Raw genomic sequence first — 57,671 nt, forward strand, 5'->3', positions numbered from 1 at the left:
TCTCTTTTCATTTTCATGAGAATACGCTATGATTCGGATGAAGTTTATGATACGCAAAACGCAAAAAGGAAGGGGTTTATTAATGAAGAAAATGGCGATCGTGCTTGCTGCAGGACAGGGCAAGCGCATGAAATCGAAATTATATAAGGTGCTGCACGCTGTTTGTGGAAAACCAATGGTTAGTCACGTTCTAGATGCGGTTCGCGGAGCTTCCTGCGAGCGCTCAATCGTTATTGTAGGTCATGGGGCCGAAGCGGTTCAAAGCACCCTCGGAGTTGGGGGATCTATTGAATATGCTCTACAAGCCGAGCAATTGGGTACTGGGCATGCCGTCATGCAGGCAAAGCCGATGCTGGAAGATGAAGAAGGTGTAACCATTGTTATATGTGGAGATACACCTCTCGTGCGTTCTGAGACCGTTGAGGCGATGATTGCCCTACATTTACAGCAAGGAGCTTCAGCAACTATTCTGACTGCTGAATTGAATGATCCAGCAGGGTATGGTCGGATTGTGAGAGGTGCGGACAATGGTGTGCTTCGCATCGTAGAGCATAAAGATTGTTCGGTAGAAGAAGCCGCAATTAAAGAAATTAATACCGGAACTTATTGCTTCGATAATCGTAAACTATTTCAAGCGCTGAATCAGGTAACGAATACGAATGCTCAGGGTGAATATTACTTAACTGATGTTATTGGGATCTTGCAAAGCGAAGGTAATGCTATAGCTGCTTATTTAGTAGATGATCCCGCTGAAGCTATCGGGGTAAATGACCGCATTGCGCTTGGAGAAGCGGAGCGGTTTATGCGATTGCGTATTAATAGGGGTCACCAAGTAAACGGAGTTACCTTAATAGATCCTCAGAATACTTATATTGAGTCTGAAGTAAAGATTGGAGCAGATACGATAATCTATCCAGGAACTATCCTTCGTGGTCAGACTTCAATTGGATCAGATTGTATCATTGGGCCAGCATCAGAGCTTCAAGACTCGAGTGTAGGCGATGGAACAACCATTCGCCAATCAGTAACTGAAGGCGCGGAAATCGGAGAGGGCTGTAATATTGGTCCTTATGCGTATCTGAGGCCGGGAACAAAGCTTGGACAGAACGTCAAAATTGGTGATTTCGTCGAGATCAAGAACACAGTTATCGGAGATGGTAGCAAAGTACCTCACTTGAGCTATGTTGGAGATGCGGTTGTCGGTTCTAACGTCAATATCGGTTGTGGCGCGATTACAGCCAACTACGACGGGTATAATAAATCAAAGACAGAAATTGGCGATAACGCGTTCGTTGGCAGTAACTCCAATCTCATTGCTCCTGTTAAGATCGGTAGCGGAGCTTACATTGTAGCGGGGTCAACGATCACGCATAATGTTTCTGATAACGATCTGGCGATCGCACGCCAGCGTCAGGTTAACAAGCCAGGCTATGCAGAGAAGATTAGGGCACGTGCTCGCATTAAAAAAGAAGAGAAACAAAGTGACTAAAGGCGGCTGAGTGATGTCATATTCGGAATCGAAGTTAAAAATATTTTCTTGCAGCTCTAATCCCAAGCTGGCAAATGAGATAGCCAAGTATATTGGTGTTGAGCTTGGTAAAGCTGAGATGAACAAGTTTAGCGATGGAGAAATTCATATACGGTTAGATGATAGTGTCAGAGGAAGCGACGTATATGTTATTCAATCAACCTCTGCTCCAGTTAATGATCATCTAATTGAACTGCTTGTTATGGTAGATGCTCTTAAACGAGCGTCTGCCAAGACGATTAATGTCGTGATTCCTTATTATGGTTATGCTCGTCAAGACCGCAAGGCCCGTTCGCGTGATCCGATTACTGCGAAATTGGTAGCTAATCTGATTGAAAAGGCAGGAGCCCACAGAGTGATTGCTATGGATCTGCATGCGATGCAAATTCAAGGCTTCTTCGACATTCCAGTTGACCACCTGCTGGGCGTTCCTATTCTTGGGGATTATTTTCATGAGAAGGGCTTACCTTTGCCAGTTGTTGTCTCACCAGATCATGGTGGGGTTGTTCGGGCACGGAGATTGGCAGACACCCTTCAGGCGCCTCTCGCTATCATTGATAAACGTAGGCCCGAGCCGAATGTTGTTGAGGTCATGAATATTATTGGGGACGTAGCGGGTCGCACAGCTATTCTAATTGATGACATTATCGATACAGCGGGTACGATTGCGTTAGCTGCTAAAGCGTTAAAGGAAGCGGGAGCGAAGGACATATACGCATGCTGTACGCATCCTGTTCTCTCTGGACCGGCCATAGAGCGTCTTGAGGCTTCTCCAATCGTTGAGATCGTTGTGACGGATACAATTGCTCTTCATGAGCCAATCGGAACCTCTAAGCTACGAGTATTATCTGTTGCTCCGCTTATGGGTGAAGCGATCGTGCGTATTCATAAGCATCAGTCTATTAGTAAGCTGTTTGAGCCTCATGCGTAAAATAAATGTTTAATCACCTCCTCCCTAGGGTAAAACAAAGGTATACGCTTTGAGGAGGTAATGGCATGAGCTCGACACTTATGGTACAAGCACGTACGATTGCAAGTAAGGGTGATCTGCGCAACATCCGTTCTGAGGGTAAGATTCCAGGAGTTATATATGGTAAAGGACTGGCTAGTCCCACTAATATTTCAATAGACGCCAAAGAGCTTGCGTTGATGCTGAGAAGTCATGCGAATGCGGTTATTGAAGTTGACATTCCTGGAGCTGGGAAACACCCTGTAATGATGGCTGGCCTGCAGAGAGACGCACTTTCCCGTCAGGTGATGCACATCGACTTCCACCGAATTAATATGAATGAGAAAATAAAAACCGCTGCACGCTTAGAAATAACGGGGGTTTCGCCGGGAGAAAAGGAAGGCGGAATGCTTCAGTTGATCTTGCATGAGGTAGAAATAGAGTGTTATCCGAAGGATATTCCAGAATCCATTTTTGTGGATGTGAGCAACCTAGCCATGGGAGAGCATCTTTCCATTAGCGATCTGAAGCTAACCGCTGGAGTTGAAGTTATCCAAGACCCATCAACCGTAATTGTTGCGGTATTAGCTCCGCAGAAAGAGCGTACAGAGGAGCAGCTGGATGCTATGGCAGATGAGGCTGAGGAAGACCGCAAGCATTATGAAGCCGCTCAGGCAGTGGATATAAGCTAAGGGTTACTCTACTCTGACTCTGGGTATGAAGAAAGGGCCGCGCTGAGCGCGGCCCTGTTTATGCTTGTGCGATTGGATAGGAAACAGATCATTCGGTGCTGTTACTTTATACTAATAGCCTGGGCGGGAAACAAAGGTAAATTGCTTGCGATTGTAGAAAATATTGTTGACCTGAACGAATTCTTTGCCATAATATTCGATAAACCCGATATCGCTGTGACGACGCCCACAATAAATTTGCACTGGAACCTCAGAACACATATGATCTAGGAAATGACGATCATCATAAATCATTTGGCCGTTCATGTACACATCAATTCACCCTCTTTCTCTATTGGACTCTGTAATCATTAGGACACACGAGGGGTGTCAAACGTTGCATTAGAAAAAAATATTCATTTTTATAATTAAGCAGGAGGCTGAGTAAAGATATGCGATGGATTGTTGGTTTAGGGAATCCGGGCGCTGCTTATGTACATACACGGCATAATGCGGGGTTCATGGTCGTTGATGAATTAGCTCGTCGATTGAATATCAATGTCGGAACGCAGAAGTGTAAAGCATTGATTGGAGAGACACGTATAGGAGATACGAAGGTTGCCCTTCTAAAGCCTATGACCTATATGAATCTGTCAGGAGAATCGCTTCGTGCTTTCATGGATTTTTACAAAGTAAAGCTTGAGGATCTTATTGTAGTGTATGATGATCTGGATACAGAGGTTGGCCGCATACGGCTGAGATACCAGGGTAGCCCTGGAGGGCACAATGGAATTAAATCGATTATTCAGCATACAGGTACACAAACATTTAATCGTGTGCGAGTAGGTATTTCTCGACCTGAGCCAGGAATGGTCATATCGGATTATGTTCTGTCCTCCTTCGCTAAGTCAGAGAAGGAAAGCTTAGGCAAGTCTATCGAAGACGCATGTGATGCGATCGAATTTTCATTAAAGCACTCCTTCGAGCAGACAATGGCCAAGTTTAATGCTAAAGGGTAAAGACGCTTAAATTTGAGTTTTTTCGGGAATACTGGAGGAAGAGGCGGAAGCTGCCGCATAACCTTACTTCAGGAGGCATACATATGGCTGTGAACTATATTTGCCGACATTGCAGTATGTCACTCGGACGGTTTGAGGATGCAGATGTTCCAGAATATCGTCTGGGCTTGCATTTCTTGACCCCCGAAGAGCGAAAGCGTATAATAGCGTATAATTCCAACGGGGACGTGACCGTACGGGTAATATGCGAGTATTGCAGTCAGACCTTGGACGCTCATCCGGAGCTCGCCTTGCTGTCTAATCCACTGCAATAAATGCTGAAACTTCACGCTCCGACATCCTCAAGGAGTCCTTGGCTTGCGCCGGGGCTTTTTTCAGTGATTTAAGAGGGGCACCATTTCTACAGATTGGATATACGTATGTATAAACGTCTGTCATTATCGACCACATACTGTAAGGTAAAGTACTGCATTGGCTGTTGAACTTCGAGCAGTCGGTGTGTTTGTATCGAGAGGGGAAATGCCATGAAGCCGCTAATCCAATCGTTAGTAACGGATCCCGATTTAATTAGCATCATACAAGGATTAAAGGGTGGAATGCGGGAGCAGCTCGTTGCAGGCTTGTCTGGCTCCGCTCGTCAAGTGACTCTTGCCGGGATGTATCGTGAATTACAACGTCCTATTCTTGTAATCACACACAATATGTTTTCGGCACAAAAAATGACGGATGATCTGCAAGAGTGTCTATCGACCGATGAAGTTCTGCTCTATCCAGCTAATGAGCTTATTGCAGCGGAAACCGCGATCTCCAGCCCTGAAACGTCGGCTCGTCGACTAGAGGTATTGCTCAAGCTTGCGGAAGGCTTCCGCGGCATTATTGTCGTGCCGTTCGCGGGTGTTCGGAAATTCCAGCCAGACCTGCTAACGATGTCTGAGGCGCACATTGATCTTAAGGTCGGCGACACTTTGCCGATGGAGCAGTTCCTTCGTGGCATGATTGAATTAGGCTATGAACGGGTAGATCGGGTTGAGCAGAAGAGCCATCTGAGTGTGCGTGGAGGGATTGTAGATTTCTTCCCACTTGCCTCTTCAAGTGCGTATCGGGTGGAGTGGTTTGATGATGAGATTGATTCTATTCGAACGTTCGATCCTGCGGATCAAAGATCTATCGATAAGCTAGAGAGCTATACCGTACAGCCTTGCCGGGAATGGATTGCAGGTGAGAGACGCTTCCAGAATGCAGCCAAGCATGCTCAGGATTTGTTGGAGAAGCAGCTGGAGAAGATGGCTGATCGTCAAGCGAAGGAACGCTTGAGCTCAGAGATTTCTCGAGAGATTGAGCTCCTGCGGCAAAATGTTTATTTTACCGAAATTTACAAATATATTTCTTTGCTCTATCCGGAACGGCAGACACTGCTGGACTACATTCCGAAGGACACTGTTCTGCTCATGGATGAGCCGAACAGGCTAGGTGAAACAGCTCGTCAGCTTGAACGCGACGAATCGGAGTGGACGACCCACCTTCTACAGCAAGGCAAGTCATTGCCTGGCTTTGTTCTGGCTGTCCCAGCTGAGCAAGCGCTCTATCCGAAAGGTTTTCAGACGGTATATATGTCCTTGTTCGTTCGCCAAATTCCTCATACGCAGCCCCAGAACATCATTAATTTCGTCTGTCGCTCGATGCAAAATTTCCATGGACAGATGAACGTTCTCAAGGCTGAGATGGAACGTTGGCGCAAAGGCGGAATTAAGATCGTTATGCTCGCGGGCAATTCCGAACGCGCAGATAGAATGAGACGGGTATTGGAAGATTACCAGATTGAGGCACCGGAAATTTTGCAGGGTAATCTGCAGAGTGGTTTTGAGCTGCCATCTATTAAGCTGGTTGTCATTACGGAAGGTGAGATGTTTACCCAGAAGCAACGTAAGGCTCGTCGGGTAGATCGTCATCTGGACAATGCAGAGAGAATTAAAAGCTACACCGAGCTCAAAGTCGGGGATTATGTCGTGCACCAGAACCACGGTGTGGGTAAATATCTTGGAATTGGGACACTCGAGGTCGGCGGTATTCATAAGGACTATCTTCATATCGTCTATGCGGCGGGGGATCGTCTTTCCGTTCCTGTAGAGCAATTCGATCTTATTCAAAAATATGTGGGCAATGAGGATAAGGAGCCGAAGGTAAGCAAGCTCGGCGGATCTGATTGGAATCGAGCTAAATCGAAGGTTAGGTCCTCCGTGCAGGATATCGCCGATGATCTAATTAAGCTATATGCGGCACGGCAATCTACGGTTGGTTTCGGATTCGGGGAGGACACTCCTTACCAGCAGGAATTCGAAGAAATGTTCCCTTACGAGGAAACTGTAGATCAGCTTCGTGCTATTCGTGAAATTAAAGAAGACATGCAAACTGCTCGTCCGATGGATCGCCTGCTGTGTGGAGACGTTGGCTATGGCAAAACGGAAGTCGCTATTCGTGCGGCGTTTAAGGCTGCCATTGAAGGGAAACAGGTTGCAGTCCTAGTGCCGACAACTATTCTTGCTCAGCAGCATTATGAGACATTCCGCGAGAGATTCTCCGGGTATCCGTTCAATATTAAAGTTCTAAGCCGTTTCCGGACACGCAAGGAACAGACGGATACAATGAAGGGCTTGAAGGCAGGGACGGTTGATGTTGTCATTGGTACACATCGTTTGCTGTCACAGGATATTATTTTCAAAGAGCTAGGCTTGCTTATCGTGGATGAGGAGCAGCGCTTCGGAGTTACACATAAGGAAAAGCTGAAGAGAATCAAAACCAATGTGGATGTGCTGACCCTGACGGCTACTCCTATTCCCCGCACGCTTCATATGTCCATGCTCGGGGTACGAGATTTGTCCGTTATAGAGACGCCACCGGAAAATCGTTTTCCTGTTCAAACCTATGTCGTCGAGTATAGCCCAACGCTTATACGGGAAGCCGTTGAGCGGGAATTAGCTCGCGATGGGCAAGTATATTATTTGTTCAACCGTGTTCAAGGCATCTACCAGATGGCAGAGCAGATTAGTGCTCTCGTACCGGATGCTCGTGTTGCCGTAGCCCATGGTCAAATGTCGGAGCAAGAGCTTGAGCGGACTATCTTGGATTTCTTAGATGGGGAATACGACGTGCTAGTTAGTACGAGTATTATAGAGACCGGAGTAGATATCCCGAACGTGAACACGCTTCTTGTACATGATGCGGACCGGATGGGCTTATCGCAGCTTTACCAGCTTCGGGGTCGTGTCGGACGCTCTAATCGTATCGCCTATGCGTACTTTACGTACCAACGGGACAAGGTATTAACAGAGGTTGCTGAGAAAAGGCTGCAATCAATCAAGGAATTCACGGAGCTGGGCTCCGGATTCAAGATTGCTATGCGTGATTTGACTATCCGCGGAGCGGGTAATTTGCTTGGCGCTGAACAGCACGGATTCATTGCCTCTGTTGGCTTTGATTTGTACTCACAGATGCTCGCAGAAGAAATACAAAGCCGCAAATCCGAGATGGGTGGCGTCGTACTGCCGCCTCAGCCTGTTAACACACAGCTGGATCTGGGTGTAGATGCTTATTTGCCTCCGGAATATATTTACGACAGCATTCAAAAAATCGAAATATATAAGAAGGTAGCAGCAGCCACTTCTTTAGAAGATGTTGCAGACTTATTCGAAGAGCTGATGGACCGTTTCGGTGAGCCGCCTAAAGCGGTGCTTAATCTGATGACGGTTGTTAGGCTGAAGGTATACGGACGACAATATGGAATTGAATCCATAGTCCGACGTGGGGATGAGGTTACATTAAAGCTCGAAGAGCGTCGACGTGAGGATGTCGATTCGAGCAAGCTTAAGGCACTGGAAGCTAAGTTCCAAGGCCGGATGGTGCAGGCAATAACTGCTCAGCAGCTCCTTATCCGCCTGAAGGTGAGAGGGCTTGATGAGAACGCCTTATTGGCGTTGGTAGAGGATTTTCTGGTACAATATAAAGAAGCGACAAAATCAAAGGGGGAACTACAGGATGTTGCACCGTAATCGCATGTCATACCGCCGGTTCGCTATGCTTATGCTGGCAGCTGTCATGCTAGTCGCAATTATTTCCGGTTGCGGTAAGAAAGAAGAAGGTAAGGTTATTGCTTCGTATACAGGTGGGGAAATTACAGACAAAGAGTTCGATAAATACGCAGCATTTACTGCTTTAATGAACCAACAGAAAGCGATGTATATGTCGATACCACAGTTTAAAGAACAATTCATTAAGCAATTCATCGTGTCAAAGGTACTAATTAAAGAGGTATCCAAAGACAATCTCAAGGAAGTTGATACGGCTGCAGCTACTTTTAAGAAGCAGCTGGAAGACGGAATGAAATCAACTCCTGAGCTTAAGGAACATATGAAGACTAGTAAGCTAACGGTTAAAGATGCGGTTGCATTCTTTAAGATCGATGCAGCTTTCGAGAAATATTACACCACTAAAGGTGAAGAGCTGAAAGCTAAGGTTACCGAAGAAGAAATTAAAACAGAATTCGATAAAAATCCTTCCGATTTTAACGTGGTTACCCTTCGTCACATTCTAATCGGCACGTCTGACCCATCTACTAATGCGCAATTAAAATCAGACGAAGATGCGCTTAAGCTTGCTAAAGAAGTTAAAGTGAAGCTGGAAGCAGGCGGAGACTGGAATGCTCTAGCTAAAGAATATTCCACAGATCCTAGCTCCAAAGAAACAGGCGGCTTATACGAGAAGCAAAAGGCAGGAGTATGGGTGCCTGAATTTAAAGAAGCGGCAAACAAGCAGGAAATCGGTAAAGTAGGCGACCCTGTTCGTACGCAATTCGGCTATCACGTCATGAAAGTCGAAAGCCGTGAGGCAACACCGTACGACAAGCTTGTTAAGGAAGATAAAGACAAGCTGTCAGTTGCTGTTGCTACAACCCTATTGGGCGATTTCTTAACGAAAGAACAGGACAAGCTGGGTATCAAGGTAACGTTGCCGGCAGAACCTACGCCTACCGCGTCAGGCTCTCCTAGCGCTTCTCCTTCAGCATCACCAAGTGCGTCTCCAAGTGCTTCACCGAGCGCTTCGGGGTCCTCTAAGTAAGCTATAACGAACGGATTAAAGACGTCTACGGAACTGCGATCGGATATAACGATCGGTTCTGTGGACGTCTTTTTTTGTACGATTGGAAAGTTTAAGTTTTTTTGGTTCTTTATTTCACTAATCGCCCGATTCAGCATGTACCGCCATCCCAAGGACGGTGAAGTCGTTTTACGTGGTCCTTCGATTTTAACTTGCTGAGTGAACTACACATATGGGTTGGCAGACAGGTATGTGTAGTTCGCTCAGGAAGTCCGGGGAGCAGAGGGGCTCGCAAAAAGACGAATCTTGATAGATCGCTTATAGCTTGTTTTCTCGGAGATTATAACAAAGGACTTGACAAGTGATCTCCTATGAACTAAATTAAATAAAAACCAATAGGTATACTTGGTATTAACAATTTAGTTGACCAGAACGCTGGAAACTAAGCTCCGCCGCACTTATTTATGTGCGTAACAGGAGCTTGGTTTTTAGTCGTTGCACGGAGGTGAATTCATGATTGTCATAAGCAAGCTAAGTAAGTCTTATAAAATCGCTAACAACACCTTTACAGCGCTGAAAGACCTGGATTTAACTATCGGGCGCGGCGATATATTCGGCATCATTGGGTTCAGTGGTGCTGGCAAGTCCACGTTGGTTCGTTGTATTAATCGGTTGGAAGAGCCGGATTCTGGCAGTATCGTCATAGGCGATACCGTCGTCACGGATCTTAATCAGAAGCAGCTGCGACAAGCTAGACAGAAAATAGGAATGATCTTTCAAGAATTTAATCTATTAGAGGCCAAGACGGTATTTGATAATATTGCCTTCCCATTGAAGGTTGCAGGTCACGATAAAGCTCATATTCAGAAACGTGTTCTCGAGGTTCTGGATATGGTGCACCTCAGTGATAAGGTAAATGCTTACCCTTCGCAATTAAGTGGGGGACAGAAGCAGCGCGTGGGGATTGCAAGGGCCCTCGCGAATGAGCCTGACGTTTTGCTGTGTGACGAGGCCACATCAGCTTTAGATCCGCAGACGACGTATTCCATATTAGAGCTACTTCAAGAAATCAATATAAAGCTTAAGCTAACGATTGTGCTTATAACCCACGAGCTTGATGTCCTTCAGCATATCTGTAATAACGTCGCTGTTATTGAACAAGGCAGAATTGTTGAGACGGGAACCGTAGATAAATTTTTCCTTAATCCGGAGAGCGATACGGCGCGCAGATTCGTGAATATTATCGAGTACTATCGTCAAAGGCGGCATGTCATAGAGGGAGTAGGTGCTGGCATATGAGAGACGATCTGCTTGATCTACTATGGAATGCTTTTTGTCAGACGCTCTATATGCTCGTATGGTCATCATTTTTCTCTATTATATTAGGTTTATTGCTTGGAATAACGCTAGTGGTTACGGAAAAAGGGAACGTGCTAGAGGCGCGGATAGTCCACAGGATTGTTAGCGTCATTATTAATGGAGTGCGTTCGCTCCCATTCATTATATTAATCGTTCTGCTTTTACCTGTTGCGAGATGGGTAGTAGGTACCTCACTTGGACCTACTGCTGCGATTGTCTCGTTATCCATCGGGGCAGCCCCCTTCCTTGGGCGAATCATTGAGAGCTCTCTGAAGGAAGTGGCTTTGGGCAAAATCGAAGCGGCTAAGGCCTTTGGGGCTTCTCCCTTCGACATTATTTTCCGAGTATTAATTCCTGAGGCTTTACCAGCATTAGTTCGGAGTCTGACTATTGCAATTATCGCAGTTACTGAGCTAACAGCGGTAGCTGGGGCCATAGGAGCAGGAGGACTTGGGAGTCTCGCCATCAGGTTTGGTTACATGAGATTCAGGGAAGATATTATGTTTTCTACCGTGGCTATTATTATTTTGATGGTGCAGATCATTCAGTGGACAGGCGATTATATTGCTAAATCGATTAACAGAAGACGTTATAAACTGGATTAGTAAAGGACTTGTATTCAATGATTCTAGGTTTCACAGCTTCAACAAATAGATACAAAAATAGAGAGTGGGAGTGAGAGAGAATGTCCAAGAAAAGCTTGTTTGTCCTGATTTCGTTATTTGTTATTTTTAGTGCGGTGGTCACAGGGTGCGGTTCGAACAACAAAAAAAATGAATCATCTCCATCACCATCAGCTGCAACATCTAATTCACCGGAGGCATCGGAATCCAATAGCCCGTCCCCGGAACCAGAACCAGAGGTTACTCTTAAAGTGGGTGCGGCAGCAGTACCTCACGCGGTTATCCTAGAGCATATTAAGCCAGCGCTGAAGGAGCAAGGTGTTAATCTAGAGGTTGTTATATTGGATGATGAAGGTCAGCTTAACCCTGCCCTTAAAGAAGGCCAAATCGACGCAAACTATTTTCAACACGTACCGTATTTAGATTCCATTAAGAATGAGAAGGGCTATGATTTCGTTGTAACGACTAAAGTTCACGTAGAGCCGATCGGTTTTTACTCCAGCAAGCTGAAATCGAAGGAAGACATTAAGGAGGGTGCAACTATCGGTATTCCAAACAACCCTTCTAATGAATATCGGGCATTAGTGTTACTTGAGGCACAAGGCCTAATCAAGATTAAAGAGGGAATCACGACTTATGAAGCCACTCCGAAGGACATTGTAGAAAATCCATTAAAATTGAAGTTCGTAGAAGCGGATTCTGCTACATTGCCACGTTCATTACCTGATCTGGACGGCGCAATCATTAACACAAATCTTATTCTTGAGGCTAAAATAGATCCGAATACAGCTTTGTTCCGTGAAGATGCTAACTCACCTTATGCGAATATTATAGTTGTTCGTAAAGGCGACGAGAACAAAGACGCTATCAAGAAGCTAGATGCGGCACTTACAACTCCTGACGTTAAGAAATTTATTACGGATACTTATGGAGTAGGGGTAGTTCCAGCATTCTGATCAATGAGAAATGATTAATGATCAGTAATTATCGATGAGAAATGATTAATGATCAGAAATTAAAAAATAAACGATTTGTAGAAACCCTCTTCGTAAGGAGCCTAGAGACGCCGGTCTCCATGCTCTTTGCGGAGAGGGTTTTTTGGTTTTAAAAGATAACGAATGGCAATGATAATCTTGCTGTGAAGAATCAGCAAGCTGTTGGCAACAAACGTGTGCCTCCGGTATAATGAAGCTCGACCGAATGATTGCCTCTAAATGGATGAATACTCCAGTCAAGGGTGAACGCATAAGAAAATGGCAGAGGTTGAATACTACATCTACAATTCGCTGTCACCTTTTTCCGATTGAACACGTTCGTCATAAAGGCCGGTAAGTCATTCGGGCCGGTAGCTAAGATTGAATACACAATGAAAGTGGGGCAACAAGAGCTATGAAAGCAACCGGGATTGTACGCCGTATTGATGACCTCGGAAGGGTCGTCATTCCTAAGGAAATCCGTCGCACGCTTCGTATCCGAGAAGGAGATCCATTAGAAATTTTTGTGGATCGGGATGGCGAGGTTATTCTTAAAAAATATTCTCCGATTGGGGAGCTAGGTGATTTCGCGAAGGAATATGCCGAGTCTTTGTCCGAAAGCACAGGACACATCGCCATGATTTCAGATCGCGATACCTTCATTGCTGTTGCAGGGGCATCCAAGAAGGAATACTTGGACAAGGCCGTTGGGAATTTGCTTGAAACCTGTATGGAAAACCGTAAAATTATTGTTGAGCCGAGCACTGGTAGCTATGAGGTTCTACGCGACATTAATGAGACAATTGGCTCTTTTGTTGCGGCACCTATCATTGCAAGTGGTGACCCTATCGGAACCGTTGTCCTTCTTAGCAAGGATGAGTCGGTAAACATGGGGGAAATGGAAAGCAAGATGGTGGAAACGGCAGCGGGTTTTCTCGCTAAACAGATGGAACAGTAGGACTAAATAGCAATAAGTGAAAAAGTTTCCCTGAGCAGAAGCGATATCTGTTCGTTGGGGAGCTTTTTTGCTATGCGGCTTTAGATTATAATCTAAACAACGAGCCATGATACGGGAAAATGAGCAGGATAGAAAATGTATTCGGGTTATCGATAATGGAATGGGGAATGGTACCGAATGCGAGAAGGTCACAAATCCGAGGGAATTGGCAAAAAGGCGATCTGGCAAGGGGCAGCATTACTAGGAGGAGCAGCTCTACTGTCTAAGCTGATAGGTACGCTTCAGAAAATACCACTGCAGAACATGGCGGGGGATGAAGTGTTTGGTCTGTACAGCGCGGTGTATGCACTTGCCGTCATGTGGATGACGCTTGCTGCCGCTGGGATTCCTGTCGCAGTCAGTGCACTTGTGGCGGAGAGATCAGCTCACGGCGATGAGCAAGGGGCACAGCGGGTGCTGCGTTGGTCATTGGGACTGCTGGGCATTAGTGGTCTGCTCATGTTCGGGTTGTTATGGTTCGGAGCAGATTTATTAGCGGGATGGATGGGGCTTGAATCTGCAGCACCTGCTATTCGGATGTCTTCCTTCGCGCTGCTGTTTGCGCCAATTACTGCAGTTCTAAGAGGATACCGGCAGGGACAGATGCAGATGCTTCGTCCTGCGATATCGCAGCTGTCTGAACAATTCGCACGCGTTGCATTTATGCTAATAGCCCTTATTTGGGCGGTTCGGGCGGGATGGTCATCTGCCTCTACTGCTGCAGCAGTGCATGGTGGATTAGCTGCAGGTGCCATTGCAGGGCTTCTTGCCATGCTATGGGTCACGGGAAAAGGACGGACTCAGAAACCAGTGATCGTCCGCTCGAAAGGGGCTAAGATGACCTTCAGTAGTCAAGGTCTTGGAGCATCAGGTCAGCCTATTCGGATTGTGAAGCTGCCAGAAACTCGGAGGGCTCTGCTGAAAAAGATTGTAGGAGTGGCTATTCCCGTAGCCATTGCTTCTGTTGTCGCTCCTTTACTTGGACTGATCGATGCTTTCTCGCTTCCTCGTTTGTTGCAGCAGGGGGATGTGGAAGCGGTGTGGTCTCTAGCTCAGTATGGCATCTACAATCGCGGTGTCGCTTTGCTGCAGCTTGTTGTTATGGGCGCTGCTGGCGCGGCATCGGTGCTCGTTCCGGCGCTGACCGCTGCTCGGGCTCGCGGTGATGAAGCTGGGTTTGCTGAGCGGGCCGTATTTGCCATGCGTCTGGCTTGGTGGTTTGGCGGTGCCGCTGCAATCGGATTGGCATTGCTTGCTTCGCCTATCAATAAAGCTTTATTCTCTGATGGTAGCGGTACTGCCGCGATGGTGATTATCGCTTTTGCCGCAGTGGGCGGCACGCTGCAGGCGGTGAGCGCCGCACTGCTGCAGGGCATGGGCAGCCTGCGGGCGCCTGCGGTCAATCTTGCAGCAGCGGTGCTGCTGAAGCTTACGCTCAACGCGGCACTAGTGCCCGCGTACGGCATACGCGGCGCAGCCGCCGCGATGGCAGTGGCTTACGCCACCGCCGCACTGCTGAACGCGCTATCCTTACGTCAGCGCGTTCAACTGCCAGCCCCGCGCCTAACCGTCGCGTGGCGCTCAACCGCGGCGCTCGCCGCCATGGCGGCCGCGGTCGCGCTCACTGCGCTAGGGCTAGGCGCGCTAACCGCCGCCCTGCCCACGCGCCTAGCGGCCCTCCTCGTCGCCCTGCCGGGCGTCGCAGTCGGGGCCGCCATCTTCGCCGCGGCGCTCGTCGCCCTAGGCGCCATCACTCCGCCGCAATGGCGAGAGCTGCCGGGGCTATCCGGCAGCCGTATCGATACATGGCTGCTGCGCTTACATAAGATCGCTCAGCGCCCAATCAAAACATCTCAATCCCAGGAAGGATGATTCTATATGCCACCCTCAATTAAAGTCGTCGGACTCGGCTCCGGCGGAGAAGATCAATTAACGCTCGGAACACTTAAGGCATTGGAGCAATCCACCCATCGCTATGTACGTACAGCGGATCACCCCGTTATTGCTGATTTGATGCTGCGGAATATTACTTTTGATGCTTTTGATCGTATTTATGAACAGTTAGAATCATTTGAGGCGGTATACGAAGCTATTACACAGGAGCTTCTTGAAGCTGCTATAAAGCATCCCGACGATATTATTATTTACGCAGTACCTGGTCACCCGATGGTCGCTGAACGAACGGTGCAATTGCTTCGTCTGCATGCTGTCAAGGAGGATGTACAGTTACAAATCATTGGCGGCGAAAGCTTCTTAGATCAGGCATTTACACGCTTAGGCTTTGATCCTATTGAGGGCTTTCAGCTACTGGATGCGGCGGATTTAACACGTGAGCATCTCAGACCGCGTCTACATTCGGTTATTGGACAGGTTTACGATGCTTTTACGGCCTCCGAGGTCAAATTAACGCTGATGAATGTTTACCCGGACGATTACCCGATTATTGTCGGACAAGCATTGGGAGTCGTCGGACACGAAAATATTGTAAAAATACCGCTTCATGAGCTCGATCGGCTGGAGACTTACGGCAACATGATGCTGGTCTACATTCCTGCCGACAACGATGATCGTTTGCGTCGACGCTCTTTCGAGAGGCTGCACGATATTGTGTCTATCCTCCGCAGTCCAGAAGGCTGTCCTTGGGATCGTGAGCAGACGCATCAATCCATTCGCCGTAATTTTATAGAAGAAACCTTTGAGGCGATCGAAGCGCTGGATCTCGATGATCCAGATGGTATGAGGGAAGAGTTTGGCGATGTTATCCTGCAGGTTCTTCTTCATAGCCAGATGGAAGAGGAGACTGGGGCTTTCGATGTTTACGATGTATTGGCGGAGCTGAACGATAAGCTTATTTTCCGTCATCCTCACGTGTTTGGCGGCGAGAATGCCCAAGATGCAGAAGAGGCTTTGAAAAATTGGGAGCAGATGAAGGCCGAAGAAAAGAAACGCAAGGGAGTACCGGAACGTGAGTCGATTTTAGATGGCATTCCCAAGGACCTGCCTGCGCTTCCTCGCGCCCATAAGCAGCAGAAGAAGGCATCGTCAGTAGGCTTTGATTGGCCCGATTTGAAAGGTGTTTTCGACAAGATTGAAGAAGAGCTGCAGGAGCTCAGGCATGCGGCAGAGAAAGAATCGCCGGAGCGCCAGCAGGATGAATTAGGAGATTTATTATTCGCTGTCGTTAATGCTTCAAGGTTCATTAAAGCCGATCCCGAAGAAGCGCTAGCGGGCACCAATCGTAAGTTTGCAGCACGCTTTAAGTACATTGAGGAACAGCTACGTATAAGCGGCCGAACTTTTGAACAAACTGATTTGCTAGAGATGGAAGATTGGTGGCAGGAAGCTAAAACTCGCCTTTAACCTTAAAAAAACCTAAAATTCGCCGAAATACCCGTACTTTCTACCTATTTCGAGAAAATTTTTCGATTTTTGCAGGATTTTTTCAGCCAAAGGCAGAATAGTATCCTTCGTGCATTAAACAATTAACGTTTCAAGCGGCTTATTGGCTCTAGGAACGAAACTAGGTACAACATAGGAGGAATTTTGTAACATGAACAAAACAGACCTTATCAACAACATCGCAGACAAAAGCGGCTTAACTAAGAAAGACGTAGAATCCGTATTGAATGGCTTTCTGGGCGAAGTAACTGACGCTCTTGCTAACGGAGACAAAGTACAGCTGATCGGATTCGGCACATTCGAAACTCGCAGCCGTTCAGGTCGCGTAGGTCGTAACCCACAAACAGGTAACTCGATCACAATCCCAGCTTCCAAAGTACCTGCTTTCAAAGCGGGCAACAAATTGAAAGACGCTGTTAAGTAATTAGATGCGTCTGGATAAGTTTTTGAAGGTGTCGCGGCTCATTAAGCGCCGCACCGTCGCGAAGGACGTGTCCGATCAAGGGCGCGTCCTTCTCAACGGTAAGGAGGCAAAGCCGAGTACTACCGTTAAGATTGGGGATGTGCTTGACGTTCAATTTGGACAGCGCACATTAACCGTGCAAATTGAGCGGCTAACCGAGTCCACACGTAAAGAGGATACTTTGGGCCTCTATACCGTGCTTAAGGAAGAAGCTCGCAAGCGCGAGGAAGATCCTTTCGGGCTATAGTCATAAAATGCACATAAGAGACCGGTCGCTGACCGGTCTCTTTATTTTTTGTCGCTCTCCTGGTCATATCCTCCTGCGCTTGGGGGAGGTCAACCCGTCTCAGGTCGAATTAACCATAGAATGTATAGTTATTGCTCCCACCAACCCATCTCGGGTCGAATTAACCATAGAATGTATAGTTAATGCTCCCACCAATCCGTCTCAGGTCGAATTAACCATAGAATGTATAGCTATTGCCCCCGCTAAACCAGCTCAGGTCGAATTAACCATAGAATGTATAGTTATTGCTCCCACCACCCGTCTCGGGCCGCATTAAGCATAGAATGTATAGCTATTGCTCCCACCAGCCCGTCTCAGGCCGCATTAACCATAGAATGTATAGTTAATGCTCCCACCAACCCGTCTCAGGCCCCATTAACCATAGAATGTATAGCTATTACTCTGGATCATCGTGATTCCGTTTTAAATGGTAGTTGGAAGTTGCAGTCGCAGATAGAATGGACATTTTCTGCGAGGTGTGCCGTCTATGTTTAGTCTAATCTTTCTTTTACCCACCTATATTAAGACTTAGCTTCAAGATTAAAGCTGCGAAAAATGAGTTAGAGTATGCAGAGGCAGCACATATGTCGCCCAATCCACCCTAGCTACCCCTGCACAAATTCCTTAATTGTTGTTATCATGAATAAGAGTTCCTCGAGGCGACTCGGGGGCTCTTATTTTTAGGATTTACATAACCGAGGAGCGATCAATATGACCAAAGCTCACGAAATATGGATCGGCGCATACAGCGCCAAAGACAAGGTTGGGATTACCCGGGTAGAATTACTTCCTGACACCGGAGAGCTTATCAAAACAGCTGAATACGGCGCCATAGAAAATCCCTCGTTTCTTAGCATGAACAAGGAAGGGACTCGTCTGTATGCGGTATGCGAGACAGATTCCTATGATGATGGCGAAGGTGGACATGAGGAGGGCGGTCAGCTCGCTTCTTTCCCAATTGACGCAGAAACTCGCAAGCTAGGCCCAGGACAATATCTTCCGACTCATGGAAACCATCCCTGCCACCTTAGCTTAACCCCATCAGAGGATTGGCTTGCGGTATCCAATTATAACGGAGCATCCGTTATGATGTACCCGATTAATCCGGATAAAAGACCAGGTCCACCAGCAATTCGATTCCGCCATACGGGAACAGGTCCGAATGAGGCACGTCAAGAGGCGCCGCACCCTCACTCTGTTTTTTTCAGTCCTGACGGTCAATATTTATTCGTTAATGATTTGGGAATGGACAAAGTGATGGTCTATACCCGTGGCCCTGAAGCGCATGAATGGTCCGCGCACGATGCCATCTCGCTCGAGCCTGGAGCAGGACCGAGACACTTAGCTTTCCATCCTTCAGGAAAATTCATATACGTATTGAATGAGCTGGATAGCACGATTACGAGGATATCCTTAGAGGACCCAACCAAGCTTGTGCGTCTGGAGTCCATTTCAACGCTACCTGATTCCTACACAGAAGAGAGCTGGACCGCGGAAATTCTTATCTCTAAGGATGGTAGATTCGTTTACGCCTCCAATCGTGGACATGATAGCATTGCTGTTTTCAACATTAATGAACATACTGGTGAGCTTAGCAGCACTGGATTTGTCTCAACAAGAGGAAAAACACCGCGTAATTTCGCGTTGACGCCAGACGGTCAATGGCTACTCGCTGCTAATCAGGGCTCAGATTCTCTTGTTCTTTTTCGTATAGAGCCTCAATCTGGATTGCCGATTTTTACAGGTACTGAATTGTCCATCAGCACCCCCGTATGTGTACTAATCCGCTAAAATGAACTCTTAGTCACCTTGCCCTTAGTTCTAATTCGTTCCCACCGCCCATAGGCTAGTCTTAAAGGCAAGGAGGGACGTGCCATGGAGCATGTTAAAGGGGCCAAGCATCAGGAGGTCAAGATGCTTAACCGGAAGTCTCTTGATATTTCCGGAGTCAGCAACGTGGATAGCTTTGATAATGAGGAATTTCTGCTGGAAACCGAGTGCGGCTTTCTGACCGTGCGGGGGCAAAACCTGCATATGAAAAACCTAAGCTTAGACCAAGGGCTAGTCTCGATAGAGGGAACGATCCATTCCCTTGTCTATTTGGACGGGACTACAGGCACTAAGTCGAAGGGTCTGTTCGGGAAAATGTTTAAATGAACGCGGCGGCACAATGGATGACGATTGTTTCTATGATGATGTGCGGGCTTGCTATGGGGCTCGTCTTTGATGTCTATCGTGTCGCCTCCCATCGGTTTACTGTCGCCCGTTGGCTGCTCCCAGCGCTAGATGTGGTGTATTGGGCGGCGGCAACCCTGGGGGTATTCCGGATTTTGCTAGCAAGCAATGAGGGCGAGGTCCGGATGTACGTGTTTCTGGGGCTAGGCATTGGGATCACTGGCTACTTTGGTATTTTTAGCAGCTGGGTAGTTAAGCTTTCAAGTAAATTCTTTGATTTTCTTAAAGCCCTGTTTCGATTTCTATGGAAGCTGTTTAATACATTAGTACTAGTTCCCTTTCTATGGATTGTTCGGTTGATTGCAAAGATAATCGATATCTTCTTTATTGTTACGGCGGCGCTATTGCTTTGGACAGGCAAGCTGCTGTTTAAGCCCTTTGTTGCAATGGGTATTCGGATATGGCCTAAGCTTCTGCCTGTTCGAAGAAAGTTTGAGCCTATGGTGAGAGCTTATGGCCGAATGAGAGAGCGTGCACGTCAAATACGGGATATTTTTAAGAAAAAACCGTAGCGACGGTTCGACAACATTCTTAACAGAAATGCTTCGTAAGAAGGATACTTTCACCATCAGTAACTATGCTATAATAAGCCCGTGATACCTCATTATGATTAGTAAATGACTTGGGAAGGAGGCATCGGAATGCCTTCACGCAATGTAGACACGAAACCTACTATCACTGGCGCACGTAGACGCTTGAAATTATTGTTGTTTATAATGGTTCTTTTCATGAGTTGGGCTGTATATGTCCTAATTGTACAATCTGGACAGCTTAGTGATCGTTCGAGTCAATTGCTTGAAGCAGACCAGAAGCTTGCCGATGCCCAGGTCAAAAACGAATCATTGAAGCAGCAGGTAGCCCGCTTGAACGATGATGAATATATCGGTCAAATTGCCCGTAAGGAGCATGGGCTGGGACTTCCGGGAGAAATCCCAATTAAAACGAAATAAGCCGCTACATAAGCTAAAGGTAGTTTAACGTCTGTTGACCTTGCTTTCGATTGTCGGTTATAATTAGCATAGCCGGACTTGTATCGTTCGGGCACATTTAGGTTCAGGGAGGAACATCTGTTTTTATGGCCATCGAAGTGGGTACCAAAATGGAGGGCAAAGTTACCGGCATCACGCATTTCGGAGCGTTCGTAGATTTAACTGGGGGCGTTACTGGACTCGTTCATATTTCCGAGATTGCCGATAGCTATGTGAAGGATGTTCATGAGCATTTGAAGATTAATGACATGGTTACAGTTAAAGTCATTAATGTGGACAAAGACGGCAAGATAGGTCTGTCCATTCGTCAAGCCGTGGACAAACCGCCGGAACAGCAGCAACAGCAGCAAGTACCGCAACAACGTGGACCACGCGATCGCGGTGGGCGTCCCTCCAAACCGGGTGGTGGTGGTTTCGGAAGATCCCCCTCTTTTGATGACAAATTGTCTCGCTTTCTTAAGGACAGCGAAGAGCGTATTTCTAATCTTAAGAAAAGCACCGAATCCAAACGAGGCGGACGTGGCGGACGTCGTTCGTAAGATATACGTATCGAGAACCGGACCAAATGGGTTCGGTTTTTTGTTGCGAAAAGAACCATCCACGTTAATCCGAGGGCAACAACGGCGCGCATAAAGAAACATATCACTTACGGCTACAGCCCAACCAACACGCCCAAAGTCGCAGTAAGTATAAAATGTATAGCTATTGCTCCCCCAAACCCGTCTCAAGTCGAATTAACCATAGAATGTATAGCTATAGACCCAACCAGCACGGTCACAGACGCAGTAGGCATAAAATGTATAGCTATTGCTCCCCCAAACCCGTCTCAAGTCGAATTAACCATAAATGTATAGCTATTGCTCCCACAAACCCGTTTCAGGTCGAATTAACCATAGAATGTATAGCTATTGCCCCAACCAGCACGGTCACAGACGCAGTAGGCATAAAATGTATAGCTATTGCTCCCACAAACCCGTCTCAAGTCGAATTAACCATAGAATGTATGGCTATTGCCCCAACCAACATGGCCAACAGCGCGGTAACCATAAAATCTATAGCTGTTGCTACGTATCATTGAGGAAATTAATTAAAAAATTCAAATATTTGAAAACCTCTACATTCATTCGCCCCTATCCGGCATGCGCGCGCGATTGGCGTCAATAGAGGGATAGCAAGGAGCGCCATCACACGTCGGATGAGCGCGTTTTTTTGTTGTCGTAATTGGCGATATGGCTATGTGCGCGCTCAGGAAAAGCGAGAATATCCTATGGGCGCCGTACGTTTGTTATAATCCCGAATGGCTTCGCCAACGTCCGTCCGATAGTGTCGGAAAAAACTTTTTTCCCGCCAACCGTTTCTGACAAACTTCATGAAATGCCCCCCCTATAATAAAGAACACAATTCAATCTGGTAAATGGGGTGTGCATCATGGACAAGCCGTCCGTTGTTCCTTTCGTGTCATTAACAGGGACCGGACCCTCTCTCGCTCCTAACAAAGGTCGCAAGAGTTGGTTTCAGAAGCGGAGAAGCACCGCAAAGTCGCAGCAAGAAAGCTCTAGTCCACCTTCGCTGCTATTGCGGTGGCGAGAAGCTTTACGCGCGCAGCAATGGCTGCTGTTGGTAGTTGGAGTCGGATTTTTATTAGGCAGGGCGGTCATGCTGGGAGGGGTTGCGCCTTTCGCGGCAGCATTTTTCGGAGTTGTGCTGTATTTGCGTAGAGATCTCGCTTTCTGGGCGGCGCTTGCGCTTGTGGCGGGCAGCTTCTGGGCAGTAGATCCTATGACGGCGGTTACTTGTGCGGAGATAGGGGTTATTTACTTGCTCTACCGCGGACTGGTGCTTTATGAGAGAGCTGATTTATCACACGCGCCCGTTGTTGTGTTCGCGGCAACATTGATTGTCCGATTGTTCGATACACTTCTCATGGATAAAACCTCTTGGTTGCCTTACGTGCTCACATTGGTTGAGGCAGGGCTGGCATTCGTGCTTACTTTACTTTTTGTCCATGCCATTCCTGTGCTGGCCCGAACGAGAAAGGCTTCCGAGCTGCGTCATGAGGAATGGGTTGGCATTGCTATTTTACTAGCCTGCCTTCTCACCGGAATGACAGGCTGGACAATGTACGGAATTGCTGTAGCCAGTGTTTTATCTCGTTATTTTGTTGCTGTAGTAGCTTACATTGGTGGTCCTGCTCTGGGAACGTCAGCCGGGGTAGTAGCGGGCATGGTACTTAGCTTGTCCAATCATGGCGCAGCCTCAGAGATTGGCTTACTTGCTTTTGGAGGGCTCATGGCTGGCCTTGTCCGTGAGGGTGGCAAGCCAGCGGCTGTGTTCGGTTTATTGCTAGGCACCTCGGTGCTGGCACTATACGGTGGGAGCTCTTCAGAAATGATGGCATCGACATGGGCGACGGTGGCGGCTTCTATAATTCTATTGCTTACCCCTCGTTCGGTTACGGAATCTTTATCTAGATTTATTCCTGGTACTTCAACCTATGCACAGAGCCAGCACGAATATGCACAAAAGGTTAGAGATATAACGGCAGAAAGGGTGGAAAAGTTTTCTGAGGTATTCCGTCAGCTATCTGGTAGCTTCCGTCAGATGACCCAAGCGGGAGAAACGGCCAGACAAGGGCGAGATCTTGATCATTTTGTAAATGCGGTTCATGAACGAGCTTGCTCAAGCTGTCATCGTCAACAATTGTGCTGGGGCAGTCAGTTCATTCCAACATATAAGCTTATGACGGATATGATGACAGCTGTAGAAAAGCAGCCTGATCTGATGCCCACCCAAATGCCCAAGTCATGGACCCGGATTTGCGTGAAAACGCCGCTGGTGCTTGATGTGCTCAAGCGTCAATACGAGGTCTATCAGAATGATCTGCATTGGAGGCAGCAATTGCAGGACAGTCGGTTTCTGGTCGCAGACCAACTGACAGGGGTTTCTCAGGTAATGGATGATCTCGTTAAGGAAATTCGTCGCGAAGCCAAGCAAATGGATACTCAGGAGAGGCAAATTCGTGATGCCCTCGACCATATGGGGCTGGCGATTCAGAACATAGATATTATAAGTCTAGAGGAGGGACATATTGATATTGAGATGGTGCATGCTTTCCGCACTGGATACGATGAGTGCCGCAAGATGATTGCTCCCATTCTTTCCGAGATTCTAGGGGAAACCGTCACAGTTCTGAATGAGCGATCCGAACAGCCCTCTGCCCATCTGAGCACGGTTACGTTCGCTTCGGCTAAGAGATATGAAGTAGAAACGGGGGTAGCAGGGGCTGCAAAGGACGGTGATATGCTGTCGGGAGACAGTTTTACGATGGTGGAATTAGGCAATGGGAAGTTTGCTGTGGCCTTAAGCGATGGAATGGGTAATGGAGTGAGAGCCAGAATGGAGAGCAGTGCAGCATTATCTATGCTAGAGCAGCTGCTGAAATCTGGTATTGATGAACGTCTGGCTGTTAAGTCAGTCAACTCTGTGCTGCTGCTGCGCTCCCCTGAGGAGATGTTTGCAACGGTCGATCTAGCGCTAATCGACTTGTACACTGCTCATGCGACGATGCTTAAGATAGGCTCTACACCAAGCTTTATTAAACGAGGGAGAGAGATTATTCAGATTGCTGCCAATAACCTGCCTATTGGAATTTTACAGGATATCGAAATTGATTTATTAAGGGTGCAGCTTCAGCCTGGGGATACACTTATTATGATGACGGACGGAATTATGGATTCTCCAGGGCATGCGATTAATAAGGAGCTATGGATGAAAAGAGTGCTACAGGAGCTTGATGTGGATGAACCACAGGATATTGCAGATGCATTGCTAGATACTGCTTTGCGACAGTATCCTGGCGGTGTTAAGGATGATATGACCGTCATCGTTACCCGGCTAACGCGCCACCAACCGGAATGGGCTGCCTTTAGCTGGCCCGGTCTGAGCCGCATGGAGCGACCAAGGACGGTGAGCTGATCGTTCAGAAGGATGTGAATTCATACAGGCGGAAAGCCCCCGAATTTAGGGGGTTTTCTTGCAATGTTAAGAATGTAAAATTAGTACCCTATCTAGCGAAGCCAGAAAGTTTATAATCCACCATATCCTACTGCACCGCACCCCTCCGCAATCCACTACTTCCACTATACTCCGCAACCGACTACGACCTCGCTTATGACTTCACGCATCCCACTATATTCCGGACACCGATTACAATCTCACCTGCGGCAGCGCGTGTCCTAGCTAACGAACCATATCGTTCTTATTATCGATAATTGGACTATTTATTTTTTCTTACGAACTTCAGAAGCGTTATTGAGGAAAATATAGGAGGAAAGGCGCTATTTTATTGGATATAAGATGCGTGGAGTTCGTTAAAATATAAAATCATTAGATTTTGATCAAATAAGAGTTACTGAGTTCGTAAGCTATATGTTATATGTCACGCAATCCATTTCTGAATAACCTCCGACATAAACCGTGGAACGCCGTAAAAGGACGGTGTCAGCCGTTTATGCTTACGCTTATTGTGACCTGTAAAAGCTACGATATATGGGTGCTAGTCCAGCGAGACGGTATCGAAGATCCAACTTGTGGCTTCGAAAACTTTTATAACCAGAATCCGCGAATCATCCCCCTGAACCTTTTTCCCCGAATATAGCAACTCCCCCCCCCTTTGAAAATGATTATTACTTCTGTTATCCATACAATGTTCAATTGCCTGAATGGCCTTCGCAAGCATATGATGAGTATAAGTTCTAGATTAGAATTATTCTAAACAAGAGAGGCTGATCAATATGAATACGTCTGATTTCCACCACCTCGATCATGTGAAGGAGCAGAAGGCTTCGAAGAAGACGTTGTGGATCACACTGGGCCTCACATTCTTTTTTACATTTGTTGAATTGATCGGTGGGCTGCTGTCCCGTTCTCTTGCCTTATTATCAGACTCGGCGCATATGGTTTCCGATGTATTCGCGCTTGGTCTTAGTATGCTTGCCATCTACATGGCGACTCGCAGGCCGAACCAGAAGTTTACCTTCGGATTTCTTCGTTTCGAGATTATTGCCTCATTCATCAATGGTTTGGCACTAATCGTCATTTCGTTATGGATCGTAATAGAAGGTATCCGGCGGATCATTCATCCCGAGGTTGTGGACTTGAAGCTAATGCTAATCATTGCTTCGATCGGGCTCGTTGTGAACATCGTACTGACAATTGTACTGAGCAGAAGCATGAAAGAGGAAGACAATCTAAACGTAAAAAGCGCGCTGTGGCATTTTATCGGAGATTTGTTAAGCTCGGTTGGTGTTATCGTGTCAGCAATCGTTATCTATTACACCGGATGGGCGATATTCGATCCTCTAATTAGTATGGTCATTGGTGCGATTATCTGTACAGGAGGCTTTAGGATTATACGAGAAGCTTACCTGATTCTGATGGAATCTGTTCCTGAACGGTTTGATCTGGAGCAAATACGCGCGGACCTAGCGACTGTAGAAGGCGTGGAGGATGTGCACGAAATGCACCTTTGGGCTGTAACGACAGAGCATTACTCGCTTACGGCCCATGTATTTGTTCGGGGCGATATTCAGCCTTACTGCGTTACTTTAGCGATAGACGAGCTGCTGAAAAGCAAATACGGCATCTCCCATTCAACGATTCAGGTTGAAAACGCAGATTTGCATGATCATGGAGAGTATGGTCGTCAGTTTCAATTACGTCGGGCTTAGCTCTCTGCGAAATCTCGGATAAGGTTAAATCTCTCATACTTTGGCGACACTATTAATAGATTCTAGTCACTAGGAGGAGTATGAGATGATGAAACAAATATTGCTAATTACAGACGGGGGCTCCAATGTGGGAGAAAGCCCCGTTTCCGCTGCGGCTCAAGCTTATGCAGAAGGCATTACGGTTAATGTTGCAGGCGTTATAGATGAAGGGACTATTGGCGAGTATGGAGCCGCTGAAATTGCTGAAATTGCTCGTGCTGGTGGAGGTATCAGTCAAATCGTCACGAGTCGGCAGCTATCCCGAACTGTGCAGATGATGACGAGACAGACGGTTGCAGGAAGCATTAAGCAGGCCGTTAACCATGAGCTTCGTCAGCTGTTCGGCGTAGGCGATGTAGGCTCACTCCCCCCGCCTAAACGTGCCGAGGTCGTTAAAGTGATGGAGGAGATGGAAGAAACCCTGTCACTGTCTTTAGCTTTACTAATTGACGCTAGTGCTAGCATGAAACCAAAGCTGCGTGCTGTGGAGGAAGCGATCCGCGATCTAACGCTTAGCTTACAGGCGAGATCAGGTAAGAGCCAGGTAGCTGTTTTTCATTTTCCAGGAGATTCAATGCATACTTATTGCGTTATGGATTCGGGATGGACATCCAACTCAGGTAAGATAGGATCGCTGTTTGGCAAAATTCGTATGGGAGGCACGACGCCAACAGGACCAGCACTTCTACAAGTCGTAGATTTTATTACGGAAACTTGTGGTAAAATAAGCACAGTAGAGCAAATGGACACGTCGCTAAAGACCACACAGGGCGATTCGAACGGGGTGCGGAGTGACTACGTCGTCTGATAAGCAGCCTTTTCCGCCAGGGACAGAAATAAAAGGCGAGTGGAATGGTAGAAGTTATCGTCTGGACCAGTTATTAGGAGTAGGGGCTAATGGGCAAGTGTATTTAGCGTCTTCCTCCAGCAGTCGCTTGAAGTTTGCGATTAAACTTGGATTGGAAGCTGCGGAGCTGCAGGGAGAAGCTAATATTTTAGCGTCCTTAGATCATTCGGAGAAGGATCGTCCTCCCTTTTTGTTGGATGTAGATGATGCCATGGTAGGGGGAAAGAAGGTTCCCTTCTACGTCATGCGTTACATACCAGGCAGTCCAGTTAAAGCCTATCTGAGGGAGAAAGGCTCCCATTGGATGGGCGTTATTGGTTACCGTTTATTAGAGCGCTTAACGCAGCTTCATGAAGCGGGATGGATTTTCGGGGATATTAAAAGTGATAACGTCCTGGTTGGTGAGTACGGACGGGTTGAGCTTGTAGATTATGGAGGCATGTCGGCTATTGGCCGAAGTGTTCGCCAATTTACTGAGATTTATGACAGGGGCTATTGGTCTGCGGGTAGCCGTACGGCTGATCCGGCTTACGACCATTTCTCAGTGGCATTATTGTGGCTGCATGCGCTTGATGGCAAGCGGTTGGTGCAGCTATCTAAGATTTTGCTGCCACAGAATCGTCATCCACGGGAGCTTATGAAGCTGGTAAGAAGCAATCCCCGGCTCCTTCCGCTGGAGGATTGGATGGAGAAGGCTTTAACGGGACAATTCGAGCATTCTCAGGATGCTAGCAAGCAATGGCGTAATGCTGTTCGTATTTCTCAGACAGCTTCAAAATCCAATGATCGGGTTCCAGGGTGGATGGCTGGTCTGCTGGGCGCTTCAATTGTTCTCTGTCTATCCTTAGTGGCGCTATGGATGTTTCAATAGGGGTAAAAAGGAGTAATGACTGTGCAAGTGCAACAGCAGGAAGACTGGAAGGCTCACATAATGGCACAAGCACGGGCGGACGGCTGGTGGCAAGGGGATAGCGCTGTCGTTGCAGCGATTTCCGGAGGTCCCGATTCGATGGCTCTCTTACATATACTTCGAGCAATGGCGGAGGAAGAGCCCTTCCGAATCATTGTTGCGCATGTCAATCACCAGTTCCGCGGAGCGGAGTCGGATGCTGAGGCGGCTATGGTAGGTCGTTTGGCGGCGGAATGGGGTTTGCCTTTCGAGTCAGCAGAGCTGAATGTACCAGCATATATATTAGATACTGGCATGAATACCCAATCCGCGGCTAGGGAAAAGCGCTATGAATTTCTTAAGCAGGTTGCTCATAAGCATTCTTGTTCTTACTTATTGACGGGACATCATGCCGATGATCAAGCCGAAACCGTACTGATGAGAGTCATCAGAGGAACGGGTGTAAGCGGGCTTGCTGGCATACCTGCCAGACGAAAAGATGAACAATTGGAACTGATTCGCCCCTTGCTGCGTATTAACAAATGTGAGCTTCTAGATTATTGTAAGCGAAACGGGGTGCCTTACGCGGTTGATAGCAGCAATGTCGACCGACATTATTTCCGCAATGCTGTCCGGTTAGATCTCTTGCCGTTGCTAGAGCAGTATAATCCCAAGCTTAAAGAATCATTGGTTAGACTTGCTACTATGGCAGCGGCGGATGACGATTATATGCAAGACCAAACCCTTCAGGCGTTCAAGGAGAAGGTAACTCCATATGGAGAGGGCTTCCGGTTAGAGCGACGATGGTTCCGCGGCCTTCACATCGCTTTACAACGCAGATTGATTAAATTAATATTAAATTGTTCTGCTAACCCTCGCCAGATGTTGGATTTTCAACATGTGGAGGAAATTCTTACTGCACTTGTACGCGAACATCCGACGACTACTCAGTTGGACATCGGAGATGGATGGGTGCTTAAGCGGGAATATGATGAGGTGTATATCGGTCAGGGCTTTCCGTCAGAGGTAGGTTTTTCTTATACCATTACTGACACGGCGAGTGAAGTTCTTATCGAGGAAGCAGGACAACGAGTTATACTGGAGCATCTAGAAGGTTTCATTCCCTATGCGCGGTCGGGTTTGCAGGAAGCATCCTTTGACGCAGGTCAAATTAAGTTTCCCATTCAAATTCGAAGTCGCATGCCGGGAGATCTTATACAGCCTTATGGACTAAACGGCACTAAAAAAGTGCAAGATATGTTCATCGATGCCAAAGTTCCGCGTTCCCGTCGCGATAAAATTCCCATTCTGGTGGATGGAGACAACCGCGTGTTATGGATACCGGGAATGCGGCGCTCGAGTCACGCTCTTGTTACTCCAAATACACGATTAACCTTGTTGATTAGGTTGGTCAGTATTGAAAACTAGGGCATGATCGGAGTAAAGTCATCATACCGTTTAATAATCACTGGGAGGTACCTTTTTTGCACAACGACATTCAAGAAGTTCTATACTCGCAAGAAGTAATACAGCAGAAGGTACAGGAGCTCGGAGCGACGATTAGTCGTGATTATGAGGGACGCAATCCACTTGTGATCTGTGTACTGAAGGGCGCTTTTATTTTTATGGCGGACTTGTCCAAGAATATCGATATCCCTATTGAGCTTGATTTCATGGCGGTATCGAGCTATGGCAATTCCACAAGATCTTCTGGTGAGGTCAGAATTGTTAAAGATTTAGACGCATCAGTTGAAGGTAGAGACGTCCTTATTGTAGAAGATATTATTGACAGTGGATTGACCCTAAGCTACTTGATCGATGTCCTGGAGCGCCGCAATGCGTTGTCCGTTAACGTGGTGGCTCTGTTCGATAAACCGGGACGCCGTACAGTAGACCTGAACGCAGACTACACCGGATTTAGTATTCCTGATGCATTCGTCGTTGGATATGGGCTTGATTATGCGGAGAGATACCGCAATTTGCCTTATGTCGGAGTGCTCAAGCCGGAAGTCTATACGGTTTAAGAGCTCGCCGTCCATACGGTGGTGCGTTATTATTGTGATGCCAAGACAGGCTATGGTAAAATGATGTAAGCGTGTCGAGAGGAGGTCGGGGATGAATCGGTTCATCCGGAACACAGGGTTTTACTTACTTATCTTTTTGGTAACGGTTGGGATTGTTCAGTTTTTCATTGGGAAGCAGGATACGACCAAGGAACTGAATTACAATCAAATTGTTCAAGCAGTCCAGCAGGGCAATGTTAAGGAACTGACCTTGCAAATTCAAAGCGGCACCTATTTAGTAACAGGTGAATATAAGCCTAAGGCCGCTAATGAGAAGGGCGAAACGTTCATGGGCCGTGCGCCTTATGCCGATTACGCACTTCAACAGCTTACTCAGATTGGGTTAGAGAAAAACTTTGAAGTTAACATTAAAAAAATGCCGGGACAAAGCTTCTGGCTGACATTCTTGACCTCTATTATCCCTTTCATCATCATGTTCGTTCTCTTCTTCTTCCTGATTAATCAGGCACAAGGCGGCGGCGGTAAGGTGATGAATTTCGGCAAAAGTCGTGCCCGTCTCTATAATGAAGAGAAGAAACGGGTCACGTTCGAGGATGTGGCCGGAGCGGATGAAGAGAAGCAAGAGTTGGTCGAGGTTGTCGAGTTCTTGAAGGATCCCCGTAAGTTTGCGGCGCTTGGCGCACGCATTCCAAAAGGTGTTCTCCTCGTCGGTCCTCCAGGTACAGGTAAAACGTTGCTTGCTCGTGCAGTAGCGGGTGAAGCGGGCGTTCCGTTCTTCACTATATCTGGTTCTGATTTTGTTGAAATGTTCGTGGGCGTCGGGGCATCCCGTGTTCGTGACTTGTTCGAGAATGCAAAGAAAAACTCGCCATGTATTATCTTTATCGATGAGATCGATGCTGTTGGTCGTCAACGGGGCGCAGGCCTTGGTGGTGGACATGATGAGCGTGAGCAAACACTCAATCAGCTTCTCGTAGAGATGGACGGCTTCGGTGCCAATGAAGGTATCATTATCGTTGCTGCAACGAATAGACCAGACATTCTTGATCCAGCCTTGCTTCGTCCAGGCCGGTTTGACCGTCAGATTACGGTTGATCGTCCAGACGTTAAGGGCCGTGAAGCAGTATTGAAGGTTCATGCTCGCAACAAGCCTTTGAATAAAGATGTTCGTCTTGGCACTATTGCTAAACGTACAACTGGATTTACAGGTGCTGATCTGGAAAACTTACTCAACGAGGCAGCCTTGCTTGCTGCACGTCGTAATAAGAAAGATATCGCCATGCAAGAAGTCGATGAAGCGATTGACCGTGTTATCGTAGGTACGGAGAAGAAAAGCCGTATCATTAGCGATCGTGAGAAGCGTATTGTCGCTTATCATGAAGCGGGTCATACAATTGCTGGATTCTTCCTTGAGCATGCGGATACGGTACACAAGGTAACGATCGTTCCACGTGGACGTGCAGGCGGTTATGTCATCATGCTTCCTAAGGAAGACCGTATGCTTGTGACTAAGCAAGAGCTTCTTGATAAAGTGACAGGCTTGCTGGCAGGTCGTGCAGCCGAAGAAATCTTTATCGGAGAAATTGGTACGGGCGCTTATAGCGACTTTAAGTCAGCTACAAGCATCGTACGTGCAATGATCATGGAGTACGGAATGAGTGAAAAGCTCGGAACTATGCAGTTCGGTAGCAGTTCCCAAGGTCAGGTATTCTTAGGCCGTGACATCGGACATGAACAGAACTATTCTGATGCCATTGCTTATGAGATCGACCAAGAGATGCAGAGCATTACTCGTGATTGCTATGATCGTGCTAGGAAGCTCCTTAACGAGAAGAGTGCAGAGATGCATTTGTTAGCTAAGACGCTTCTTGAACAGGAGACGCTTGATCTCGAACAGATCAAGACTTTGATCGAGAAGGGTATCTTCGTAGCTAACGTTGAGGAACCATCCTCTAACGACGAGGAGTCCAAAGCTGAACCGATTGTGGATACGATTGGCGATGTCAAGGTGCGGATTCAAACCCGTGATGACGAGCCATTGCCGACTATACCGGATTCGCGCAAGGATGACGGCTCCGAAGAGCCTAAATAATAAGGTACTCATTAAACGGGATGTTCCCGCGCTGTAACGGCGCTTGGCGAACATCCCGTTTTAATATCCTGAAAAAAGGGCTTACAATCGGTGCAAGATGAATTGACAGCCTTACTTGGCAAGTGTAAATTAGTTGTTAATGAACGAACTCGTTTTCGTCCACAATAGAGACAACGATCCCGCCATGTTTGTGCATTGATTCACAAACTATCGGTTCATCTAGGGGAGGAGATTAAGCATGGAGGCTTTGGCACTAGAGCGTAAAGCAGAACAAAATCGCGAGCTACGCGAACGGCTTATGCAGCTTAAGAAGGAACGGAATGCCATTATTCTCGCTCATTATTATCAGCGTGATGAAATACAGGAGGTCGCGGATTTTCGCGGAGATTCTTTTCTGCTAGCTCAGAAAGCGGCATCAACAGATGCGGATGTCATCGTGTTCTGTGGTGTACATTTTATGGGAGAGAGTGCTAAGATTCTGGCTCCACATAAGACCGTGCTCGTTCCGGACGAACGTGCAGGCTGCCCAATGGCAGATATGGTTAATCCGATTGGACTTAGGGAATTAAAGGCAAAGCACCCGAATGCTAAAGTCGTTACCTATATTAATTCCTCTGCTGACGTTAAGGCGGAAACGGATATTTGCTGTACGTCCGCTAATGCGGTCAACGTTGTCAATTCAGTTGATGCCGATGAAGTCATCTGGTGTCCAGATAAGAACCTTGGGCATTATGTGCAGCAATTTACTGACAAGAAGATGATTATTTGGGAAGGCTACTGCAACACCCACGACATGTTGACTATTAAGGATGTCGAGGAGATGCGGGCGAAGTATCCGAATGCGGAATTCGTAGTCCACCCAGAATGCCGTCCGGAAGTCGTTGAAATGGCCGATTTCGTTGGCAGTACGACGGGTATTCTTAAGCATTGTCGGGAATCCAGTCATCAAGAGTTTATTGTAGGTACGGAGGACGGAACAGGATATCAGCTTCGTCTGGATAGTCCTAATAAATCCTTTCATTTCGCATCGAAATTTCTCGTCTGCCCGAACATGAAGGTTAATAACCTGAAGAAGGTTGTTAAAGCCTTAGAGACGATGCAACCGCAAATATATGTACCGCAGGATGTCGCGGACAAGGCTCGTTTATCGCTGGAGCGCATGCTGCTAGTAAAGTAAAACGGCTAAGCTGTCCAATGGACAGCTGCAGACGTTTATATCTGACGATTAGACAAGCTGAGGTATAACCTACCGATGCTTTCTAATCGTTCAAGCAGCTTGTGCTACTCTTCTGTTGAGTGGGGACAAAATAACCATGATTCCAAGGTACGTTGTTGATTTTGATCTAGACAAGCTTCCTCGCATTGAGACGGACGTGATCGTTATTGGGGCCGGCATCGCCGGACTATATACGGCGCTAAAGGCCAGCGAGACGCAGCGGGTATTAATGATAACTAAGAAGTCCTTATTCGATAGCAACACCCGCTATGCGCAAGGCGGAATTGCTGCGGTAATTTCCGATGAAGATTCTCCCGATTTTCTTGCTAAAGATACATTGATTGCTGGAGCAGGTCTTTGTAATGCCGCAGCAGTCGATGTGCTTGTTCATGAAGGGCCTCATGGGGTACAGGAGCTTATTAGATACGGCACCAACTTTGATGAAGAAGACGGCCAGTACGCTCTGACGAAGGAAGGTGCTCATAGCCAACGTCGTATACTCCATGCTAATGGGGATGCCACAGGCTTTGAGATCGTCCGTGCATTGGCGGAGAAGGTCAAATCTGATCCGACTCTTGAGCTGTGGGACGATCATTTTGTGCTGGATCTGTTGACGGAGGACGGGGAATGTCGGGGGGCGCTCGTTCAGAAGCCAGACGGATCTCGCGTTGCTGTATTCGGACGAGCTACTGTGCTTTGTACAGGGGGCACCGGGCAGCTCTATCGGTATACGACTAATCCTGAGGTGGCAACCGGTGACGGGGTGGCTATGGCCTACCGTGCAGGTGCTGATATTCGGGATATGGAGTTTAATCAATTCCACCCGACGTCTCTTTGTTATCCTGGTGCGCCTAGATTTCTTATCTCGGAGGCCGTTCGCGGCGAGGGTGCATTCTTACGCAATATTAATGGCGACAGATTCATGGAAAATTATCATCCTCAGCTAGAGCTTGCTCCTAGAGATGTTGTGGCTCGTGCAATTGTGAACGAGATGGAAACGACAAAGTCTACTTATGTTTATATTGATATTACGCATGAAAGCCCTGAATTAATTAAGCATCGTTTTCCGACGATATTTGAATATTGCTTAAATTATGGACTCGATATGACGACGGATTGGATACCTGTAGCGCCAGCAGCTCATTATATGATGGGTGGAGTCAAAACTGATCTCCATGGCGAGACTAGTATTCATCGTCTCTTTGCCTGTGGTGAAGCTTCCTCGACTGGAGTGCATGGCGCTAACCGGCTTGCAAGTAATTCATTGTCGGAGGCTATCGTTTTCGGACAACGTATCGTAGATGCTGTAAACAAGCTTACCCCAGCAAAGGCTTCTGCAGACAATGGCTTAGGCTTAGATAGGAATGCTGCATTGACGGGTGCACTTATCGAGCGCCGCCTGAAGCTTCAGAAGGGAATGGTTCGCTACGCTGGATTACGAAGAGATCGTGCCGGACTTCTTAAGGGGCTAGAGGAGTTAAAGAAGCAGCTGCCATTGTTTCAGCTGTGTCTCTCTAAGAAAGAGGAATTGGAATATGCTAATCTCTTGACCTGCGCATTCCTTGTAACCGAGGGAGCACTCAATCGTGAAGAAAGTCGTGGCGGTCATTATCGGGAAGATTATCCTCAGAGGGATGATTTGAATTGGCGTACACACACGATATTGAACCGGGAAAAAGGTATTCGTACAGAAAGGGTCGACGACGATGTTTGAACGAGAAAGCGATTGGACAATCGGTGGTCCTGCAATTGAAGCAGTGAAAGATCAGCTTCGCTCTTGGTTGGCGGAAGACATTGGTTCGGGAGACGCTACAACAATGGCGACTGTACCCCTGGGTCATGTATCGAGCGGAATTATCCATGCTAAACAGTCGGGCATTCTTGCTGGTATTCCTTTAGCGCGGCTTGTTTTCGAGGTCATAGATAAAGATTTGAAGTTTAATGCTCAGGTAGCAGATGGAGTTAGAGTGGAAAAGGGTACGGTTCTAGCCATTGTTGAAGGCTCAACACATAGCATTCTGACGGGTGAAAGACTGGCGCTCAACTTATTGCAGAGGCTTTCGGGTATTGCAACCAAAACTAACGAATACGTAGAAGCTGCTCAGGGGCAGGCTGTAAAGATTGCCGATACCCGCAAGACTACTCCAGGACATCGGACACTTGAGAAATATGCAGTTAGAGTCGGTGGTGGAGCTAATCACCGCTTCGGTTTGTATGATGCTGTCATGATCAAGGATAATCACATTAAAGCAGCTGGAGGGATTACAGCGGCAGTTCATGCGGCGAAATCCCGTATTCCCCATACGATGATGATTGAGGTAGAGGCTGAGTCTTTAGCAGAGGCTGAAGAAGCGGTTCATGCTGGGGCGCATATCGTCATGCTTGATAATATGACGGCTGCTGCGATGGCAGAGGCTGTAACGGTTGTGCGGCGTATGGCTCCACATATTGTCCTAGAAGCTTCCGGTGGGATTACACCTGAGCGAGTGGCAGACGTAGCGCGGAGTGGCGTTGACATCATATCGGTTGGGAGCTTGACTCATTCTTTTCTAGCGCTTGATATAAGCTTGGATCTGAATGCTAAGAAGCAGCAGGGGGTACCGATATGATTCTAGTAGTAGATGTCGGGAATACCAATATCGTATTAGGCTTATACGAAGGAAATATTTTAACGCATGATTGGCGCCTAAGCACGAATCGTTCCTCTACTGTAGACGAATATGGCGTACTAATTAGCAATCTATTTCAATTTGCTGGTGTTCGAGCAGAACAAATTGAGGGCGTTATTTTATCCTGTGTGGTTCCGCCAATTATGAGCGTGTTGGAGCAGCTATTCGTCAAATATGTTGGTAAAGAAGCTTTGGTTGTCGGACCTGGCATTAAGACGGGCTTAAATATTCGTTATGAAAATCCTAAGGATGTCGGCGCGGATCGGATCGTGAATGCGGTAGCGGGAATCGAGCAGTACGGCACTCCACTGGTTATTGTAGATTTCGGAACAGCGACGACCTTCGATTATATCGATGCTTCAGGTGCTTATTTAGGTGGCGCTATCGTTCCAGGTATCGGCATTGCGGCAGAGGCCTTGTACCAACGTGCAGCGAAGCTACCTCGGATTGAGCTTGCAAAGCCAAAAACAGTCATTGGTCGCAACACGGTTGCAGCTATGCAGGCGGGTATTATTTTCGGCTATGCAGGCCAGGTTGATGGAATTGTAAGAAGAATATGCAAGGAATTTGGCGTACAGCCTAGAGTCATTGCAACTGGGGGCTTGGCTGAGCTAATTGCTGGCGAGTCGGAAACGATTGAAAAGGTTGATCCTTTGTTGACGTTAGAAGGATTGAGGATTGTATATGAGCGTAATGGGTAAAAATAAATATTCAGCTATGACAAAGGTTTGTGGTTTACTGAGGGAGGGCTTGGTAGTATGAAGGACGAAATAATACGTGGTACAGCATGGAATAATGGAATACGGGTATTTGCTGCTCGCATGACTGAATTAGTTGGAGAATTGCAACGACGGCATGGAACTTTCCCTACTGCAACAGCAGCTTTGGGTCGTACTGCGACCGTATCTGCTATGATGGGATTTATGCTCAAAGGCAATGAGAAGCTAACGGTACAAGTAAAGGGTGACGGCCCACTAGGTCAAATTGTCGTTGATGCTAATGCGGCAGGAGAAGTTAGAGGTTATGTTGACCATCCCGAAGTTCATCTTGCTAGTAATAATCAAGGTAAATTAGACGTAGCAGGTGCGGTTGGACGCTCAGGCTTTGTCCATGTTACTAAGGATTTAGGACTTAAAGAGCCTTATCGGGGCAGTGTTCCCATTATTTCCGGGGAGCTTGCAGAAGATTTTACTCTTTATTTCGCAGATTCCGAGCAAAGCCCTTCTGCAGTGGGATTGGGTGTTCTAGTAGATGCAGACGGATCTGTGCTACATGCGGGTGGATATATCGTGCAAGTGCTACCGGGATTAGCAGATGATCAGCTCGTTCGCTTGGAGCAGGCAGTTGCAAACATGCCACAGGTGACAGCGTTACTCGATCAAGGAGAAACACTGGAATCGATTCTGCAGTTTCTCGTTGGGGAAGATTTGACGATACATAATTCAATCGAGCCGGTATTCAAGTGCAAATGCTCACGTGAGCGTTTTGAGAAGGCACTTATTACGCTTGGTAAGAAAGAAATCCTCAGCCTGATAGAGGAAGACGGTCAAGCGGAGCTGCACTGCCACTTCTGCAATGAGAAATATTTGTTCGAAGCTGAAGAGCTGCAAGCCTTGCATAGTCTTTCCGATAAGGATTAAGGAAGGGATGATACTTATGAGGGAGACGATACGGCTAAAGCCGCTCGTACTGCTGGCCCTCTCTGCAACCATGATCATGACTTCAGGCTGTCAATCAAGTTCTCCCCTAGCCACTCCTAGCGACAGTAATGTTAAGGATACTCCTCTTAAGGAGGATATTGTCGCAACAGTAGGGGATGTATCCATCTCCCGTCAGCAGCTGCTTGATCGACTGATATCGTCGTATGGTTCACAGACACTAAGGAGTATGATGCTCTTTGCGGCTGTGAACGAGGAGGCGAAATCGCTTGCTATCAGTGTAGCTGATGAAGAGCTGGAACAAGAGCTACAGCTTATGAAACAAGGGTACGAGGATGAAGCCCAGTTCTATGCAGCGATGAAAGAGCAATTGGGGATGAGTCGGGAAGAGGTTCGCGAGGATGCTCATTACCGCTTGTTGCTTGAGAAGCTGTCTATTCGAAATATTACCGTGTTGGACTCGGAGATCGATCAGTATTTAGTAGATCACCGGGAGGAATATGAGCCTCGCAAGAAGTATGATATTGCACAGATTATTGTGCAGAAGAAGGAACAGGCTAATGAGCTGCTCTCTCAGCTAGCTGCGGGTGCTGGCTTTGAAGCGTTGGCACGTCAATATTCTATAGACGAGTTTACAGCTAATGAAGGCGGCAAGGTCGGATGGGTGGAGGAGCATGATCCATTCGAAGCGCCTGAGGTGCTGCAGGCTATTGCATCAATGCAAGTAGGAGAAGTGAATGGTCCGATCCAAACTGACCAAGGCTACTTTATTGTGAAATTGAACGCGAGAAGCGAAGCTCAGTTAAAGTCACAAGAAGTGATCCGGCTTGAGGTGAGAAAACAGCTGGCTCTTGGGAAGGCTATTTCTCTGAAGGATATGGAAGAGGCTTTGTTAATCAAGTTTCAGGCGAACGTTAAGGAGCCAGCTCTGAGGCCTTAGACGTTATGGTTGGGAATTATAGGAACATACTATTGACAATCCTCTTTGGGGTTTGTTAAGATGAAAGCAAACAAAAAGCCGACTGAATTAGTCGGATTAACGTATTGATGCGGCGTACAGCCGTATATTTTGGGAGGGAACAAGTCCAATGGCAAAGATTGTTCAGAATGTTACTCAGCTTATCGGCAATACGCCACTCGTTCGTTTGAATCGTATCGTACCTGAAGGCAGCGCAGAAATTTACGTTAAATTGGAATATCAGAATCCAGGCTCTAGCGTTAAAGATCGTATTGCGATCAGCATGATTGAAGAAGCTGAAAAGCAAGGCTTGATTAAACCAGGCGTTACTACAATCGTTGAGCCAACAAGTGGTAACACAGGAATCGGATTGGCATTGGTTTCTGCAGCGAAAGGATACCGTGCGATTCTGGTTATGCCAGAAACAATGAGTATTGAGCGTCGCAACCTGCTTCGTGCTTATGGTGCAGAGCTAGTTCTTACACCGGGCTCCGAAGGCATGAACGGTTCTGTTAAGAAAGCAGAAGAAATCGTGAAGGAAAATGCCGATTACTTCTTGCCACAGCAATTCAAAAACCAAGCTAACGTGAAGATCCACCGTGAAACAACGGGTCCTGAAATCGTAGAAGCTATTAATTCCTATGATGGTAAAATCGATGCTTTCGTAGCAGGTATCGGTACAGGCGGAACTATCTCTGGTGCTGGTGAAGTGCTGAAACAGAATTTCCCGAACATCAAGATCGTTGCAGTTGAGCCTGCTGGATCTCCTTTGCTTTCCGGCGGTGGCCCTGGTCCTCATAAAATCCAAGGTATTGGCGCTAACTTCATTCCTGATATTCTAAACCGTGAGATTTATGACGCAATTGAAACTGTCGAGAACGAAGAAGCATTCGAAACAGCTCGTGCAGTAGCTAAGCAAGAAGGCCTGTTAGTAGGTATTTCTTCTGGTGCGGCTATTTTCGCTGCGCTGAAAGTTGCTAAAGAGCTTGGCGAAGGCAAACGCGTTGTAGCTGTTGTTCCTTCTAACGGCGAACGTTACCTGAGCACTCCTCTGTTTAACTTCGACAACTAATATTTCCTTTTAGTATAGAAACCAGCTGGTACATGCTTATTGCATGTCTGGCTGGTTTTTTGTGCTGTTTAGAATTTTCACGATTAAATCTCCCTCCGCTTGGCGCCTACACTTACTCTCCTCTCGTTTCGTCTCTTCTCGTCTCAGTGGGCTAGTAACCATATAATTTATGGCTATTGCTCCAATCACCGCAGTCCGGGGAGCAGCAGGCGATGTGCGGATGTGTGGATCGCCGGTTTACTCAGTTTCGCCAACAATGCTTTATTAGCCATCCCGAATGCTGAAGCACATCCATTAGAAGCATGCTGATGACTTTTGTGGTATTCTGCTTATTAAGAGAATGTTGAGGGAGTAGTAGCATGGAAGTTATCTCACTAGCGCAATGGAAACGGTGGAGCGAAGAAGGTAAATATGCCTTGCTTCCTTATGTACGTAAAATAGAGCTGGCATCGGAACAGTTATTGCCGGCATTCTGGGATCTCGTATGGGAGCAAGCATCGTCCTATGCTTGCTTGCTGGAAAGCGGCAAAGGTGGAAGATACTCGATAGTGGGCCTGCGTCCAGTGTCTGTAATCGAAGGCAAGGATGGCCAAGCGCGCATTCTGGAGCAACGCGGGAATGGAGCGGGATGGACTAAGGTCAGTCAGATGGAGGGCTCCCCCACAAAGCTACTGAGGAAGTGGATGCATCCGTGGACCGGACCTAGACCGGAAGGAGTACCGGATTGCATTGGTGGCGTTTTAGGCTTCTGGAGCTATGATGTTGTGCGTAGCCTGGAGAAGCTGCCTGTGTCGGCAGAGGATGATCTAGGCTTACCGGAATATGTATTCCAACGGTTCGAGCAGCTTTGGGTAGCTGATCATAAAGAGAATGTCGTATATTGTGCAGTTCATACTCATCATGGGGCGAATGTTGAGCCTTCTGCATTGGAGCAGTTATTTGTTTCGGCCCAACAGCGTGCCCTGGAAATGGAACAGCAATGGACAGGCTGGCTTTCCGCTAGTCGGACAGCCTCTCAAATAGCGCGTAAGCAACAGATGCATTCCAGAATGGAAGCGGATCAGCTGCAGATCGATGTAGAAAGCTTGCCTGGGCTGTCTACTTCGTTGAGTAAATCTGAATTTCAGGAAGCTGTGCAGCGCATTCAGCAATATATTGGGCAGGGCGACGTGTTCCAAGTGAACCTATCTATGCGTCAAAGCCGTCAGATCGATGTGTCGTCTGAAGTAATCTATGAGTGGCTAAGGGTCATTAATCCGTCGCCTTACATGGGACTGCTTCGTACACCATCCTTCTCCTTGGTTAGCGCTTCTCCAGAGCTGTTAGTTAAGCTAGACGATGGGAAACTATCTACTCGCCCGATTGCCGGTACTCGTCGCCGTGGGAAGACTCCTGAGGAAGATCGCGCTTTTGAGGAGGAGCTTGTCTCCAATGAGAAGGAACGAGCAGAGCATGTCATGCTTGTCGATCTTGAGCGTAATGATCTCGGTCGGGTCGCCAAGTATGGAACGGTTAAGGTTCCAGAGCTGATGACAGTGGAGCGCTATTCACACGTGATGCATCTGGCATCTCAGGTGGAAGCAAGAGTGGCTGATGGGAAAGATACGTTGGATGTGCTTGCGGCTGTTTTTCCTGGTGGGACTATTACAGGAGCACCGAAGATTCGCACTATGGAAATTATCGAGGAACTGGAACCAACCCGTAGAGGGCCGTATACGGGCTCGATGGGGTGGATTGACTATAGTGGCAATATGGAATTTAATATAATTATTCGAACAATTACTGTTCAAGACGGTTATTGTCATATTCAAGCGGGAGCCGGTATTGTCATCGATTCGGACCCGGAGCGTGAATTCTACGAAAGCTTAAGCAAAGCCAAGGCGCTTTGGAAAGCTGTACAGTACAGTGAAGGGCAGGGGCATCGACATGATTCTAGTTATTGATAATTATGATTCGTTCACTTATAACCTGGTGCAGTACCTGGGAGAGCTTGGTGAAGAGATTGTCGTACACCGCAATGATGAGATCGATCTAGAGGGTATCTCCAAGCTTGCACCGGACCATATCCTTATCTCACCGGGTCCATGCACGCCGAATGAGGCGGGAGTTAGCTTAGCGCTTCTGGATCGATTCAAAGGCGAAATTCCGATATTCGGAGTTTGTTTGGGTCATCAAGCCATCGGACAAGCTTTCGGAGGGGATGTTATACGTGCAGACCAGCTTATGCACGGAAAGACATCCGAAATTACTCATGATGGCCGGACGATCTTTGAGGGGCTCCCTTCTCCTTTTACAGCGACGCGGTACCACTCCCTCATTGTTAAACGAGATACTTTGCCGGACTGCCTAGAGATCAGTGCGGAGACCGAGGACGGCCTAATTATGGGACTTAGGCACAAAGAGTACGTAGTGGAAGGTGTTCAATTCCATCCGGAATCTATTATGACCGATCACGGATTAACGATTCTTCGTAATTTTTTAAGCAATAAGTCAGGCTTAAGAGCATGAAGGTGCTCTTAAACGGACAATTGACAGACAGCAAAGATGCCGTGATCTCCGTATTTGATCACGGTTTTTTGTACGGTATGGGCCTGTTTGAAACCTTTCGGACGTATAACGGAAAGCCTTGGTTATTGGAGAGGCATGCCAATAGGCTGATGAAGGGCTGCGAAAGCCTCGGGATTGTTTACACCCCAGATTTGCCCAAGATGGAACAATCTGTGACAGAGCTTCTTAGAGCGAATGGGTTAGCCGACGGTTATATCCGTTGGTCTGTTACTGCTGGTGAAGGTGCGATAGGGCTTCCGTCTGAAGCTTATGATCATCCGGCAGAGATTGTGTATGCTAAGGAGCTAGCGGCGGACGACCCATCAACCCGTAAGGGGAAGGCTTTGAGGCTATTGCAGCTTCCCCGTAGCACTCCGGAAGGTGACGCGCGATTAAAATCTTTTCATTATATGAATAATATTAATGCCAAGAGGGAACTAAATAGTGCGGGTGTTAGACCTGGAACGGAAGGGCTTTTCTTGGATCATAAAGGGAACGTAGTTGAAGGAATTGTCAGCAATGTATTCTGGATTTCGGACGGAGTGTTATATACACCTTCTGCAGAAACGGGATTGCTGCAAGGAATTACACGAGAATATGTACTTGAGCTAGCGGCGGAAATGGGTATTAAAACAGAGCAGGGCTTGTACGCCTGGGATAAGCTATTGTATGCCGACGAGGTATTCTTAACGAACTCGATTCAGGAAATCGTTCCTGTTACGAAGGTCGAGAACATTGGTGGGCGAGGACTTAATCCAGGGGGATGTAATTCAGTAGGAGTAGTTACCCATGGATTGATGGCCAAGTATCGTGAAGCTGCCGAGAGGAACAATACACAATGAATCCAACCTTTTACAATCGTACCTATATGTTTCGTGATGGTTTGAAGCTGGAATTAGGACAAAGGACACTCATTATGGGGATATTGAATGCCACGCCGGATTCTTTCTCAGATGGTGGTCGTTTCGATGCAGTGGAGTCGGCTGTCGAGAGGGCAAAGCAAATGGCTGCCGAAGGGGCCGATATAATTGATATCGGTGGAGAGTCGACAAGACCTGGTCATGACCCAGTTTCTCTGGAAGAGGAATTAAGGCGGATCATTCCGATTATTCGTGCAGTGCGAGATCAGGTGAAGCTTCCGATAAGCGTGGATACTTACAAAGCGGAAGTTGCACGTCAAGCATTGGAAGCGGGAGCTCATATCGTAAATGATGTATGGGGATTTAAGCGGGATCCTGAATTGGCCAAGGTTTCTGCGGAGTTTGGATGCCCTGCTATTTTAACGCATAATCGTGAGGATAGAAATTACTCTGACTTCGTCCCTGATGTGCTAGAGGATTTAATGACAAGTGTACAATTGGCTAAAAATGCTGGTGTAGCAGAAGCTCATATTTGGTTAGATCCGGGCATTGGCTTCGCCAAGGATTACGACGAGAATCTGGAGCTAATGGGACGATTAGACGAAGTAGTCGGATTAGGGTTCCCGGTGCTATTAGGCACATCTCGCAAGTCCGTTATTCAGCGGACTCTGAATGTAAAGGCAGATGAAGCTTTGGAGGGGACTGGAGCAACTACGGCTCTAGGAATTGTACAAGGCTGTCAGATTATGCGGGTACATGATGTGCGGCAGATGAAACGGTTAGCAACGATGACTGATGCAATTGTGTATCGTCAAGCAGAGAAAGGAAGATGAGTATGGACAGAATGCTACTTAAAAAAATGGTGTTTTATGGATATCACGGGGTCTTCCCTGAGGAAAATAAGCTAGGTCAGAAGTATTATGTGGATTTGGATTTGGGAATAGATTTAAGCCGTGTTGCGCTTACGGATGATGTCGAGGATACGGTTAATTATGCTGAAGTCCATGCTATTGTTAAGGGTATCGTGGAAGGACCTCCGGTCAAGCTGATTGAGACGCTAACTGAAAAGATTGCGTCGACCCTACTCGGTACGTATACTAGTATCATTAAAGCAACGGTATCGGTAACCAAACCGAATCCCCCGTTCGATATTACCTTTGACGGAGTCACTGTGGAATTCCGTAGACAGAGGGATTCCAATGGGAACATCGTACCTGTAGAGGATTGAGAAATAAATGCTTGAAGCATATGTCGCGCTAGGCGCTAATCTGGGTGAGCGAGAATCGTCTCTGACGGAAGCGATACGCAGGCTGCAAGCTGATTCTGAGCTTGAGGTTTACCGTATTTCCGCTGTGTACGAGACCGCCCCTGTCGGATATACAGATCAGCCTTCTTTTCTCAATATGGCAGTTAGTCTGGGTACGGAGCTAGACCCTGTTACTCTGCTGCGTCGATTACTAGCTATTGAGCAGGAAATGGGCCGTGTGAGAGATATACGTTGGGGTCCGCGAAACATAGATTTGGATTTACTGGTTTTCGGAGAGGTGTCGATGGAGACGCCAGAACTGATACTCCCGCATCCCAGAATGGGACAGCGGGCTTTTGTGTTAGTGCCGCTTAAGGAAATATGGTCGCAGGATATAAGCTTTCCGTGGGAAACGGAGCTGTCGGCCTTTACTTGGGAAGAAGAAGGAATTAAGCGCTTCGCCGAATGGGATGGCCAAGGGCTACGAAAGGAGGAATAAGGAAATGCTTAAGATCGGTGATGTAGCAATGAATAACAATGTTGTGCTCGCACCTATGGCTGGCGTTTGTAATCCGGCGTTCCGACTTATCGCCAAAGAATTCGGCTGTGGTCTCGTCTGCGCAGAAATGGTAAGCGATAAGGCGATTCTACACGGTAATCAGCGGACGCTGGAGATGCTATTCGTAGATGAGCGGGAGAAGCCACTTAGCTTACAAATATTCGGAGGCGACAAGGAGTCCTTAGTCGAGGCCGTGAAGTTTGTTGACCAGAATACGAATGCCGATATCATTGACATCAACATGGGCTGCCCTGTGCCGAAAGTGACTAAGTGTGATGCAGGTGCACGTTGGCTGTTAGATCCGAAAAAAATATACGAGATGGTATCCTACGCGGCAGATGCGGCGAAAAAACCAGTAACTGTTAAGATGCGTATTGGCTGGGATGATGCACATATTTATGCAGTTGAAAATGCCCAAGCGGTTGAACGTGCAGGTGGAGCAGCGGTTAGTGTTCATGGCAGAACCCGTGAGCAGCTTTATACGGGGAAAGCAAACTGGGACATTCTAAGGGACGTGAAACAGGCGGTTAAAATACCCGTTATCGGCAATGGCGATGTCTTCTCACCAGAGGATGCAAAGAGCTTACTTGAGCATACGAATTGTGACGGAGTTATGATTGGACGCGGTGCACTAGGGAATCCTTGGATGCTCTATCGTACAGTTCACTATTTAACGACCGGAGAATTGCTTCCAGATCCATCTCCAGCTGAGAAAATACGTATTGCTGTTCTGCACTTGGACCGTTTGTCCGATCTCAAGGGAGAGATCGTTGCAGTGAGAGAAATGCGCAAGCATCTGGCGTGGTATCTGAAGGGCTTACCTGACTCTGCAGTGGTGAAAAATTCAATCATGGATTTGACCAGTCGTTCTGCAGTCGTTTCCGTGCTTGATGAATATGTCAGAACGGTCGATGAATTGTTAGAGCGTATGGCAGCAGAAGCTTCTGAAGCGAGTGAAATCGTCGTACACTAAGATGAAGCGGTTGCAGCTGTTCCTAGGCTCTCCTTTTCCGCGAATTGACATTTTTCAGGGGTTGAAATATAATCAGTACCAATATTCGCCCGAGCAACAGGAAAATCGTAGGCAAGCATCTATTTGGATGTCATGTCAGCGGTGACCGACCATATATTTGATAAGCAACGCTGAAAATTTTTCCCATGACAGGAGATCGGTGAGATGAGCGATAAGGAAGTGCTTCTAACCCCAGATGGATTGAAGAGGCTCGAAGAGGAATTAGAAACTCTTAAATCCATTAAACGCCGCGAAGTTGCGGAACGCATTAAAGTTGCTATTGGATATGGCGACATCAGCGAGAACTCCGAGTACGAGGACGCGAAGAACGAGCAAGCCTTTATCGAAGGTCGCATCATCACACTAGAGAAGATGCTTCGCAACGCTCGTATCATCAATAATGATGAAATTGATTTGGAAACGGTAAGCATAGGTTCTAAAGTCGTCGTGGAAGATCTAGAATTCGGCGATAATATGGAATATACAATTGTTGGAACGGCTGAATCTGATCCGTTGAACAATAAGATTTCCAATGAAAGTCCAGTAGGCAAAGCGATTATTGGCAAGAAGAAAGGCACGACGGTTGAAGTGAACGTCCCTGCGGGTATCATTCAATACAAAATTGTCGATATCAAGATTTAACAATGGCGGCTAACCCGCATAAGGCGTAATATAAAACCTGAATGCTGCTCTCTATGCTCAAAAGCTTCCTACGGAAGCTTTTTTGCACGTATATAACGCATAATGCTTGCACGTTAAAGAAAAGAAATAAAGGAGAACGAAACCATGGAACATACAGAACAGCCCGAAACGGTTGAATTAGGTGAATTGCTACAAATTAGACGCAATAAGTTGGACGAGCTTCGCGCTTTGGGGATTGATCCGTTCGGAACGAAGTTTGATCGGACGCATCATGCGGGCGATCTTATGGCGAAGTACTCGGAAAATTCGAAGGAAGAGCTCGATGAAATCGGGCTTGAAGTTAGCCTAGCTGGCCGGATTATGACTAAGCGTGGAATGGGTAAAGCCTCTTTCGCGAATTTGCAGGATCTAAGTGGCAGAATTCAGATTTATGTTCGTCAGGATTCTGTTCCTAGCCACAAGTTCCAAGCATTCACCTTACTTGATATTGGCGATATGATCGGAGTTAAGGGTGTTGTGTTCAAAACGAATACGGGCGAAACATCGATTAAGGTTCATGATCTTGAGATTTTGACTAAATCATTGCTCCCATTGCCGGACAAGTTCCATGGTCTGAAGGATGTAGAAAAGCGTTACCGTCAACGTTATGTTGATTTGATTGTTAATCCAGATGTGCAGAAAACATTCATTTCCCGTTCGCGTATTATTCAATCGATGCGACGCTATTTGGATGATCGCGGGTATTTGGAAGTAGAGACGCCTACCTTGCATTCTATTGCCGGTGGTGCTGCTGCCCGTCCTTTCGTTACCCATCACAACGCACTCGATATGCAGCTCTATATGAGAATTGCAATTGAGCTCCATCTGAAAAGATTGATCGTAGGCGGCCTGGAAAAAGTGTACGAGATTGGCCGCGTATACCGTAATGAAGGAATTTCAACACGCCATAATCCAGAATTTACGATGATTGAGCTATACGAGGCTTATGCTGACTATGAGGACATCATGCGTTTGACTGAAGAGCTTATTGCTCATATTGCCAAAGAGGTTCACGGGACAACTAAGATTACTTACCAAGGACAAGAAGTAGATCTTACGCCAGCTTGGCGCCGGGTATCGATGACTGAGCTTATCCGTGAAACAGTTGGTGTGGACTTTACGGTCCAAATGACGGATGAAGAAGCACATGCGATAGCTAAGGAACACAAGGTTCCTGTTGAGAAGCACATGTCGTTCGGGCATATTGTGAATGCGTTCTTCGAAACCTTCTGCGAGCATACTTTGATTCAGCCTACTTTTGTAACGGGACATCCTGTTGCGATTTCACCTTTGGCTAAGAAAAAAGAATCAGATCCACGGTTCACCGACCGTTTCGAGCTGTTCATTGTGGCTAGAGAGCACGCTAATGCATTTACGGAGCTTAATGATCCGATAGATCAGCGCGAGCGTTTTGAAGCACAGATGTCGGAAAAGGAAGCGGGCAATGACGAAGCTCATGAGATGGATGACGATTTCATCCGTGCGCTGGAATATGGAATGCCCCCAACGGGTGGATTAGGTATAGGGGTTGACCGATTGGTTATGCTGCTTACCGATGCACCTTCTATCCGAGACGTTCTGCTTTTCCCGCATATGAGAGACAAAGCTGGCGAATAATACATTTAGTTACTAAAGAGGCACCCTGCTGTGGATGCCTCTTTAGTATTTAAGGGCTTCTCTAGGGGAGGCTTGAGGAGGGGTATCTTTAGGGGTGGCTATCACACTCCGTCGCGCTTTATGCAAGGTGCTGAAAGTGGCTAAACATAGGGGTGTAATAAAAACAAAAAAGAATTTGAAAAAGGGGTTGCAATCGTGTTGTAGGCTGTGATATATTATTTAAGCCGCTTCAAGAGGGCGCAGCACAAACAAGCAAAACAGTAACACGAATTGTTCTTTGAAAACTGAACATTGAGCGTAAGAAAACGAACAAATCGTTGGAAGATAACTTCGGTTATCGGAAGACAAACCAGTTGTAAAGATTGAGCCTCAAAGGCTCTTTAATACGAAGCTTCGGCTTCACTATTATGGAGAGTTTGATCCTGGCTCAGGACGAACGCTGGCGGCGTGCCTAATACATGCAAGTCGAACGGATCTTGTTTAGAAGCTTGCTTCTAAACTTGGTTAGTGGCGGACGGGTGAGTAACACGTAGGCAACCTGCCCATAAGATCGGGATAACATTCGGAAACGAATGCTAAGACCGGATAAACAATTTGATCGCATGGTCGAATTGGGAAACGCGGAGCAATCTGCGGCTTGTGGATGGGCCTGCGGCGCATTAGCTAGTTGGTGGGGTAATGGCTCACCAAGGCGACGATGCGTAGCCGACCTGAGAGGGTGAACGGCCACACTGGGACTGAGACACGGCCCAGACTCCTACGGGAGGCAGCAGTAGGGAATCTTCCACAATGGGCGAAAGCCTGATGGAGCAACGCCGCGTGAGTGAGGAAGGCTTTCGGGTCGTAAAGCTCTGTTGCCAGGGAAGAATAAGGGTGAGAGTAACTGCTCATCTGATGACGGTACCTGAGAAGAAAGCCCCGGCTAACTACGTGCCAGCAGCCGCGGTAATACGTAGGGGGCAAGCGTTGTCCGGATTTATTGGGCGTAAAGCGCGCGCAGGCGGTTCTTTAAGTCTGGTGTCTAAGTGCGGGGCTCAACCCCGTGATGCACTGGAAACTGGGGAACTTGAGTGCAGAAGAGGAGAGCGGAATTCCACGTGTAGCGGTGAAATGCGTAGAGATGTGGAGGAACACCAGTGGCGAAGGCGGCTCTCTGGACTGTAACTGACGCTGAGGCGCGAAAGCGTGGGGAGCAAACAGGATTAGATACCCTGGTAGTCCACGCTGTAAACGATGAGTGCTAGGTGTTGGGGGTATCATGCCCTCGGTGCCGAAGTTAACACATTAAGCACTCCGCCTGGGGAGTACGGTCGCAAGACTGAAACTCAAAGGAATTGACGGGGACCCGCACAAGCAGTGGAGTATGTGGTTTAATTCGAAGCAACGCGAAGAACCTTACCAGGTCTTGACATCCCTCTGAATCCTCTAGAGATAGAGGCGGCCTTCGGGACAGAGGAGACAGGTGGTGCATGGTTGTCGTCAGCTCGTGTCGTGAGATGTTGGGTTAAGTCCCGCAACGAGCGCAACCCCTAAACTTAGTTGCCAGCAGGTTAAGCTGGGCACTCTAGGTTGACTGCCGGTGACAAACCGGAGGAAGGCGGGGATGACGTCAAATCATCATGCCCCTTATGACCTGGGCTACACACGTACTACAATGGCCGGTACAACGGGCTGCGAAACCGCGAGGTGGAGCCAATCCCAACAAAGCCGGTCTCAGTTCGGATTGCAGGCTGCAACTCGCCTGCATGAAGTCGGAATTGCTAGTAATCGCGGATCAGCATGCCGCGGTGAATACGTTCCCGGGTCTTGTACACACCGCCCGTCACACCACGAGAGTTTACAACACCCGAAGTCGGTGGGGTAACCCGCAAGGGAGCCAGCCGCCGAAGGTGGGGTAGATGATTGGGGTGAAGTCGTAACAAGGTAGCCGTATCGGAAGGTGCGGCTGGATCACCTCCTTTCTAAGGAACCCTTCGGGTTATAAAAGTCCATAGCTACTTCGGTAGGATGGCAAATTCGTTTCTTACGCTCAAGTTCAGTTTTGAAAGAGCAATACACTCTTTCTTTAGAAAGCCGGTTTGGTGGCAACGGCGGAGGGGTTCCACGCGTTCCCATCTCGAACACGACCGTTAAGCCCTCCAGCGCCAATGGTACTTGGACCGCAGGGTCCTGGGAGAGTAGGACGTCGCCAAGCCGGGCTTTTCTTATCTCTGCTTGTAGAGGTAAGGAAGGAACATAGCCAGCAGCATCGGGCGCACATATTGGCCTTTAGCTCAGCTGGTTAGAGCGCACCCCTGATAAGGGTGAGGTCGGTGGTTCGAGTCCACTAAGGCCAACCATCTTTTCTTGAAACTTTATAACCCATGGGGACTTAGCTCAGCTGGGAGAGCACCTGCCTTGCACGCAGGGGGTCAGCGGTTCGATCCCGCTAGTCTCCACCATGAGACTTTCAGAGACGACCTTTGGTCGCTCGTTTGTACCTTGAAAACTGGATAGCGAAACAAAGCGCGAAAGAAGAGTAGTATCATCTATGCCTTACTAGTGTCTAATTATGTACTGACAACCGAACATTAGACTTCGTCTAACGTTAACGGTTGCAGTTGGTTAAGCTAATAAGAGCGCACGGAGGATGCCTAGGCGCCAGGAGCCGAAGAAGGACGCGACGAACAGCGATATGCTTCGGGGAGCTGTAAGTGAGCTTTGATCCGGAGATTTCCGAATGGGGAAACCCAGCTACCGTAATGGGTAGTTACCCTCGACTGAATACATAGGTCGTTGGAGGCACACCAGGGGAACTGAAACATCTAAGTACCCTGAGGAAAAGAAAACAAAAGTGATTCCGTCAGTAGCGGCGAGCGAAAGCGGAGAAGCCCAAACCTAAGAGCTTGCTCTTAGGGGTTGTGGGACGTCTCACATGGAGTAAGAAAAGAGAGTATTAGGCGAAGAGGTCTGGAAAGGCCCGTCACAGAAGGTAAAAACCCTGTAGCCGAAAGTACCCTCTCTCCGAGACGGATCCCGAGTACCGCGGGACACGAGAAACCCCGTGGGAATCCGGCAGGACCATCTGCCAAGGCTAAATACTTCCTGGCGACCGATAGTGAAGCAGTACCGTGAGGGAAAGGTGAAAAGCACCGCGGGAGCGCGTGAAAAAGAACCTGAAACCGTGCGCTTACAAGAAGTCAGAGCCCGATCTAGGGGTGATGGCGTGCCTTTTGTAGAATGAACCGGCGAGTTACGTTCACGTGCAAGGTTAAGCTGATGAGGCGGAGCCGAAGGGAAACCGAGTCTGAATAGGGCGAATAAGTACGTGGTCGTAGACCCGAAACCGTGTGATCTACCCTGTGCAGGGTGAAGGTGCGGTAACACGCACTGGAGGCCCGAACTCGTGAACGTTGAAAAGTTCTGGGATGACGTGGGGGTAGGGGAGAAATTCCAATCGAACTCGGAGATAGCTGGTTCTCCCCGAAATAGCTTTAGGGCTAGCCTCGAGGTAAAGCATCGTGGAGGTAGAGCACTGATTGGGTGCGGGGCCCGCCAAGGGTTACCAAGTCCAGTCAAACTCCGAATGCCATGTATGTATACTCGGGAGTCAGACAGCGAGTGCTAAGATCCGTTGTCAAGAGGGAAAGAGCCCAGATCATCAGCTAAGGTCCCCAAGTGTGTGTTAAGTGGGAAAGGATGTGGAGTTGCGAAGACAACCAGGATGTTGGCTTAGAAGCAGCCACCATTTAAAGAGTGCGTAATAGCTCACTGGTCGAGTGACTCTGCGCCGAAAATGTAACGGGCTAAACACACCACCGAAGCTATGGCATGACACTTAGGTGTCTTGGGTAGGGGAGCGTTGTATGCGGGTAGAAGTCAGACCGTAAGGACTGGTGGACTGCATAGAAGTGAGAATGCCGGTATGAGTAACGAAAAGACAGGTGAGAATCCTGTCCGCCGAAAGCCTAAGGGTTCCTGGGGTAGGTTCGTCCGCCCAGGGTAAGTCGGGACCTAACGCGAGGCCGAAAGGCGTAGTGGATGGACAACAGGTTGAAATTCCTGTACCGTAATCCGTTATGAGCAATGGGGGACGCAGGAGGAGAACGACGCAGACTGATGGAATAGTCTGTCCAAGCAGTAAGAGGTGAGTGTAGGCAAATCCGCACTCTAATACCTCAAGCTGTGATGGGGAGGGAAAATCACAGTACCGAAGGTCATGTACCACGCTGCCAAGAAAAGCCTCTAGCCAGGAGAAGGTGCCCGTACCGCAAACCGACACAGGTGGGCGAGATGAGAATTCTAAGGCGCGCGGAAGAACTCTCGTTAAGGAACTCGGCAAAATGACCCCGTAACTTCGGGAGAAGGGGTGCCCCGGTAGTGTGAATAGCACGAGGGGGCGCAGTGAAGAGGCCCAAGCGACTGTTTAGCAAAAACACAGGTCTGTGCGAAGCCGTAAGGCGAAGTATACGGGCTGACGCCTGCCCGGTGCTGGAAGGTTAAGAGGAGTGGTTAGGGGCAACCCGAAGCTATGAATTGAAGCCCCAGTAAACGGCGGCCGTAACTATAACGGTCCTAAGGTAGCGAAATTCCTTGTCAGGTAAATTCTGACCCGCACGAATGGCGTAACGACTTGGGCGCTGTCTCAACGAGAGATCCGGTGAAATTTTAGCACCTGTGAAGATGCAGGTTACCCGCGACGTGACGGAAAGACCCCATGGAGCTTTACTGTAGCTTGATATTGAACTTTGGTACGGTCTGTACAGGATAGGTGGGAGCCTTTGAAGGTGGAGCGCAAGCTTCACTGGAGGCGCCGTTGGGATACCACCCTGATCGTATCGGAGTTCTAACTCACTACCCTTATCGGGTAGGAGGACCGTGTCAGGCGGACAGTTTGACTGGGGCGGTCGCCTCCTAAAGAGTAACGGAGGCGCTCTAAGGTTCCTCAGCGCGGTTGGAAATCGCGCGCAGAGTGCAAAGGCATAAGGGAGCTTGACTGCGAGACCTACAAGTCGAGCAGGGACGAAAGTCGGACTTAGTGATCCGGTGGTACCGAATGGAAGGGCCATCGCTCAACGGATAAAAGCTACCCTGGGGATAACAGGCTTATCTCCCCCAAGAGTCCACATCGACGGGGAGGTTTGGCACCTCGATGTCGGCTCATCGCATCCTGGGGCTGAAGTAGGTCCCAAGGGTTGGGCTGTTCGCCCATTAAAGCGGTACGCGAGCTGGGTTCAGAACGTCGTGAGACAGTTCGGTCCCTATCTGTCGCGGGCGTAGGAAATTTGAGAGGGGCTGTCCTTAGTACGAGAGGACCGGGATGGACGCACCGCTGGTGTACCAGTTGTTCCGCCAGGAGCATCGCTGGGTAGCCAAGTGCGGAAGGGATAAGCGCTGAAAGCATCTAAGCGCGAAGCCTGCCTCAAGATGAGATTTCCCAATTCGTAAGACCCCTGGAAGAACACCAGGTTGATAGGCTCGGGGTGGAAGCGCGGTAACGTGTGTAGCTGACGAGTACTAATCGGTCGAGGGCTTATCCTAAGCGAATAGACAACTGTAACATGCAAGACCACCACTCTTCTTCCTGCTTTGTTTCGCATCCAGTTTTCAAGGCGCAAGCCTACAACACAATGCTTGTCATTGTCTGTTGTAGCATTGTGGCTCGTAGCCAGATTGGCGTGCGAGCATATAGTCTATATGTAATTTTACGGAAGTGTCCTAGCTAAGGGACGCTTTTTTTGTTTTAAACTAAACCCTCTGTTCCTTAAGTTCCGCTGTTAAGTGAAGCCTTACAATGAAGGATATCCCACTGATTCCACAATCTTAGACGTTACACAAACCCTCCAAATGCAAACAATACCTTTACTCTGTATTTGGGAGGCAATAATCCACCAATGAAGAAAAAACGAATGGTTAAATCGGCTAAATTTTTATTACTAATTGTCGTTACGATCTGTATTGTGGTTGGCTGCAGTAATACCAAATCCGGTAAGTTGGGGCAGAAGGAAAATAAAAATCGTACTTTTCACAAAAATGTCATTGATCCGAAAGTACAAAACGTAAAAAAAATAAAAAAAAGCAATCAGGATGATGCAAGCTCAGTGCCCCTAATGACTTCAACAAAACCTATAAGAGCTATCTATGTGACCTCCCATGTTGCGAACAGTAAAAGGATCGATGATCTGGTTGACCTTATTAATCAAACCGAGCTAAATGCCATGGTAATAGACATTAACAGCGGAATCACATTGTCGATACCGACCCAATCCAGCCACAATAAAAGCTACAATAAGCTGCTTACCTTTTCAAATAAAAATTCCTCCAAGCATTTCCTTGAAGTCATTAAGAAATTAAAGCAGCAGAACATTTATTTAATTGCGCGGCTCGTTACATTCAAAAATCCCGAGCTAGCTAATGCCGTCCCTTCATGGAGCCTGAAGCGCAAAAACGGAAAGGTATGGAGAGATCGCAGTGGTAATGCCTGGATTGACCCCTATAAGCAAGAGGCATGGGAATATCCACTTGCATTGGCTGAGAGTGCTGCTCAGATCGGTTTTGACGAAATCCAATACGATTATGTAAGGTTCCCTGAAAATGCTGCTAAAGTGGATCGAGAGGTCGCTTATGCGAATGAGGAAGGGTGGAGTAAGAGCGAGGCCATCCGCCGGTTTCTCCACCGAGCCAATGAACGGACGCACAAATACGGGGTGCGTGTGTCAGCAGATGTATTCGGTATGGTGGGGTCTACGAACGATGACATGAAGATTGGTCAGAAGTGGGATGCCATAGCCAGAGAGATTGATGTCATCTCACCAATGATATATCCTTCTCATTACTCCAAAGGAATGTGGGGCATCGACAATCCCGATTTAAGCCCTGGTGCTATTATTAAACGTGCTTTATCGGATACAGCAAAACGTAATCACAAGCTCAATGAACAGGGCTTTGCGACGGCAGAAGTTCGTCCATGGTTACAAGGCTTTACAGCCGGTTGGATACACCCTCATCAGAAATATGGGACAGCACAAATTCGCGAACAGATCCTTGCGGCGAGAAAAGCTGGATTTAATTCCTATATGATATGGAATTCTGCCAGTAGATATCCCAAATTCAGCACATAAGCATGAGAGCAGCGCGACAAAAAACGCTTACATGGTGCGGGATCTCGGCATTCGAATGTGCTTGACAGCCTATGTTGCCTCTGCTAAGATTGACGATAATCAATCGGAGATATTAGCCGGATAAGCATTTCGGCAAAGGGGGTAAATAACTGTGTGGCAAACGAAATTCGCTAAAGAAGGACTTACTTTTGATGACGTGCTACTCGTTCCTCGTAAATCATCCATTCTTCCTCGGGACGTAGATGTATCAACAGTGCTTAGTCCTTCGGTGAAGCTTAACATACCGTTGATCAGTGCGGGGATGGATACAGTAACGGAAGCAGCATTGGCGATTGCAATAGCTCGTGAGGGCGGTATTGGAATTATTCATAAGAACATGTCGGTAGCTCAGCAAGCGGAAGAGGTGGATCGCGTTAAGCGTTCCGAGAGCGGAGTTATTACCAATCCTTTCTCGCTGACACCCGAGCATCATGTTTATGACGCTGAAGAATTAATGGGTAAATATCGCATTTCTGGTGTTCCCATTGTTAATGATGAAGGAAAGCTAGTGGGGATTCTTACTAACCGTGACCTTCGCTTTGTACATGATTTCTCCATTAAAATTAAAGATGTTATGACGCATGATAACTTGGTTACAGCACCCGTAGGAACGACACTTCAGCAAGCTGAGGGTATCCTTCAGCGGCATAAGATCGAGAAGCTCCCTCTTGTTGATGAGTCGAACAACCTGAAGGGTCTTATTACCATTAAAGATATCGAGAAGGCAATCCAGTTCCCGAATGCGGCTAAGGACAACCACGGTCGTCTATTAGTCGGCGCAGCAGTGGGCGTTTCCAAAGATACTGTCGAACGGGCAGAAGCGTTGGTTCAAGCAGGTATTGACGTACTGGTTGTTGATTCAGCGCATGGTCATCATATTGATATCGTAACTATGGTTCGTAAGCTACGTGACAAATACCCAGATCTCACAATTATTGCAGGTAACGTGGCTACAGGCGAAGCTACAAGAGATCTTATCGAAGCTGGTGCATCAGTCGTTAAGGTAGGAATCGGTCCGGGATCGATTTGTACGACGCGTATTATTGCTGGTATCGGTGTTCCCCAAATTACGGCAATTTATGACTGCGCAACAGTAGCTCGTGAATATAATATTCCAATCATTGCTGATGGTGGAATTAAATATTCCGGAGAAGTTACTAAAGCCATTGCGGCAGGCGCCAGTGTTGTCATGTTGGGCAGCTTGTTTGCAGGTACAGAAGAAAGCCCAGGAGAGTCGGAAATTTATCAGGGTCGTCGTTATAAGTCCTACCGGGGTATGGGTTCTATCGGAGCAATGAAAGACGGCAGTAAAGACCGTTACTTCCAAGAGAATGAGAGCAAGCTTGTTCCGGAAGGTATCGAAGGCCGCGTTGCTTACAAAGGCCCACTTAAGGATACCATTCATCAGTTACTTGGAGGCCTTCGTTCCGGTATGGGATATTGTGGAACGGGCTCAATCGAAGAATTGAAAAACGATACAGAATTTGTTCGTATTACTGGAGCTGGATTGCGTGAGAGTCATCCGCATGACGTTCAAATTACGAAAGAAGCACCGAATTATTCCATGTAAATCCTGTTTGGGTAAGAGCCCTATAGAGGAGCCGAGGGACAGGAAGCAATCTGACCTTCGGCTTTTTCCTTTGCCTACTCCTATGTTACAATAGGGCGAAGGAATTTTATCGAAAAAGGAGAGAATGCGTTGAATCGTCATCATCTACTGTCATTGCCTAAAGTATTCGTTACGAAGCGGTTTGTTGCCGTTATCGTTCTCATTAATCTTCTCTTTGTGTTTGGCGTTTCTTCCTTCGCCTCTGCTGCTGATGAAGTTTCTGGAGCTCCTCAGTTAAACGCGAAATCAGCCATTCTAATGGATGCCGAAACGGGTCAAATATTGTACCAATTAGATGCAGAAACTGCTAGACCTCCAGCGAGTATGTCTAAGATGATGACCGAGTATTTGGTTTCTAGAGCGGTCAAGCAAGGCAAGCTGTCTTGGGATGAAAAGGTTAAGGTTACTGAAGGTGCCGCTAAACAAGTTGGCAGTCGAATTTTTCTGGCAGAAGGCGACGAACATACGATAAGGGAATTGTACATTGCGATGGCAGTTGGTTCGGCTAATGATGCTACTGCTCAATTGGCGATATCGGTTGCCGGATCTGAGGAAGCATTTGCTGTATTGATGAATGAAACTGCCAAAGAGCTTGGGATGACAACAGCTCACTTTGTTAACTCAA

General features: G+C 47.5%; 47 protein-coding genes, 2 tRNA genes and 3 rRNA genes (1 of these 52 only partly in view). 51 read left to right on the forward strand and 1 reads right to left on the reverse strand.

Annotated elements, in window-relative coordinates; translation table 11 throughout:
• Positions 1-82: 82 nt before the first annotated feature.
• The 3 genes from glmU (at position 83) to KCTCHS21_RS00275 (ending at position 3,169) form a co-directional block, all read left to right on the forward strand.
• Positions 83-1,489 (forward strand): bifunctional UDP-N-acetylglucosamine diphosphorylase/glucosamine-1-phosphate N-acetyltransferase GlmU, encoded by a 1,407-nt coding sequence (glmU, locus tag KCTCHS21_RS00265; RefSeq protein WP_130604592.1) that lies wholly within the window; start codon positions 83-85, stop codon positions 1,487-1,489.
• Between the two features lie 13 nt (positions 1,490-1,502).
• Positions 1,503-2,459 carry a ribose-phosphate diphosphokinase gene (locus KCTCHS21_RS00270; RefSeq protein ID WP_130604593.1) on the forward strand — a complete coding sequence of 319 codons (957 nt, stop codon included), beginning with the start codon at positions 1,503-1,505 and terminating at the stop codon, positions 2,457-2,459.
• 65 nt (positions 2,460-2,524) lie between these two features.
• A complete protein-coding gene (locus KCTCHS21_RS00275) occupies positions 2,525-3,169 on the forward strand; it encodes a 50S ribosomal protein L25 (RefSeq protein WP_130604594.1) in 645 nt (214 codons plus the stop codon).
• Between the two features lie 111 nt (positions 3,170-3,280).
• Here KCTCHS21_RS00275 and KCTCHS21_RS00280 read toward each other — a convergent pair whose 3' ends face one another.
• Positions 3,281-3,475 (reverse strand): hypothetical protein, encoded by a 195-nt coding sequence (locus KCTCHS21_RS00280; protein ID WP_179952653.1) that lies wholly within the window; start codon positions 3,473-3,475, stop codon positions 3,281-3,283.
• A gap of 125 nt (positions 3,476-3,600) precedes the next feature.
• Between KCTCHS21_RS00280 and pth the strand changes: the two genes are divergently transcribed.
• From pth to KCTCHS21_RS00520, 48 genes are all read left to right on the forward strand, one after another.
• Positions 3,601-4,167 carry an aminoacyl-tRNA hydrolase gene (pth, locus tag KCTCHS21_RS00285; RefSeq protein ID WP_130604595.1) on the forward strand — a complete coding sequence of 189 codons (567 nt, stop codon included), beginning with the start codon at positions 3,601-3,603 and terminating at the stop codon, positions 4,165-4,167.
• 83 nt (positions 4,168-4,250) lie between these two features.
• Positions 4,251-4,481: an anti-sigma-F factor Fin gene (locus KCTCHS21_RS00290; RefSeq protein WP_130604596.1), complete on the forward strand. Its 231-nt coding sequence runs from the start codon at positions 4,251-4,253 to the stop codon at positions 4,479-4,481.
• A 210-nt stretch (positions 4,482-4,691) separates the two neighbouring features.
• The gene (gene mfd, locus KCTCHS21_RS00295) at positions 4,692-8,213 is read left to right on the forward strand and encodes a transcription-repair coupling factor (RefSeq protein ID WP_130604597.1); all 3,522 of its coding nucleotides are present in this window, start codon (positions 4,692-4,694) and stop codon (positions 8,211-8,213) included.
• Entirely contained in the window at positions 8,200-9,279 is a 1,080-nt protein-coding gene (locus KCTCHS21_RS00300; RefSeq protein WP_130604598.1) for a peptidylprolyl isomerase, read from the forward strand. Before mfd ends, KCTCHS21_RS00300 begins: the two co-directional genes overlap by 14 nt.
• A 492-nt stretch (positions 9,280-9,771) precedes the next feature.
• Positions 9,772-10,557, forward strand: a complete 786-nt coding sequence (locus tag KCTCHS21_RS00305; protein WP_130604599.1) for a methionine ABC transporter ATP-binding protein — start codon at positions 9,772-9,774, stop codon at positions 10,555-10,557.
• Positions 10,554-11,222 carry a methionine ABC transporter permease gene (locus KCTCHS21_RS00310; protein WP_130604600.1) on the forward strand — a complete coding sequence of 223 codons (669 nt, stop codon included), beginning with the start codon at positions 10,554-10,556 and terminating at the stop codon, positions 11,220-11,222. The genes KCTCHS21_RS00305 and KCTCHS21_RS00310 overlap by 4 nt, the downstream gene beginning before the upstream one ends.
• Before the next feature lie 80 nt (positions 11,223-11,302).
• Positions 11,303-12,196: a MetQ/NlpA family ABC transporter substrate-binding protein gene (locus KCTCHS21_RS00315; RefSeq protein ID WP_130604601.1), complete on the forward strand. Its 894-nt coding sequence runs from the start codon at positions 11,303-11,305 to the stop codon at positions 12,194-12,196.
• A 433-nt stretch (positions 12,197-12,629) separates the two neighbouring features.
• Positions 12,630-13,172, forward strand: coding sequence for a stage V sporulation protein T (gene spoVT / locus KCTCHS21_RS00320; RefSeq protein ID WP_130604602.1), 543 nt, complete (start codon positions 12,630-12,632; stop codon positions 13,170-13,172).
• A gap of 177 nt (positions 13,173-13,349) precedes the next feature.
• Positions 13,350-15,083 (forward strand): polysaccharide biosynthesis protein, encoded by a 1,734-nt coding sequence (locus tag KCTCHS21_RS00325; RefSeq protein ID WP_130604603.1) that lies wholly within the window; start codon positions 13,350-13,352, stop codon positions 15,081-15,083.
• Positions 15,084-15,089: 6 nt separating this feature from the next.
• The gene (yabN, locus tag KCTCHS21_RS00330; RefSeq protein ID WP_130604604.1) at positions 15,090-16,571 is read left to right on the forward strand and encodes a bifunctional methyltransferase/pyrophosphohydrolase YabN; all 1,482 of its coding nucleotides are present in this window, start codon (positions 15,090-15,092) and stop codon (positions 16,569-16,571) included.
• Between the two features lie 190 nt (positions 16,572-16,761).
• Complete coding sequence (locus tag KCTCHS21_RS00335) at positions 16,762-17,034, forward strand: HU family DNA-binding protein (protein ID WP_130604605.1); 273 nt, start codon at positions 16,762-16,764, stop codon at positions 17,032-17,034.
• 4 nt (positions 17,035-17,038) lie between these two features.
• Positions 17,039-17,320, forward strand: coding sequence for an RNA-binding S4 domain-containing protein (locus KCTCHS21_RS00340; protein WP_130604606.1), 282 nt, complete (start codon positions 17,039-17,041; stop codon positions 17,318-17,320).
• A gap of 750 nt (positions 17,321-18,070) precedes the next feature.
• Positions 18,071-19,150, forward strand: coding sequence for a lactonase family protein (locus tag KCTCHS21_RS00345; RefSeq protein WP_130604607.1), 1,080 nt, complete (start codon positions 18,071-18,073; stop codon positions 19,148-19,150).
• 84 nt (positions 19,151-19,234) lie between these two features.
• Entirely contained in the window at positions 19,235-19,516 is a 282-nt protein-coding gene (yabP, locus tag KCTCHS21_RS00350) for a sporulation protein YabP (RefSeq protein WP_130604608.1), read from the forward strand.
• Positions 19,513-20,106 carry a spore cortex biosynthesis protein YabQ gene (gene yabQ / locus KCTCHS21_RS00355; RefSeq protein WP_130604609.1) on the forward strand — a complete coding sequence of 198 codons (594 nt, stop codon included), beginning with the start codon at positions 19,513-19,515 and terminating at the stop codon, positions 20,104-20,106. The genes yabP and yabQ overlap by 4 nt, the downstream gene beginning before the upstream one ends.
• A gap of 129 nt (positions 20,107-20,235) precedes the next feature.
• Positions 20,236-20,544 carry an FtsB family cell division protein gene (locus KCTCHS21_RS00360; protein ID WP_157993899.1) on the forward strand — a complete coding sequence of 103 codons (309 nt, stop codon included), beginning with the start codon at positions 20,236-20,238 and terminating at the stop codon, positions 20,542-20,544.
• 125 nt (positions 20,545-20,669) lie between these two features.
• Positions 20,670-21,122 carry a S1 domain-containing RNA-binding protein gene (locus tag KCTCHS21_RS00365; RefSeq protein WP_130604611.1) on the forward strand — a complete coding sequence of 151 codons (453 nt, stop codon included), beginning with the start codon at positions 20,670-20,672 and terminating at the stop codon, positions 21,120-21,122.
• Between the two features lie 889 nt (positions 21,123-22,011).
• Positions 22,012-24,558: a stage II sporulation protein E gene (gene spoIIE / locus KCTCHS21_RS00370; RefSeq protein WP_130604612.1), complete on the forward strand. Its 2,547-nt coding sequence runs from the start codon at positions 22,012-22,014 to the stop codon at positions 24,556-24,558.
• A gap of 818 nt (positions 24,559-25,376) precedes the next feature.
• Entirely contained in the window at positions 25,377-26,312 is a 936-nt protein-coding gene (locus tag KCTCHS21_RS00375; RefSeq protein WP_130604613.1) for a cation diffusion facilitator family transporter, read from the forward strand.
• A gap of 88 nt (positions 26,313-26,400) precedes the next feature.
• A complete protein-coding gene (locus tag KCTCHS21_RS00380) occupies positions 26,401-27,159 on the forward strand; it encodes a vWA domain-containing protein (protein WP_130616274.1) in 759 nt (252 codons plus the stop codon).
• Complete coding sequence (locus tag KCTCHS21_RS00385) at positions 27,143-28,069, forward strand: serine/threonine protein kinase (protein ID WP_130604614.1); 927 nt, start codon at positions 27,143-27,145, stop codon at positions 28,067-28,069. Before KCTCHS21_RS00380 ends, KCTCHS21_RS00385 begins: the two co-directional genes overlap by 17 nt.
• A 15-nt stretch (positions 28,070-28,084) precedes the next feature.
• Complete coding sequence (tilS, locus tag KCTCHS21_RS00390; RefSeq protein WP_130604615.1) at positions 28,085-29,515, forward strand: tRNA lysidine(34) synthetase TilS; 1,431 nt, start codon at positions 28,085-28,087, stop codon at positions 29,513-29,515.
• Between the two features lie 56 nt (positions 29,516-29,571).
• Positions 29,572-30,111 carry a hypoxanthine phosphoribosyltransferase gene (hpt, locus tag KCTCHS21_RS00395; protein ID WP_130604616.1) on the forward strand — a complete coding sequence of 180 codons (540 nt, stop codon included), beginning with the start codon at positions 29,572-29,574 and terminating at the stop codon, positions 30,109-30,111.
• A 91-nt stretch (positions 30,112-30,202) separates the two neighbouring features.
• A complete protein-coding gene (gene ftsH, locus KCTCHS21_RS00400; RefSeq protein WP_130604617.1) occupies positions 30,203-32,203 on the forward strand; it encodes an ATP-dependent zinc metalloprotease FtsH in 2,001 nt (666 codons plus the stop codon).
• A gap of 238 nt (positions 32,204-32,441) precedes the next feature.
• Entirely contained in the window at positions 32,442-33,380 is a 939-nt protein-coding gene (nadA, locus tag KCTCHS21_RS00405; RefSeq protein ID WP_130604618.1) for a quinolinate synthase NadA, read from the forward strand.
• A gap of 136 nt (positions 33,381-33,516) precedes the next feature.
• Positions 33,517-35,133 (forward strand): L-aspartate oxidase, encoded by a 1,617-nt coding sequence (gene nadB, locus KCTCHS21_RS00410; RefSeq protein WP_130604619.1) that lies wholly within the window; start codon positions 33,517-33,519, stop codon positions 35,131-35,133.
• Complete coding sequence (gene nadC, locus KCTCHS21_RS00415; RefSeq protein ID WP_130604620.1) at positions 35,126-36,028, forward strand: carboxylating nicotinate-nucleotide diphosphorylase; 903 nt, start codon at positions 35,126-35,128, stop codon at positions 36,026-36,028. The genes nadB and nadC overlap by 8 nt, the downstream gene beginning before the upstream one ends.
• Positions 36,025-36,789 carry a type III pantothenate kinase gene (locus tag KCTCHS21_RS00420; RefSeq protein WP_130604621.1) on the forward strand — a complete coding sequence of 255 codons (765 nt, stop codon included), beginning with the start codon at positions 36,025-36,027 and terminating at the stop codon, positions 36,787-36,789. The genes nadC and KCTCHS21_RS00420 overlap by 4 nt, the downstream gene beginning before the upstream one ends.
• Before the next feature lie 57 nt (positions 36,790-36,846).
• Entirely contained in the window at positions 36,847-37,728 is an 882-nt protein-coding gene (hslO, locus tag KCTCHS21_RS00425) for an Hsp33 family molecular chaperone HslO (RefSeq protein WP_130604622.1), read from the forward strand.
• Between the two features lie 16 nt (positions 37,729-37,744).
• Positions 37,745-38,686, forward strand: a complete 942-nt coding sequence (locus tag KCTCHS21_RS00430; RefSeq protein WP_157993900.1) for a peptidylprolyl isomerase — start codon at positions 37,745-37,747, stop codon at positions 38,684-38,686.
• 148 nt (positions 38,687-38,834) lie between these two features.
• Positions 38,835-39,776 carry a cysteine synthase A gene (cysK, locus tag KCTCHS21_RS00435; protein ID WP_130604624.1) on the forward strand — a complete coding sequence of 314 codons (942 nt, stop codon included), beginning with the start codon at positions 38,835-38,837 and terminating at the stop codon, positions 39,774-39,776.
• 359 nt (positions 39,777-40,135) lie between these two features.
• Positions 40,136-41,719, forward strand: coding sequence for an anthranilate synthase component I family protein (locus tag KCTCHS21_RS00440; protein WP_130604625.1), 1,584 nt, complete (start codon positions 40,136-40,138; stop codon positions 41,717-41,719).
• A complete protein-coding gene (gene pabA / locus KCTCHS21_RS00445) occupies positions 41,703-42,284 on the forward strand; it encodes an aminodeoxychorismate/anthranilate synthase component II (protein ID WP_130604626.1) in 582 nt (193 codons plus the stop codon). The genes KCTCHS21_RS00440 and pabA overlap by 17 nt, the downstream gene beginning before the upstream one ends.
• Positions 42,281-43,165, forward strand: coding sequence for an aminodeoxychorismate lyase (gene pabC / locus KCTCHS21_RS00450; protein ID WP_130604627.1), 885 nt, complete (start codon positions 42,281-42,283; stop codon positions 43,163-43,165). The genes pabA and pabC overlap by 4 nt, the downstream gene beginning before the upstream one ends.
• Entirely contained in the window at positions 43,162-44,016 is an 855-nt protein-coding gene (folP, locus tag KCTCHS21_RS00455) for a dihydropteroate synthase (protein ID WP_130604628.1), read from the forward strand. Before pabC ends, folP begins: the two co-directional genes overlap by 4 nt.
• Before the next feature lie 2 nt (positions 44,017-44,018).
• Complete coding sequence (gene folB, locus KCTCHS21_RS00460) at positions 44,019-44,411, forward strand: dihydroneopterin aldolase (protein ID WP_130604629.1); 393 nt, start codon at positions 44,019-44,021, stop codon at positions 44,409-44,411.
• Between the two features lie 7 nt (positions 44,412-44,418).
• Positions 44,419-44,928, forward strand: coding sequence for a 2-amino-4-hydroxy-6-hydroxymethyldihydropteridine diphosphokinase (gene folK, locus KCTCHS21_RS00465; protein WP_130604630.1), 510 nt, complete (start codon positions 44,419-44,421; stop codon positions 44,926-44,928).
• A 4-nt stretch (positions 44,929-44,932) separates the two neighbouring features.
• The gene (gene dusB, locus KCTCHS21_RS00470; protein WP_130604631.1) at positions 44,933-45,961 is read left to right on the forward strand and encodes a tRNA dihydrouridine synthase DusB; all 1,029 of its coding nucleotides are present in this window, start codon (positions 44,933-44,935) and stop codon (positions 45,959-45,961) included.
• A gap of 204 nt (positions 45,962-46,165) precedes the next feature.
• Complete coding sequence (greA, locus tag KCTCHS21_RS00475) at positions 46,166-46,642, forward strand: transcription elongation factor GreA (RefSeq protein WP_130604632.1); 477 nt, start codon at positions 46,166-46,168, stop codon at positions 46,640-46,642.
• A 144-nt stretch (positions 46,643-46,786) separates the two neighbouring features.
• Positions 46,787-48,298, forward strand: coding sequence for a lysine--tRNA ligase (lysS, locus tag KCTCHS21_RS00480; RefSeq protein WP_130604633.1), 1,512 nt, complete (start codon positions 46,787-46,789; stop codon positions 48,296-48,298).
• Between the two features lie 404 nt (positions 48,299-48,702).
• Positions 48,703-50,259 (forward strand): 16S ribosomal RNA (locus tag KCTCHS21_RS00485).
• A 116-nt stretch (positions 50,260-50,375) separates the two neighbouring features.
• Positions 50,376-50,492, forward strand: a 5S ribosomal RNA gene (rrf, locus tag KCTCHS21_RS00490).
• A gap of 68 nt (positions 50,493-50,560) precedes the next feature.
• Positions 50,561-50,637 (forward strand) — tRNA-Ile (locus KCTCHS21_RS00495).
• Positions 50,638-50,663: 26 nt separating this feature from the next.
• A tRNA-Ala gene (locus tag KCTCHS21_RS00500) sits at positions 50,664-50,739 on the forward strand.
• 161 nt (positions 50,740-50,900) lie between these two features.
• A 23S ribosomal RNA gene (locus KCTCHS21_RS00505) occupies positions 50,901-53,818 on the forward strand.
• The 16S, 23S and 5S rRNA genes sit together here with 2 tRNA genes alongside, the layout of an rRNA operon.
• A gap of 353 nt (positions 53,819-54,171) precedes the next feature.
• A complete protein-coding gene (locus KCTCHS21_RS00510) occupies positions 54,172-55,398 on the forward strand; it encodes a putative glycoside hydrolase (protein WP_130604634.1) in 1,227 nt (408 codons plus the stop codon).
• A gap of 151 nt (positions 55,399-55,549) precedes the next feature.
• Positions 55,550-57,007 (forward strand): IMP dehydrogenase, encoded by a 1,458-nt coding sequence (gene guaB / locus KCTCHS21_RS00515; protein WP_130604635.1) that lies wholly within the window; start codon positions 55,550-55,552, stop codon positions 57,005-57,007.
• Positions 57,008-57,136: 129 nt separating this feature from the next.
• Positions 57,137-57,671 carry the 5' portion of a D-alanyl-D-alanine carboxypeptidase family protein gene (locus KCTCHS21_RS00520; RefSeq protein ID WP_130604636.1) on the forward strand. 806 nt of this gene lie beyond the right edge of the window, so only the first 535 of its 1,341 coding nucleotides appear in the window; it begins with the start codon at positions 57,137-57,139; its stop codon lies beyond the right edge, outside the window.

This window comes from Cohnella abietis, assembly GCF_004295585.1.
Classification (GTDB): Bacteria; Bacillota; Bacilli; order Paenibacillales; family Paenibacillaceae; genus Cohnella; species Cohnella abietis.

Coding starts and splice junctions, on each gene's coding strand:
- greA (WP_130604632.1), top strand. CDS start 46,166: ATGAGCGATAAGGAAGTGCTTCTAACCCCAGATGGATTGAAGAGGCTC.
- KCTCHS21_RS00345 (WP_130604607.1), top strand. CDS start 18,071: ATGACCAAAGCTCACGAAATATGGATCGGCGCATACAGCGCCAAAGAC.
- ftsH (WP_130604617.1), top strand. CDS start 30,203: ATGAATCGGTTCATCCGGAACACAGGGTTTTACTTACTTATCTTTTTG.
- spoIIE (WP_130604612.1), top strand. CDS start 22,012: ATGGACAAGCCGTCCGTTGTTCCTTTCGTGTCATTAACAGGGACCGGA.
- pth (WP_130604595.1), top strand. CDS start 3,601: ATGCGATGGATTGTTGGTTTAGGGAATCCGGGCGCTGCTTATGTACAT.
- hslO (WP_130604622.1), top strand. CDS start 36,847: ATGAAGGACGAAATAATACGTGGTACAGCATGGAATAATGGAATACGG.
- pabC (WP_130604627.1), top strand. CDS start 42,281: ATGAAGGTGCTCTTAAACGGACAATTGACAGACAGCAAAGATGCCGTG.
- folB (WP_130604629.1), top strand. CDS start 44,019: ATGGACAGAATGCTACTTAAAAAAATGGTGTTTTATGGATATCACGGG.
- nadB (WP_130604619.1), top strand. CDS start 33,517: ATGATTCCAAGGTACGTTGTTGATTTTGATCTAGACAAGCTTCCTCGC.
- KCTCHS21_RS00290 (WP_130604596.1), top strand. CDS start 4,251: ATGGCTGTGAACTATATTTGCCGACATTGCAGTATGTCACTCGGACGG.
- dusB (WP_130604631.1), top strand. CDS start 44,933: ATGCTTAAGATCGGTGATGTAGCAATGAATAACAATGTTGTGCTCGCA.
- KCTCHS21_RS00510 (WP_130604634.1), top strand. CDS start 54,172: ATGAAGAAAAAACGAATGGTTAAATCGGCTAAATTTTTATTACTAATT.
- folK (WP_130604630.1), top strand. CDS start 44,419: ATGCTTGAAGCATATGTCGCGCTAGGCGCTAATCTGGGTGAGCGAGAA.
- yabQ (WP_130604609.1), top strand. CDS start 19,513: ATGAACGCGGCGGCACAATGGATGACGATTGTTTCTATGATGATGTGC.
- KCTCHS21_RS00305 (WP_130604599.1), top strand. CDS start 9,772: ATGATTGTCATAAGCAAGCTAAGTAAGTCTTATAAAATCGCTAACAAC.
- KCTCHS21_RS00380 (WP_130616274.1), top strand. CDS start 26,401: ATGAAACAAATATTGCTAATTACAGACGGGGGCTCCAATGTGGGAGAA.
- yabN (WP_130604604.1), top strand. CDS start 15,090: ATGCCACCCTCAATTAAAGTCGTCGGACTCGGCTCCGGCGGAGAAGAT.
- KCTCHS21_RS00300 (WP_130604598.1), top strand. CDS start 8,200: ATGTTGCACCGTAATCGCATGTCATACCGCCGGTTCGCTATGCTTATG.
- KCTCHS21_RS00365 (WP_130604611.1), top strand. CDS start 20,670: ATGGCCATCGAAGTGGGTACCAAAATGGAGGGCAAAGTTACCGGCATC.
- lysS (WP_130604633.1), top strand. CDS start 46,787: ATGGAACATACAGAACAGCCCGAAACGGTTGAATTAGGTGAATTGCTA.
- folP (WP_130604628.1), top strand. CDS start 43,162: ATGAATCCAACCTTTTACAATCGTACCTATATGTTTCGTGATGGTTTG.
- pabA (WP_130604626.1), top strand. CDS start 41,703: ATGATTCTAGTTATTGATAATTATGATTCGTTCACTTATAACCTGGTG.
- KCTCHS21_RS00335 (WP_130604605.1), top strand. CDS start 16,762: ATGAACAAAACAGACCTTATCAACAACATCGCAGACAAAAGCGGCTTA.
- KCTCHS21_RS00315 (WP_130604601.1), top strand. CDS start 11,303: ATGTCCAAGAAAAGCTTGTTTGTCCTGATTTCGTTATTTGTTATTTTT.
- KCTCHS21_RS00360 (WP_157993899.1), top strand. CDS start 20,236: ATGCCTTCACGCAATGTAGACACGAAACCTACTATCACTGGCGCACGT.
- yabP (WP_130604608.1), top strand. CDS start 19,235: ATGGAGCATGTTAAAGGGGCCAAGCATCAGGAGGTCAAGATGCTTAAC.
- KCTCHS21_RS00270 (WP_130604593.1), top strand. CDS start 1,503: ATGTCATATTCGGAATCGAAGTTAAAAATATTTTCTTGCAGCTCTAAT.
- KCTCHS21_RS00420 (WP_130604621.1), top strand. CDS start 36,025: ATGATTCTAGTAGTAGATGTCGGGAATACCAATATCGTATTAGGCTTA.
- mfd (WP_130604597.1), top strand. CDS start 4,692: ATGAAGCCGCTAATCCAATCGTTAGTAACGGATCCCGATTTAATTAGC.
- tilS (WP_130604615.1), top strand. CDS start 28,085: ATGACTGTGCAAGTGCAACAGCAGGAAGACTGGAAGGCTCACATAATG.
- KCTCHS21_RS00275 (WP_130604594.1), top strand. CDS start 2,525: ATGAGCTCGACACTTATGGTACAAGCACGTACGATTGCAAGTAAGGGT.
- KCTCHS21_RS00375 (WP_130604613.1), top strand. CDS start 25,377: ATGAATACGTCTGATTTCCACCACCTCGATCATGTGAAGGAGCAGAAG.
- KCTCHS21_RS00310 (WP_130604600.1), top strand. CDS start 10,554: ATGAGAGACGATCTGCTTGATCTACTATGGAATGCTTTTTGTCAGACG.
- KCTCHS21_RS00440 (WP_130604625.1), top strand. CDS start 40,136: ATGGAAGTTATCTCACTAGCGCAATGGAAACGGTGGAGCGAAGAAGGT.
- KCTCHS21_RS00430 (WP_157993900.1), top strand. CDS start 37,745: ATGAGGGAGACGATACGGCTAAAGCCGCTCGTACTGCTGGCCCTCTCT.
- KCTCHS21_RS00280 (WP_179952653.1), bottom strand. CDS start 3,475: ATGAACGGCCAAATGATTTATGATGATCGTCATTTCCTAGATCATATG.
- KCTCHS21_RS00340 (WP_130604606.1), top strand. CDS start 17,039: ATGCGTCTGGATAAGTTTTTGAAGGTGTCGCGGCTCATTAAGCGCCGC.
- cysK (WP_130604624.1), top strand. CDS start 38,835: ATGGCAAAGATTGTTCAGAATGTTACTCAGCTTATCGGCAATACGCCA.
- nadC (WP_130604620.1), top strand. CDS start 35,126: ATGTTTGAACGAGAAAGCGATTGGACAATCGGTGGTCCTGCAATTGAA.
- nadA (WP_130604618.1), top strand. CDS start 32,442: ATGGAGGCTTTGGCACTAGAGCGTAAAGCAGAACAAAATCGCGAGCTA.
- spoVT (WP_130604602.1), top strand. CDS start 12,630: ATGAAAGCAACCGGGATTGTACGCCGTATTGATGACCTCGGAAGGGTC.
- glmU (WP_130604592.1), top strand. CDS start 83: ATGAAGAAAATGGCGATCGTGCTTGCTGCAGGACAGGGCAAGCGCATG.
- KCTCHS21_RS00325 (WP_130604603.1), top strand. CDS start 13,350: ATGCGAGAAGGTCACAAATCCGAGGGAATTGGCAAAAAGGCGATCTGG.